This window comes from Gottfriedia sp. NPDC057991, assembly GCF_042886615.1.
Classification (GTDB): Bacteria; Bacillota; Bacilli; order Bacillales; family Bacillaceae_G; genus Gottfriedia.
Window position 1 is genome coordinate 1 of the sequence record NZ_JBHVQN010000006.1, and the last position, 57,671, is coordinate 57,671.

The window sequence follows — 57,671 nt, forward strand, 5'->3', positions numbered from 1 at the left end:
GGAACGCCGTATGCGGTGAAAGTCGCACGTACGGTGTGAACAGGGGGAAAAGGGAGCGATAACTTCAAACCCTTACCTATCTGTATCAATAAGAAGTGTTAAAATACATATAAAATAACCTGTGTATTGAGGTGAATAAATGGATATTACAAACGAGGTTTTGGATAAAGTATTTTTCAAAGATGGGAGTTTCAGGGATATTTATGTTCTAAACGTTAATTTAACTGAATGGCAAAAATGTCTTGATTGGATTCGCACTTCTACTATGGATATTGTTTTTTACAAGGATGGAGAAGTAACAGTGTATGAAGAAACCGATGTTGCTTATTTTTTAAAAGACTACGGTAAATTGATGGCTATTCACATTAATGGTGTTCAGATAAATTGCCATTTCTGGTCAGAAGATCAAATAGAATTTGATGTTGAACCAAAAGAAGTTAAAAGTATAACTCAGGCTATTGGGGTATTTGATTTTATGAGAAACCTTTCAAAGATTCTAGGTAAAGAAAGTATCCTTACTTGGGAAAACATGCCTGATTGGCGATTAGTTACTGTTAAAAAAGATGGAACTTTCCTGTTTAATATATAAAAAAGGAGCTTGTTCAACTAACGCATGCGTGTGCGGCCGAGCCTAGGTCGTATCATATAGCGGGTGGGATTCCCGTCGAGAAAGAACTAGCCATTCACTTGTAGCGAGTCTTGAAGGATTAAAGGTAACTTTAATCTTTAAGCGTAGACAGCTAGGTTGCGGGCCGAAAGCCAAATGGTTGAAGGGATTGAGCTTCGAAATGTTAGTAAATCGAGAGGGCTGATGCCTTACGCATAGCAGAAAGCAACATTTTACCTTTCGTTAAGGCAAGAAGGGTAAAGCCTCTCCGGAGTCAGAGACCTTGGCACGTAACACATTGATATGATACGGCAACTCGGGAGACCCTACCGGTCTTTTCATTTAATAGAAGAGTATGGTGTACAAGCGATAATAAGTAAGGAAACCAAATGCCGATGTAGGGAGTAGGATAGCAGCGTAGTACCTATGAAGTTGGGTAATGCCGATGGAGGAAAGGCTGCTACCAAAGTATCACCCTTAATAGGGACACATTTACTACACACAGAGGTAGAATAAATGGAAACAAAACTACTAAGGATAGCAGAATAAAGTCTGATAGAAATTAGTTAAGTTCTGTGAATGATAAGTTGGAGGAGCCGTGTGCGTTAATAGCGCAAGCACGGTTCTGGGAGGGGATGGAGTTCGATTTACCGTAAGGTAAAAAGACTCCTTTCTACTCGACTCAATTTGGATCGGCTACTTCGGCGACGTAGTGCTCCGTTACACGCCTGTTCGTTAACTGCTTGGCTAATTACCGAGGCTTTTACGCTACATGAAAAACAAGGAGGATTTTCATGGATAACAATCTGAATCAATCGTTCGAAATAGCAATTACGCGTGTATTCGATGCCCCTCGCGAACTCGTATTTAAAGCATGGACAGAGATCGGGCATTTCGCGAAATGGTGGGGACCAAAGGGGGTCACCCTCGAAATCGTTAAAATGGACGCTCGATCAGGTGGTGAGTTTTTAGGTATTCAGACGTCTCCTGACGGAAATCAGGTTCTGTGGGGAAAATTTACATACCAAGAGGTTGTCGAACCTGAGAAAGTGGTTTATATCCGATCCTTTTCTAATGAGCAAGGCAATACAGTCAGAGCGCCTTTTAGCGTGAGCTGGCCTCTTGAAATTATGAATATCATAACGCTAGAAGATGACGAAGGTAAAACTGTTTTAAAACTGATAGGTTGCACTGTGAACGCTTCAGCTGAGGAACAAGAAACCTACAAAAGTATGGCACCAAAGCTTCAACAAGATCTTGAGGGTACTTTCGATAAACTTGCCGACTATCTTGTCTCCCTAAATTAGAATGTTTATGGGGTTATGGTGGTGAAAATTCTGAAGGTATTTGGGAAAATGATCCTTACCAATCTAAGTGATTCTTTTCGTTTTTTGAGATGATGCAATTAAAGAATTATTAATCCTTATTGAACTAACGCAGTGCATTAGTTACTTAATCTTTGTACCATTTGAGGTGTGGAAATATGAATATGAATATTGATCTTATAAAAAGAACGTTAGGCGATTTTTCTTTCATGGATGTTAGATTAATTACTGACTTTCATTTTAAAATATTTGAGGAAAATTTTGAAAAGAAAGCTGTACTTGATATTGAATTTGTAATAGAAAGCACTGATTTAAGATATAAAATTATGGTTAGATTTCATGATCCACAAAAAATCAATTTTGAATCTTCTGGAACCTATCACCAAATATCATTGGATATAAGAGATATTAGCGAATGGAGATGGGAGAACGTTAAGCTTGAAGTGATTGACTATGAAGACAATGGATTTCATTTTTATTGTTCGAAAGCTGAAATTTTGGATATAAGAAAAACTTCATATAGTATTTAACCTGTTCAACTAACGCATGCTCATGTTGAATAAGTTCACGAGTAGCATATGGCTTTTCTTATTCAACAAAATGGCAGTTTAGTTGAATAAGGAATAACACATAATTTGCTCATATGTTAGAATGAATTTTTATTGACTTTCACATAATTTAGGAGATTATGATGGGGAATCCGTTTAGTGAAAGAGTAAGAATGTTATGCAATATTTCAACTATTCAATGAATGGTGGGGCGGAAGGTAAATGATTTAACTATTAGGAGGAAGTAAAAATGTTAGTAGACAAGATAATGAATTTCGAAAATAATTTTGCAGAAATACAATCTATTGTAATTGAAAAACCTTATGGTAAAATCTTTTATGATAAAAATAATCCTCTATCACATGATAGTAATCATGCATTAATTAATGAGGACAATGACTACGATTTAGCTATTATTGATATTGTGAATTTTTATAAATCAATTGCTATAACTCCACGAGTGTATACATTCACAAGAAATAAAAGTACAGTTGGTCAATATTTAGAAAGTAAAGGATTTAATAAATCAATTGAGGAGATTTGTTTCTTTGTCCAAAAAAATAAAATAATAATAGATATTCCTAGAACAATTGATATTAAAAGGTTAAAACAAATAGATGAAACAATATATGAATTACTCAACTCTGATGATGAAGAAGGCGAGTGGGGTTACAAATCTTTGATTAAGTCAATAGATAAAGAAAATTTTTATTTGTTTGGTGGATATGATGATCATAAATTAGTTTGTATAGCTTCATTGTACAAACAGAATGATATTTCTAGGATAAATAATGTATTTACTAAAAAAGATAAAAGAGGAAATGGTTTTGGCAGCCAATTAATTAATTTTATAACTGATTTTAATGATAAGACATTAAAAACAATAAGTTATTTATATGCTCACAATTCAATTGCAATAAAAATATATAAAAAAGCTGGATATGAGGAAATGAATGCAATTACGCGCGGATGTTACTGGTTAGACTAAATTGAAGTTTAAAGAATAATTATTTTTAATCAACATACGAGTGGCAAGAATTGAGCAAAAGAGATAAAATTAGCCACTCCATGCCTGTAAAAGAAAATATCAACGTTCTTATACTATTGATTCTTATACAAACGCATGCGTTAGTTGAAGATCACGAGTCACAAAAGTGGCTCGTTTTTTATTGAACAAACTGGCAGAATAGTAGAATAAGTAGGGAAATGATTTTATAAATAGAACTTATATATATAAAATAAAGATATAAGATAGGAGGAGTTTTATGGCACGTTGTACGTATTGTAAAACAAAGTGGAGTGCAAAAGATGTATGGTCTCTTTTTATGCAAATAAATGGAAATGGAAAAGATTGCCCGTATTGCTTACGAACACAGTATATGTCTGATAACACATTTCATTTTGCATCGTATGCGTTTCCGATTTTGTTCTTATTTCCTTTCTTCGTTGATTTAAGCGATACAAGTCCATTATTAAAGTTTAGAAAAAAATAGTACTGGCATAAACCAAGGGAAGTATCTTTAAGGTACCTCCCTAAATTTTATATTTAACATCAAAAAAAGCCAAAGTTTAAAAAAAGAAATTACTATTTCTTATTCAGCTAAAGCAATGCGATAGTTATATAAGACGTAGGAGTTGATGATAGAAATACATCCAACTGGTATTGCAAAATCACATTTTTCATCCCATCACCAACCGTTCCATTTGTACAAAATTCATTCTATTTTTTCTTTCTTATGACACGCCATGTAACTATATCATATTTTTGATCCATTTTATCAGTAAAAAATGTTATCAATTAGCATTATGAAACTAACTTTACTTAGAAATTAACTTTTAGATTTAAAGTTATGTATTTACAGCTTCTACCTGTTCGTATAACATGAGTCGTGAAATAGTGAAATAAAGGAGTTACGTAATGGCGAATAAAGATGGGATAGGAAAATCGAAAAAATATGCAAATAATAGCATTCATGAAAATGCTTCAGGTACATTTATAATTCTTGATCGATATAAAAAAGATGATGATATCATGTTAAAATTCGAATGGTTATCGGGGGAAAACACTGGTCAAGTTGATGAAAATAAAGAAGTGAATATCAATTCATCCATCCATAAATTTCAAGTCAGTAGAGGTAACGTAACGATTCAAGATACACCAAAAGCTGAACCAATTTTTGATAAAATCGGTCAAATTCTTGATGTTGTAAAGGGAATTCCTGATGATCGTATGAAACTAGAAACTTTACTTACCTTGCTGGACAAACAACAAAATACACTCGAAGCATTAGCGGAACAAGTCGCAAGACTACAACAGGATCGAGATGCATTGTTCGTAAAACAACAACAACTGATCGAAAAATTAATTGATAAAATCGGTTAGTTTAAGAATGAAAAAGGCATTAGATATAAAAATATCAATGTCTTTTTTTATTTGTTTAACAATATATAACTTATAAAATTATGGTAAATAGGTAAGTGACTTTTATGACCACATTTACTACTACAACAGCTGATTTTTGCAACAACATTTATCACAACATTTTTTACTCCATAAAAACCATAATTAAAAAGCAAATTGGATTTTTCTACTTAAAAATCGTAAATTAAAATAAAAAGACCGACGAAATGTCGATCATGTTATTCAATTAACACATGCATTAGTTGAACAACCTAAAGCTGCTTCGGTAGCTTTTTTCTTATTTAAGTAAATTGCAGAATAGTTGAACAAGAACCACTTCAATTTCGCTTGAGTATTGTATGTAAAGCTAGTTTACATAAATACGCTTATCGGCAATAAAAAAAGGACCTTCCAGGAAAATCCTTTTTTTTTGCTGCTTCTTCAACTAACGCACCCTAAATGAGAAATTAGGTTTTTTCATTAATAGAAAAAGACTTATAAGTATTTATCACTAATCACTTTCATATGGTGTAACTCGTGCCCGGCAATGCCATATGCAATGGTACCTATCGAAACTGGACTGTTCATTACAGTTCCATTACGATCCCACGCTGCATCATCAATGGTTGAAATAAGGCTTAACGTGTTGGAGCGTACCGTGTCTAAACCAGCTAGTAGCTGCTCCCAGGATAATTTGTTGAAGTTTGCCGCAGAAACGTATTGATCCTGATCCATTGCTGGGAGTGGTGCACTTTCATTTCGTGCAATGGCAAGCATTCGAAACGACATCACACGTTCCGAGTCGGTCATATGCCCAATCACTTCTTTTAAAGTCCATTTCCCTGGTGCGTACGCCTTCCTTGCTGACTCCTCTGATACGCTGCTTAAGAGGGTAATGGTCTTAGTTCGTTGCTTACTAAGTATTTCTATAATATCTCCATCTGGCACAAGACTAACATACCTATCATTCTCTGGATTTTCAATAGATAATGGTCGTGGACGCACAAGAATCCTCCTCATCGGAATAGTTAATTATGGTTCTAGGCAAATATTCGACTGTCAAGAAGATATTTCCTTTATTTTTGATATTTAATTTCATTACTGCAAAATAATTGCAAATTAAACAACTTTTTCGATACATATATTTTGAATTTCTTATGTAACTAACGCAGTGCATTAGTTACATAAGAAAAAATTCATTCGAAGTGTTTAATTAGTTAATGTTTAATTGAATATATAATAAGATAAATATTCAATGCATAAGGAGGAAAAGTCTTGTATAATCCTAAAGTTTTCTTCTTTTAGTTGCGGTTGGCACCAATGGCAATTGCCATAATCTAAATCCCCGCAGCAGGGAAGGTAATGTTAGATTTAGTAACAGTTTCAAACTGGAAAAATGAACAGTATAATAACCACAAGAAAATTTATAAAGATCCTCGAAGAGAAAAACTTCTTGAATATCGCAAAGGCTTTAAATCTGTTCATTATGATAAAGAAGTAAAGGAAGTTCGAAAAGACGATTATCGAAAATATCGGAATCGAATGAACCATTTAATCAGAATTGAAAAATACGAACTAATTCACAAATATAAAAAAACTAGTGGTTGGTTAACATGGTAGTAATAAAAGCGCAGATTAACTTCTGTGCTTTTTAACTTTTTCATTAAGTATAAGTGAAAACTTACATTAAAAATACTATAAAATAAGGGAATAACTAAATGAAAAACTTTGGGATAATATTTGTATTTATGGGAGTTATTATGATGGTATTAGGTGGGTTAGAAAAGATACTTATTTCCTAATCTTTTAATGGGAATGGTATCGGTATTGATATGACCTCTATTAAAAATTTAACACCTTCATATTTATGGAATATTACAAACTTTACCTTCTGGTTTGGATTATTATTTTTCATTATTGGTTTAAGTGTATTTTTCGAAGTCTCAAGATATTTTAAAGTGGAAAATTGATTTTAATACAATTCCTTAATGAACTAACCCAGGCATTTAAGCATCTAGAAGTATTGAAAACTAAATCGATTTAAAAAAGAAAAGAGGTAAATGAGTATGCTAACTCATTTACCTCTTTCTTTAAAAATTAATGACACATGTACTTATTTTGATTCAATTGAATTAGCTGGTAATTTATCAAGTTCAAGATGATTTCTCAAGCTACTTGTTATATTATTTACGCTAGTTTGATCAGGCATATAATAGTAAATCCTGTTAATATAATCGTCTTTTCCGTCCAATTTTAATGTCGTGATGTTTTTAGGATTTGCTCCTTTCATATCATTAAATAAGTATAATCCTTCAGACAAGCTCATATTTGTTTTGACATTTTTACTAAATACACTTGCATATTTATCTATTTTAAATAATGTTTCGGGAGACTTTAATTTATCGATAATTGCCAGCATAGCTTGTTGTTGACGTTCTTCACGTCCAAAATCACCACGTGGATCGCGCTTTCTCATTCGAGCATAGGCTAAAGCTTCTGTACCATTTAGATGTTGATTTCCTTTTTTGAAGTAAACCTTATAACGTGGTTTAGTATCAGTATATTGCCAAAAATCAAATGGAACATTAACATCAATTCCACCAATCTCATCAACAATATTTTTAAAACCACCAAAGTCTACTGTAACATAATAGTCGATTGGGACATGTAAAAAGTTTTCTACTGTATTTACAGTTGATTGAAGACCACTGTTATATGCACCATTAATTTTAGATTTTCTTTTTTGATCTGGAATTTCCACGTACGTATCACGAGGAATACTCATTTTTTGTATTGTTTTATCTTTGGGATTAACAGTTGCTAAAATGATGGTATCAGTTCTACCACCTTCACCCTTTGTTGCGTAGTTTTCAATTCCAAGAAATAAAATGGAAAACGGTTGGGTTTCTTTTATTTCTTGTTTACGCATACTTGAGTGAATCGCTTCACCCTGTGTAGCATTCTGTAATTTATAGTATGTTTTTATTCCCTTATATCCAATAAATGCTATAAGAATTAGAACGATCACAAGCAATATTTTAAGAGACTTTCTTTTTGTTTTTCTGATTTTTTTACGCTTTTCTTCCATTTGCTTAGTAAGGGCTCCTTTTAAAATTTTTGTATGGCCTTTAATTTGAATAAGAATATTTAAGATAAAAATGACTAGTATAATTTAAACATTTATGTCGCTATACTACAATACAGATTTTGTTAAATTTTTTTAATGAATAAACCAAAAAGAACAATTTCTAATGTTATTTAAGTAACTTTATTTGAAATCTAAACCTGATAATTTAAACCAAGAAAACCTTTGAAGAAAGGAGTATTAAAATGGCTTTACTTCTTATTACATTAATAGGTCAACATAGCTATCTGTTGATATTTTTAGTAAATCTTCTTGAATTATTAGCATTGCCTATATCTGGAGAACTGACAATGAGTTATTCAGGATATTTAATATATCAAGGAAGAATGAATTATTTTTTATCCATATTGTTAGCGGCATTAGGGGCAATAATAGGTATTAGCTTATCTTATTTAATAGGATACAAATTTGGTTATCGTCTTATTCAAAAGTATGGAAAGTATATTCATTTTGGACCTGAAAAATATCAAAAGACTGCAAAATGGTTTGATCAACATGGCAATAAATTATTGATACTCTCTTTTTTTATTCCAGGTGTTAGGCATTTTACTGGATATTTTTCTGGTATTTCCAAGTTGCCTTTTTTAACCTTTGCTGGTAATGCGTATATTGGTGCATTTTTATGGGGATCGACATTCGTTACACTCGGGAAAATTTTAGGTCCAGAATGGGACAAGTTTCATCATTCCGCTAGTAAGTATTTAGGAATAGGAATAACGTGTCTCATAATATTTATTTTGATTATATTTTTAATTAGAAGATACAAATTATTCATTAAATCATTTATTTATCGTTATATTTCATCCCTGTCTAGATTTTTTACTTCATTTAGAAAAATGGGAATTTTTATATGCTGTCTCTCTGCTGTTTTTTTGTTAATGTTAATTTTTACACTTGGATTAGGTGAGGAATATTTAAATAATGAATTTAATGTGTTAAATGAGTTAAATGAGGTTAGTAGATATTTAATACTAACATTATTTAATGATGATTGGAAAACGGTTATGAACATGTTACTCTTCCTTCAAACACCACTGTTTTTATTAGTCATTTCATTTGTAGCTTTCAGTGTACTTTTTTTAAATAGACGAGATTTATTGTTAGAAAGTTTAATTTTTTTATCAACAATTATTGGAGGAGTATTATTTAAAGAGATATTGACTAGTATTTTTCATTATTTAAAGCCAAATTTAGGATTATTGTCGAATCTTGGATTTCCGAAAGAGCAGTCATTTATGTCAGTTGCGGTTTACGGATTTTTAGTTTTCATTTTAGTTCGTCATTTGACGAAAACTACTCTTCAAAGCATCCGTATTTTTCTGCCCTTCATTTTTTTATTACTATTACTTTTGATGGGTATAGCTAACGTATATTATTCAGTTCGTCTTCCGAGTGATGTATTGGCAGGGTATACATTTGGAGCAACATGGTTATTTTTTAATTTAGTGTTACTCGAACTTTTTAGTCTAATTCAAAATAAAGTTGATCAATATATCGGTTGAATATGATAAGTATTTTTGTATAAAACCTACTTACTAAAAAGAAGTAAACAATATTTTAGCTGGTGGATTATTAGGGCTGTTATTTGTTTAATGTTTGGGCATTGGATTATTGATTAGTGAGGTAATACTTATTATTAATTGGCTCCTTAAAAAGGACATAACCTAATGTTGTCTAATTAAACAACATTTTATTAGTTCAAAAATCAACATTTAAATTTAAACAGAGTCAAAAAAAAGAACACTACTTTAGTTATACAAAACTGTGGTGTTCTTTTTTTTTATAATTTTTAAGGCATATTTTATTTTTTGAAGGTAATGTTTATTCTTTGATAACTAGGGTTTCCCATCCATCATAATTACCGCCGAAATGCTCTTTTATATTTCTCCTAAATAAAATTTGACTTTTATCGCTTCACACGAATTTCTAATTCCTCAAGCTTAAGTGATAATTTATCTTCATCAATATTAATTTTTAAATCTTCAAATGTATATTCAGCAAATTGAGGTATATCAATTGTTATTGCAGAAAGCTCTTTACTAATAAAAGTAGAGTCCTTCCCAGCTTCTAATTTCTTTTTGTAACGATTAAATTTAGAATCAAGATTTTCCATATTTTCGTACAATTCTTCAACTGAGTTATAAAGTTGAATTAATGGAATAGCCGATTTTTCTCCTACACCAGGGCAACCAGGTATATTATCACTAGAATCACCTAATAACGCTTTTACATCTACCCATTGTTTCGGATGGATCCCGTAATCATTACTGAAGTGCTCTAGAGAGTATACAATTTCACCAGTTTTTTGAGCAATGATTTGAGATGTATGCTCGTTTATTAATTGTAATAAGTCTCGATCATTACTATAAATATAGCATTTATTTTTAACGGCAATAGACCAATTATTTGATAAAGTACCCATTAAATCATCTGCTTCATATGGTGCCATTTCTAGTTGAGCAATACCGATTTCTTCTAATGCTGTTTTTAAAGTGAAATATTGTTCGATCAGTGGTGTTGGTAATTCTCCACGAGTTGCTTTATAAAAATCATATTTATTTCGACGATCAGTTTCTTCACGTTTAACATCCCAAGTAATTGCAAGATGAGTTATGTCATGCTCTTTAATTAAGTTAAAAAGCTTTGGAATAAATACTCTTAATGCATTTATATAAACGCCATCTTTCGTCTTTGAAAGTTGTTCATCACTTCTACCATAAGAAGTTGCAAAGTAACCTCTACTTAATAAGTTAAAGCCATCAATTAATAATAAAGATTGATTTTCCATTTTATAAATCACCTAATATCTATTTATTTAATATGAAAATGATAGCATATCCTACTGAAAATGATAACTAGTGTATTACTGGCAATTAGAATGTTAGAGGCAATTTTAGGCATATTTTATTTCAATCAAGTAAAATGACATAAAACTTTCATTATAAAATTGAATTTTCTGTTTATTTATTAATTAACTTTTACTATAATGGAATTTATATAAAAAAATGCAAAGGGTAGGTAGTTATATGGAGAAAGTAAAAAGTACTGTTAAGATTGAGGATATTTTAGTTGCCTATAATACGTTAAAAGAAGTTACGAATAAAACACCTTTGCAGATTAGTACAATGCTTAGTGAAAAATATGATTGTAACGTATTTTTAAAGCGAGAGGATTTACAAATAATCCGCTCATTTAAGCTTAGAGGAGCATATTACAAAATTAGCAACTTGTCTTATGAAGAAAGACAAAAAGGGGTTGTATGTGCAAGTGCAGGCAATCATGCTCAAGGCGTAGCGTATACATGTAATCAATTGCAGGTGTATGCGAAAATATTTATGCCAACAACAACGCCGAATCAAAAAGTATCTCAAGTGAAATTTTTTGGTGGACCATTTGTTGAAGTTATATTAATTGGTGACACCTTCGATATTGCTCATCAAAATGCGCAAGCTTATTGCAATGAAAATCAAATGACATTTATTCATCCATTTGATGATCCAGATGTAATTGCAGGGCAAGGTACCGTAGCAGTTGAAATATTAAATGAAATTGACCGTCCAGTAGATTATCTTTTCGTAGCAATCGGCGGAGGTGGATTAAGTTCTGGAGTTGGAACATACATAAAAGGAATTAGTCCATCAACTAAGGTAATTGGAGTAGAGCCGATGGGTGCGGCCTCGATGGCCGAATCGATTGCAAATGGAAGAGTTGTACCTTTACCATTTATTGAGAAATTTGTTGATGGAGCAGCGGTTGGCCAAGTGGGTTATTTAACATATGAAATCTGTAGAGATGTACTTGACCAAGTTGTCGCTATTCCAGAAGGAGAGATTTGTACAACTATTTTAGAGCTTTATAATAAAAATGCAATAATTGCAGAGCCCGCAGGAGCGTTGTCTGTATCAGCATTAGAATTATTTAAAGATGAAATAAAAGGAAAGAATGTCGTTTGTATTGTATCTGGTGGAAATAATGATATTGACCGACTTCAAGAAATAAAAGAAAGGTCTTTAATTCATGAAGGTCTAAAACATTATTTCATCATCAACTTCCCACAACGATCTGGCGCATTACGTGAATTTCTTGATAAAGTATTAGGACCAAATGATGACATAACGAGATTTGAATACACTAAGAAAAACAATAAGGACAATGGGCCAGCACTAGTCGGAATTGAATTGGCCAATAAATCCGATTACAACGCATTGATTGAGCGTATGAATTGTCATGAAATTCAATTTATGGAAATAAACAATAACCCAACATTGTTCAATCTACTTATTTAGATTTTATGGGTCGATCTCATCAAGTATTTTAGTGAAAAAACCTACAAGGTATTAATTTCCTTGTGGGTTTTTGTTTTTTTGCAAAAAGTGTTTATGAATAAAGTTTAAAATATGTTCGTATCTCACAAAAGATTATCTTTTGTCCAAATTTCTTCGATTTGTATATCCTCGAAAAAATTCAACACGCTAAATGAAGTGAACAATTTCTTAATTACAAGATCAATTTTGCTCTTCAATTAGCCAAATTCTTTTTTATATTTTTGAAATCATGTCTCTTGACAACACTAATTAGTTAAAATACAATATTTCTAGAAATACTGAAATAAGCGCTGGTCTTGGAGAGGAGGTTAAAGTGGTGAACGATGATATTGCAGTAAAGGTTTATAAGGCATTAGGGGAATCCACCCGTTTACAAATTGTTAAAGTACTTGCTAAGCAATCTGAATTAGCTTGTTTAGAAATGAAAAATCAAATAAAAGTATCGGCCAATTCTACATTGACACATCATTTAAAACCATTACTTGATTGCGGCTTGCTAACTGTCCGCAAAGAGGGAACCTTCAGATACTATAGTTTACAACGAGAAGTTTTGGAAAAATATGCACCCGCTTTACTTTAAAAATAAAGCGGTATAATTTTAGTTTATATTTCAGTATTTATAGAAATACCGAATAATTAAAGGGGGAACTGAATATGAGTATAGTAAGCAAAGATGATACTAGTTGGGGAAAATTAGAAAATGGTCTAGAAAGTAAACTTTTTGAACCAGTAAAAATAGGTGCTTGGAATTTACGTAGTCGTACTGCAATGGCTCCATTAACAAGAAGTTTTGCAGATGATCAAACAGGTGTAGTTGGAGAAGATATAGTCGAATATTATCGTAAACGAGCTGCAGATGGCGTAGGCTTGATTATTTCTGAAGGAACAGTTATTAGTCCACGTGGAAAAGGTTACCCAGGTATTCCAGGGATTTATTCTGAGGATCAAATTAAAGCTTGGAAAAAAGTAACTGATGCTGTTCATAAAGAGGGTGGCACAATGATTTCTCAAATCTGGCATGTAGGACGTTTATCTCATCATGAGCTTGCTGGAAATATGCCACCACAAGCACCTTCAGCAATTCCAGCAGAAGGATTAGTTTCTCGTTTTCGTAAGCCATATGATATACCTGAAGAAATGACTACTCAAGATATTAAAGAAGTAATCAATCAATATGCTCAAGCTGCTAAAAATGCGATTGATGCTGGTTTTGATGGAGTCGAAATTCACGCTGCACATGGATACTTAATCGATCAATTTAATTCAGATGTTACAAATCATCGTACAGATAAATACGGTGGTGATCTTCCACAAAGATTAACTTTCATGAAGGAAGTAATAAAAGCAGTTATCGAAGCTATTGGTACGGAAAGAACGATGATTCGATTTTCTGCTCATAAAGCTGATATTCCGGGCTATATGTGGGAAGATCCAGATTACGCAATTCGTACATTTATTGAAGCATTCAAAGAAGTTGGCGCAACTTTATTGCACCCTTCAATTATGCAATTTGATCGTATACTTGCAGATGGTAAAACGATGCATCAACTTGTAAGAAAATATTGGGATGGGATTATTGTTGGAGTAGGAACGTTAAATCCTGAAATGGCAGAAAAAGCAATCGTTGAAGGAACAATTGATGTTGCTGCGTTCGGGCGTCCTCTAATTTCGAATCCAGATCTTATACATCGTTTGAAAAATGGTGAAGCAATAGAAGAATATGATGTTAAAAAACATTTAAACGTTCTAATCTAAGCCTAGATTTTGAACAAATAGTATGAAGGAAGCTAATCAAGTGGCTTCCTTTTCTAAAGATTAGTATTTCGGTATTTATAGAAATATGAAATTATGTTGAAAGGAATTAATTTATGACGAATAAAGGGAAAATTTATATTTTAGCAATGATTAGTTTTTTAGTTGGAACTTCACAATATGTTATTTCTGGAATCTTAGACAAAATGGCCGATGAATTAGGGATTTCTATTGAAGCTGCAGGGCAACTAATTACGGTGTATTCATTGATTTACGCGATCGGTACACCTATTCTAATGGCCGTATTAGCTAAAATGGAACGTCGAAAATTACTTCTATTTTCTTTAAGCGTATTTATTTTAGGTAATTTATTAGCAGTAATTGCACCTGGTTACGGTTTATTTATGATTGCGCGTATTATAATGGCTTTAAGTGCAGGCGTTACTGTTGTTACAGTGCTTAGCTTGGCTGCAAAGATTGCTCCAGCAGATAAAAAGGCAAGTTCAATTGCCACTGTTGTCATGGGATTTACAGCTTCATTGATTATAGGGGTCCCAATTGGCAGATTTATAGCAGCTGCCTACGATTGGAGATTCGTTTTTCTTGGAGTTGCCATATTGGTGTTAATCTCTTTAGCAATTATCGTTAAAACAATTCCACAAACACATGGTGATCAACCGATTCCATTATTGCAGCAAATCGCATTAATTAAACAGCCAAAAATTGCATTAGCTTTATCAATTACTTTTTTCTTAATGAGCGGATATGGAATCATATTTACTTATTTATCACCATATCTTATTCAAACTACAAAGATGAGCGATCACGTTTTAAGTTTTGCTTTATTAATACTTGGTATTGCTAGTTTAATTGGATCTAAATTCGGAGGATTCAGTGCAGACAAGTGGGGAATTTCGCTTACTTTAAAACGAGGATTAGTACTTAACATTTTATCGATTTTATTATTATCTCTCATCTCTAGTTCAATCAATACAGTGATTATTATCCTTACATTATGGTCATTTTCTGGTTGGTCATCTGGTGCGACACAACAATTTAATTTAGCAACAATTTCTCCAAAATCTTCCGATGTGTTACTAGGTTTAAATCAGTCAATGATGCAATTAGGCTTCGCATTTGGTGCTGCAATTGGAGGGCTTGCAGTCAGTCAATTGTCCATCCGCTCTATTACATGGATGGGTTCAATTCCTGTTATGGTTTCTTTAATCGTAACATTTGGATTATCACGTTATTTAATGATTGAAAAGAAAGTCAGACAAGGCGTTGGCACGCAAATAAGAGCCTAAATGGACAAATTTATAATTAGAAATAAATTGTATAACTTAGTTTTTGTGAAAAAATAATTTATACTTTATGGGGCTGTCATATATGTCGGTTTAATTGACATATATGGGCCCTCTTTTAATGTGTAAAATAACATGTACGAGTGATTTTGCAGCATATTATCATTTAATTGCATACTTCACTGTTTAATTGCACCATTGCATTATTTACTTTCACCACTAAATTACAGCATTTCAAATATTTATTTCCAGCCCAGGCTTAAATCGACATGCTACTTCTTTCACACCTTTTTAACCACTAGATGTTTTTCTAAAAAAACAAATTGAATAATATTCGAATTATATGAATTTTTATAATAATTTAAATTCAACCTTTTTCGAATAAATTTTGAATAAAAGTATTCCTAATGCAATGTAACCGATTTATAATTGAATTCGGAAAGCCTCAAATAAGTATATTGTAATCAATACATAAAATATTTTCTCTTACAAAAATGGAAAATAATAAAACGATAATTTTTTATATTTATTTAATAATAAATAATAGATATAAAATGGGGGCTTACTCCTTTTAGATAAATAAACTTAATTAAGGAGCTGGTATTTATGTCAAGCAAGACATTAGAAGCATTTTTAACTCCACAATTAGCTGAGTTAAAAGAGAAAGGGCTCTATAATGAGATTAACTCTTTAGAAGGTTCTAACGAAGCTACTATTCAAATTAGTGGTAAACAATTTATAAATTTATCTTCAAATAACTATCTTGGTTTTGCGACTCATCCTCGTTTAAAACAAGCTGCTATTGAAGCGACTGAAAAATATGGAGTTGGCGCAGGAGCGGTACGTACGATTAATGGTACGATGGATATCCACGATCAACTTGAAAAAGCGATTGCTGAATTTAAACATACAGAGGCTGCTATTGCATTCCAATCTGGTTTTAACTGTAATATGGGTGCTATTTCAGCAGTAATGACAAAAAAAGATGCAATTCTATCTGATGAATTAAACCATGCTTCAATTATCGATGGTTGCAGACTTTCTGGGGCAAAAATTATTCGTGTAAAACACCAAGATATGGATGATTTACGTGAAAAAGCAAAAGAAGCTACAACTTGTGGATTATATGAGAAAGTTATGTACATTGCAGATGGTGTTTTCTCAATGGATGGAGATGTAGCAAATATTCCTGATATCGTAAAAATTGCTGAAGAATTTGGCTTAATAACATATATCGATGATGCTCATGGTTCTGGCGTTATGGGTAAAGGGGCTGGAACAGTTAAGCATTTCGGATTATCAGATAAAATTGATTTCCAAATTGGTACACTTTCTAAAGCAGTTGGAGTTGTAGGTGGATACGTAGCTGGATCACAACAATTAATCGATTGGTTAAAAGTTCGTGCACGTCCTTTCTTATTCTCAACTTCTTTAACACCAGCAAATGCTGCTGCATGTATTGAAGCAATTCGTATTATGTCTGAAGAACCAGAAAAAATCGAAAAGCTTTGGGAAAATGGTGATTACTTAAAAGCTGGTTTATCAAAACTTGGATTTAATATTGGTGAGTCTGAAACACCAATTACACCATGTATTATCGGTGACGAAAATCTTACACAAGAATTTTCAAAACGTCTATACGAAGAGGGAGTTTATGCGAAGTCAATCGTATTCCCAACAGTACCACTTGGAACTGGTCGTATTCGTAATATGCCAACAGCTGCGCATACTAAAGAAATGCTAGATGAAGTTTTAGCTATTTATGAAAAAGTTGGTCGCGAATTAAACGTTATTCAATAATTTTAAAAATTAATTTTGATATTTTATTACTATAAGGTGGACTAAGGAATGAAGAAAATATTAATTACTGGTTGTTTTGGACAAATCGGTTCAGAATTAACAACTCGTCTTAGAAATGAATACGGTAATGAAAATGTTGTTGCGACAGATATTCGCCGTCTTGAAGGAAGTCAAATTTTAGAAACTGGTCATTTTGAAATTCTAGATGTAATGGATAAAGAAAAAATGTTAGAAATTGCTAAAAAGTATGAAGTTGATACTTTCATTCACTTAGCTGCTCTATTATCAGCAGTTGCCGAAGCAAAACCTACTTTAGCTTGGGACTTAAATATGGGTGGATTAGTGAATGCTCTTGAAGTAGCGAGAGAATTAAGCTTAAAATTCTTTACTCCTAGCTCAATTGGTGCATTTGGACCAGCAACACCAAAGGATAACACACCACAAGATACAATCCAACGTCCAACTACAATGTATGGTGTTACAAAAGTAGCTGGTGAATTATTATGTGATTATTACTTTGAAAAATTTGGCGTAGATACTCGTGGCGTACGATTCCCAGGCTTAATCTCTTATGATACTGTGCCAGGTGGAGGAACAACTGATTATGCTGTTGATATTTATTACGAAGCATTAAAAAATAAGAAATATACTTCATTTATAGGTGAAGGAACTTACATGGATATGATGTATATGCCTGATGCGATTGATGCAATTATTAAGTTAATGGAAGCAGATCCATCAAAACTTAAACATCGTAATGCATTTAATATCTCAGCGATGTCATTTGAACCAACTCAAATAGCTGAATCAATTCGTAAATTCATCCCTGAATTTACATTAGATTTCGACATTGACCCTGTTCGTCAAGGAATTGCAAATTCATGGCCAAATTCAATTGACAGCTCTGCTGCAAAAGAAGAGTGGGGCTTCGATCCAAAATTTGATTTAGATCGTATGTCTGAAGATATGTTAAATAAATTAGCTGCAAAGTTAAACGTAACTCAAGCTTAAATAAAAAAGAAGGAGACAGATGTCTCCTTCTTTTTATTTTCCCTTCTGTTTCCTAATCCCTGTTTTTAGTATTTTGTTTAGTACTTTGACACAAACTTATCATGTATCAAGTATGTAAATAAAAATGCTGATAAAAAAGGAAGTTAGAAGATGAATAATTTAGATCAAAAGGGATTACCATTAACGATTAAGGATATTAAAACTGCATATGAACTTTTGGAGGGGAAAGTTCGGAAAACACCATTAGTAAAATCATTTTATTTAACTTCAAAGTCGGACGGAGAAATTTATTTAAAACTTGAAAATATGCAATTAACGGGCTCTTTTAAATTTCGAGGAGCATTTAATAAAATTTCTCATTTAACTGAGGAAGAAAGAAGTAAAGGAATTATCGCATGTTCAGCTGGTAATCATGCACAAGGTGTTGCGTTATCATCAAAGCTATTACATATTAAGAGTAAAATCATCATGCCTTCAACTGCACCAAAAGCAAAGGTTGAAGCAACTGAAGGGTACGGATCAAATATTATTTTATACGGTGATACATTTGATGATGCGAAAGACTATTGTGCTAAAGTACGAGACGAAACTGGTGAAACCTTCATTCATCCTTACGATGATATCTACATTATGGCTGGTCAAGGAACCATTGGGATTGAAATTTTAGATGATCTCTGGGATGTTGATACAATAATTGCTCCAATTGGTGGTGGTGGCCTCATTTCTGGAATTGCAGTCGCTTTGAAATCATTTAACCCCTCAATAGACATTATTGGCGTTCAAGCAGAGAATGTACATGGCATGAAAGCATCAATAGACGCTGGAGAAATAGTGAGTAACTATATTGCTCCTACAATAGCCGATGGTTGTTCTGTTAAGGTGCCAGGGAAATTAACATATGAAATTGTAAAAGAATTAGTAACCGAAATCATTCTAGTAAGTGAGGATGAAATAGAAGTCGCAATGAAGGATTTATTACAGCGCGGTAAAGCAGTTGTAGAAGGTTCAGGTGCCCTAGCGACAGCTGTAATTTTATCAGGTAAAGCTTCAAAATATATTAAAGATAAAAACGTAGTCGCAATCATATCGGGTGGTAATGTTGACCTAGAAAGAATCTCCAGTGTTTGTGAACATTTCTTTGGAAATGAAGTAAAGTGATTTTTTTTAAGAATGGGTGATCCTATTGTCGGAAAATAAACTAAAAAGAGAAATGGGATTTATTGCAGCTTTAACTACCGTAATTGGTACTGTAATTGGTGGTGGAGTTTTCTTTAAAGCCACTGCGGTATATGGCGCAACTGGATCTGCAAGCTTAGGTTTATTAGCATGGATTATTGGAGGCATCATTACAATTTGTGCTGGTTTATCAGGTGCTGAGCTTGCCGCAGCAATACCAAAAACAGGAGGGATGGTTGCCTATTTAAAGCACACATATGGTGATCTGACTGCCTATTTGCTTGGATGGGCACAAACAATCATCTATTTTCCAGCTAATATTGCTGCTCTTTCTATTATATTTGGTACACAAGCAGTTTCAATTTTTGGGGTCCCTGCCAATTCTAATCAATTCACTGTAACGATGATTGCTGTAGTTACTGCAATTTTTATCACATTAATGAATTTCTTAGGAGCAAAAACTGCTGGTAGTATTCAATCACTTTTTACCTTTTGTAAACTTATACCACTAGTGATTTTGATCATTTTTGGATTATTACATGAAGGAAATGTGACTTTTCAGCTTTTTCCCGTTGAGGTCGGAAGTGATCGAAGTTTTTTGCCAGCACTTGGTTCAGCTTTACTTGCTACGATGTTTGCATATGATGGTTGGATACTCGTAGGAAATATAGCCGGAGAAATGAAAAATCCTAAAAATGATTTGCCAAAAGCAATCGTATTTGGTTTAGCAATTGTAATGGCAGTGTATCTTTTGATTAACATTTCCTTTTTATTTGTATTAACCGCAGTGCAATTAGCTGGTACAACTACACCTGCTACTGAAGTTTCGAAAGTTTTATTCGGTAATTTTGGAGGGAAACTTGTCTCAATTGGAATTTTAATTTCTGTATTTGGTACAATTAATGGCTATACAATGACAGGCATGAGGGTTCCATACGTAATGGCTAGAGAACAAAAACTTCCTTTTAGTAGTTGGTTTGGTAAATTATCTAAAACTGGAATTCCATATAATGCTGGTCTATTTATCCTAATAGTTGCCATATTTATGATGTTTATAGGTGGATTTGACTTATTAACGGACATGTTAGTATTTGTCATTTGGATTTTCTATACATTAACATTTTTTGCGGTTTATATTTTACGAAAACGGGAACCGGATCTAAAAAGGCCATATAGAGTACCTTTTTTACCTTTAGTTCTCTCAATCGCAATAATTGGAGGAATCTTTATCGTCGTTAATACATTAATGACGCAAACTATTTTAGCGTTTTGGGGAATTGGTTTAACGTTAATTGGACTTCCTGTTTATTACATGTTTCAGAAAAAGCATGTTGTAGTAGATGATGAATGAAAAAGGTAGGAAATTTTCCTACCTTTTTGATTGCCTTCTAATGTAACTAAAGCACCCTCATCTTGATTCCAAAAGGATCGAAATTGCACTAAACATCAATAAAAAAGCCATAACTATATTAAACTGAGTATTATACTTTGATAAGAACTTTCGGAAAATTGAACCAAATACACCCCAAGAGTAAGTACCTAAAAAACCTACAAAAGCTAGAAAGAATGAATAGAATATTAGGCTAATATTGGAAGTGTGATATGGGAGGACAAAGGTTGATATTGTCGTTAGGCCATATAAAATACCTTTAGGATTTATGAATTGTAAAAGCATACCTGTTAAAAAACTGTTATTCTTGTCTCCATCATTGTGATGATCAACTTTCTTACTCGTAATAATTTTTACAGCCAGATACAACATATAGATTACCCCTAAAATAGTCATGATCAATTCAACTTTTGGAATGAAGCTTTTAAGCAAAAGACTAAAATAAGCACACAATAAAATTAGTACAAAGAAACCTGAACCAACCCCTAACGAAAACCTAACTGACCTTTTTAATCCGAATTTGTTAGCAACTAACATTGCCATAATATTATTTGGTCCTGGGGTAAAAGCTGTAACAAACACATATAACAAAAATGATATTAAAGCCAAAATAGAACCCTCCTTTGGTTGTATGTTATAATGATTAAAATAGACAATATAACGTTTTCCATTATATTGTATGATATGTGCGTTATATTGTAAATACTTTGTTTTAGGAGTGTTTTTATGGAAGAAATAAATCAAATCATTGCAAAAAACTTAAAAGCATATAGAGAAAGTAAAAAATTAAGTCTTGAAAAGGTAGCAGAATTTACAGGTGTAAGTAAAACAATGATTGGTCAAATTGAAAGAGGTGAATCTAGTCCTACTATTACAACAATCTGGAAAATAGCAAATGGATTAAAAGTTTCTTTTACTTCATTAATCAATAATCCGCAGCCAGATACAAAAGTTATTTCTATGAGCGAGGTTCAAACTCTTGTGGAGGATAAAGGGAAATATCGGCTTTATCCATATTTTCCCTTTGAAGATGAAAGACGTTTTGAAGTATATTCTGTTGAGATTGAAAAAGGTGGTTTCCTAAGTGCTGATGCGCACAAGGAAGGAACTGAGGAATTTTTAACAATTTATGATGGTGAATTATCTGTCCGAGTAAATAATGTTGAACATACAGTGAAAAAAGGCGATTCAATTAGATTCAAGGCAGATCGACCTCATACTTATCATAATTCTGGAGAAACTTTAACTCGATTAAGTATGCTATTATACTATCCAAAGTAAAACCCCGTTTATTTAAAACGGGGTTTTACCATTTTATTATTTACTAAATGTGCCAATTTTTAAGATTTACTTATTTCAAGAAATATGTTTTCAGAAGAATCTTCCAATGTAAAGTTCAAAAATCTATAAGATGTAATAACGCCAATCAATAAAAACAAACTTGCAATGATTGGTGGTAATAGATGATAAAAATCTGTATACCCAATCATAAAATGGACTGCAAACGCAGTTATAAACGCAGGTAAGCTCCCAAACAATAATGTCCACCAAATCCATTTTTGATTTTGTCTGAACCCCCATAATGAAATCATGAGCACTAGTAAGCCAACACTTACTAACCCACCTCCAAAACCGGCGCGATCATGCGAGATAACTGGTATTAGATGTTGATTAAACGCATTCAATTGAGAAGGTGTTATACATAAATAATTTAAATCTGTTTTAACAAAGGTAGTAGTGACGCCTACAAAGGAAATAATACATCCTCCGATTATAATCGAAAATCCTAGTATAATAAAAAAAAATTGTCCTATTAAACTAATCTTCCAAACGCTATTATTTGTTAAATTTTCTGATTCTGGACTTCTATTGATACCTCTTGTTTTAAAAAAACCAATTAAGAATGATATTATTAGAACTACCCAAAATAAAGCGTGTAACCAGTCAAAGTATCCATATCCTATAAATAAGAATATCGCTAAAAACCCTACGAACGCACTAGTGTCAGTTGCTTTCTTTGCCCAATGATAATGATGTTTAATGCCATTTCTGGCTAATGACATGAACAATATTCCACCAGACATAATTGTCCCAGAAAGTGTCATCCGATCATGTGACATAAAGGGGAGAATTCGATCATTAAACTGAGAAATTAAATGACGATTAATCGTTAAAAAGTGCTCATCATATGGAAGGAGAATGGAAGTTAAACTAATAAATAAAGCAAGTAATCCACCAATAAACATGAAAAGTCCAAATAAAAAGTACCAAATCCATCCGTCACATAAACTAGTTATCGCTTTTTTTCTTCTATGCATTACCGCTTCATTGATCCGTTTTGGTAGACCAGGACCACTAAGTACATACCCATGAGTCAAAAATACTAATGATGCTCCGGTATCGATTAATTCAATTGCATCAATCGGTTCAACCACTCCGCCTTTTGTAAAAATTGGTTTCTCAAACTGAATTGATTTTAATTTATGTATTGTATTTATTAAGCTATTTTTTTGCTCTAAATCAGTAGTAATTGGTAGTTCTTCAATCAATATTGAATCGAATGGATAATTTTTTTGTATTAGAAAAACATCTATTTCATCTGAATAAATTGATAGACAAATAGGTTTAGTAGAAACCCAATTGTTTTTTACTAAGTCACTGGCCAATTCAAGATCCAAGATGAATAGATCAACAAAATCTGAAAGCCTTGATTCAATCATTTTAAATTCATCAAAACTCCCAACTATTCTAGCAAAAATGGGAAGCTTTTTATGTATTTTTGAAAGTTTATTAACTGTTTGTTCTACGGTTAATACTTTATTTTCTTCTGTTCCGATTAATTGATTAGATTTCAAGTCAATGAGCGGACAATTGCTTGTAGTAGAGTCGTGTATAGAGATCGGTCCAATTTCAATCACACCAAAACCTAAATTCATAAAAGCATTTGTGCCAGATAGATATGGGTCAATCTTAGAGGCTAATCCAATTTGATTTTTAATTTTTATATTATGAATCTCGTTTTCAAGTGAACTGTCAGAATTTAAATGACCAAGAAATTCGATTAGATTCGGACCAAATGGCATAGTTGAAATTTTATTCATGCTACTATGAATGAATTCTCTTGAAACTTTTGAAGGAAGCTTTGAGAGCATTGGTTTAAAAATTGTATGATAAGACCAATCAGGCATAGTATAACCTCGTTTTTCTTCAGATTACTTATAGTTTACTTTGACAAATATAAAATGAAAACACTTTCTTTCAAATTTGTGAATTGATTCACATCGCATTGGAATTTTTGTATAAATATGGTATAAATAAAAAGAGTTAACTACTTTCAAAATTAGTAAGACAAGTAAGGAAAAGGTTGTATAGAAAGGCGTATATGTGATTACAATGGTAAATATGCAAAAAGTGATAGTCATCGTTGGTCCTACAGCAGTAGGGAAAACAAAACTAAGTATTGAACTTGCAAAAGCTGTTGATGGAGAAATCATTAATGGCGATGCAACTCAGGTTTATAAAGAATTAAATATTGGAGCAGCTAAAGTTACAGAAGAAGAAAAAGAAGGGATTCCTCATCATTTAATTGATTTCCTTGATCCAAAAGATTCTTTTACAGTTGCTGATTTTCAAACTTTAGCTAGAGAAAAAATTAAAGAAATAGCTAATCGAGGTAAAATACCAATTATTGTTGGTGGTACTGGATTATATATCCAAAGTGTATTAACTAAATATGAATTTGCTGAGCAAGAAGGTGATGAGGTTTTAAGAAACCAATTAGAGGGCTTTGCGATGGCCTTTGGGAATAAAGCATTACATGATCAATTAAAAGAAATTGATCCAGAAAGTGCAAAGCAAATACATATGAATAATGTCAGAAGAGTAATCCGTGCAATAGAAGTTTTCAAACTGACAGGACAAAAGTTTTCAGAGACCGCATTTAAAAAAGAGCCAGAGTATTTATATGATGCAGAAATAATCGGATTAACGATGGATCGAGAGCTACTATACAATCGAATTAATTTACGAGTTGATCTAATGTTGGAAGAAGGACTAGTAGATGAAGCAAAAATGCTCTACGACAAAGGTATTCGAAATTGTCAATCTGTACAAGCGATTGGCTATAAAGAGCTTTACGATTATTTTGATGGAATCTTAACGAAAGAGGAAGCAATCGATTTAATTAAACAAAGCTCAAGAAGATATGCAAAAAGGCAAATGACGTGGTTTAGAAATAAAATGAGCATCCATTGGTTTGATATGGATGGACACAATTTTGATATAAAAAAACTGGAAATTTTAGCTCTACTTGAAGGAAAGGGCTATTTCATCTCGAATAAATATATGTAGAGGTAGAAGAGGAGGAAAAGGACATGAAAACATCAATCAACATTCAAGACCAGTTCTTAAACCAATTACGTAAAGACAATCTAGCGGTTACAGTATTTTTACTAAATGGATTTCAAATCAAAGGTAAAGTAAAAAGCTTTGATAACTTTACGGTATTGTTAGATGTTGAAGGTAAACAACAATTAATATATAAACATGCAATTTCAACGTTTGTACCATCTAAAAATGTACAAATTGAAATGTAAAATAAATTGAAAAAAGAGCATTGATCTTATGGTCAATGTTCTTTTTTAATTATGCTAGATAATTTAATATAGATAATTATATTATGTAAACTAAGGAGGGGTATTTAATGTATGTTCCAAAAGAATTTAAAGAATCAAATTTTAATCAATTAATAGCCGAAATGAAGAAAAATAGCTTCGGGATATTATTATCAAATAATGATGAGACAAAAATAGAAGCAACTCATTTACCATTTATCATTCAAGAAGCAAAAGAGAATTTAATGATGATTACACATTTAGCTAAGCCAAATCCTCAATGGAAAACGATGAATGGAAAGGAATGTTTAATAATCTTTCCAGGTCCCCATGCATATGTATCTGCTTCATGGTATGAAGAAAAAAATACAGTTTCAACTTGGAACTATACAGCAATCCATGCTTATGGAAAAGTAACAACAATTGAAAATAAGGATGAAATGAGACAAATCGTTTTAAAAACAACCGATTATTTTGAAAAAGGACAATCAAAACCATGGAAATACGAGGATCACACAGAGTATGTTGAAAAATTACTTTCAGGAATTGTTTGTTTAAAAATTGAAGTAACAGAGTTAATAGGTAAAAAGAAATTAAGTCAAAATCATTCGATTGAGAGAAGAGAAAAAGTGATTGCAGCTTTGCAAAATGAAGAAAAATATTCCTCGAAAGAAATCGCAGAACTGATGAAAGCAAAACTAGATACAAGTTCCTAATAAGAAGGAGTTATGATGATCGAAATCATAACTCCTTTTTATTTGGGCGTTCATTTTCTTGAAAATATTGAAAGTATCTTTTTAAAGAAACTGAGGTCTTCAATCCAACTAATTGCTGAATATCTTCCACTAATAGTCCCTCTTTTATTTTCCGTAAAATAAAAGTGTTTCTTAAATGTTGGGAGCAAAGTCCTTTTCTAAGCCCGGCTCTTTTAACTTCCAACCTAAGCATTTTTTGAAATGCAATTTCTGTTAGTGCTTTTGGTGAATCGGTATCGTAAACCCAATGGAATGTCATGCGGTTAAAATCAAATGCAACAAAGAGCGGATGAGTTGAATGATAGTGAGGTCTTACGGGCTCGGGTATTGTGACAAAATAATTATATAAAAGTATTCGATCTTCTTTTGTGAGAATAATTGTTCTTTTAATACCTTCCTTACTATGGACAACAAGTTCATTTAAAGCGAAGTTAATGTCTCTCATTTGTAAATCAATTAATTCCTTTAAAGTCAGTCCATAAAACAGCATAAAACGAATCATAATTTCGTTACGATCCATTAAAAATGATCTAGCTTTTAATTGTTTTTCTGACAAATCGGTCGTGGATTGAACAATTGATAGTAATTTTTTTTCTTCTTCTTCTGAGATAAAATCGTCCGTTGAAAGAGCGCGTGAAGGTCCTGCTAAATAGTTAGTGAAAGGAATGATATTTTCGATAGCAGAATTATTAGAATGTAAAAATTTATAAAATTGATTTAGAACGACATAAATTCGATGCATCGTTTTCTCATTATATCCACGTTCAGAAGTTAAATAATAGAAATAATCATTAAAATTTTGAACTTGTAATGTACTAAAACTGTCATTAACTTTTTTAAAGTAACGGAAGCATTCTTCTAAATCATAGCAATAGCGCTTAATAGTCGATTCTTTTCTTCCCTTACTATTTAAATGAGAGGCAAATTGCAAGATGACATCAGGTAAAGTAGCAGTTGTTAAGTTTGGGATCGTCATTTTTATCAACTCTTCTCTTTTTCTCTCATTATATCAAATAAGTTAATAGAATTTAGTAAAATTTAGCAATCTTATCCATTTTAAAGTTAGTCTATAGAATAAATGTTTTGAAATTAATTGTTCGTACATATAATAGTAAAAACTTAATTTAGTAAAATACTTTCAAAAGCGCCTAATACGAACAGTAACGAGGTTTCTCGTGGAGTGCTTTCTATAGATATTAAAAAAATGTTTGACAGAATAAAGAGAGGTGTCATGTTTGGAGCAACCAATTCGTTTAAAAGATAACGGCCAAATAAATGTTGTACTTAATACCGTGAAAAGGGGAGAGGTTTCTCCAAATCCAAGTATCGAAACAGTGAAACAGCCTAAACATGAGTTATTAATTGAAATAGAGGATCAATTAAGGCATTTAATTGGTATGGAAGAAATAAAAAAAATGATTCATGAAATTTATGCTTGGATTTTTATTAATAAAAAAAGAGAAGAATTAAACTTAAAAGCCGAAAAACAAGTATTGCATATGTTGTTTAAAGGGAATCCAGGAACTGGAAAAACGACTGTTGCAAGGATTATTGGTCAATTATTTTTAAAAATGGGAGTATTGTCAAAGGGCCACCTAATCGAAGCAGAAAGAGCTGATTTAGTCGGAGAATACATTGGTCACACTGCTCAAAAAACTAGAGATTTAGTAAAAAAAGCAAATGGAGGCATTCTTTTTATTGATGAGGCTTACTCACTAGGGCGTGGTGGGGAAAAAGATTTCGGAAAAGAAGCGATTGATACACTTGTTAAACATATGGAAGATAAACATGGCGACTTTGTACTGATATTAGCCGGATATTCTTCGGAAATGGATTATTTCTTAAGTTTGAATCCGGGACTAAAATCAAGATTTCCATTTATTTTAGAATTTCAGGATTATTCTGTAAAGGAGCTTCTAGATATAGCAAAAAAAATGTTTGTTGACCGAGAATATATTCTATCTCGGGAAGCGGAATACCGATTAAGGGACTTTATCCAAAAGGCAAAACTTGAAAATCGTGCTCATTTTAGCAATGGGCGATTTGTTCGAAATATTGTGGAAAAATCGATTAGGACACAAGCTACAAGATTAGTATCTGAGATCGAATTTAATCGAGAAATATTAATGAGAATCGAAGAAAAAGACTTATTTACTTCAGATAAAACCGACGCCATTAATTGATTGATTAGCTATTTTATTTGGTGTTTTCTACCCCACCAACCTTTAATGTTAAAATAAATTGAAATAATAACCCCAATTAAAATATTGAGGACAATACAATATAAATAACCATATTTCCAATTTAACTCAGGCATATTAGCAAAATTCATGCCATAAAAACCTGCGATAAAAGACATCGGTAAAAAAATAGCACTTATGAGTGTTAAGATTTTCATAATATCATTTGTACGATCAGATTTTAAAGACATTTGCAGTTCTATAATGCCTGCCATACTTTCTTTAAAATTATCAAGGGCATTAATAATACGTTCATAATTCTCTTTCAATTCATTAAAATAAAAACCTGCATCCTGACTTAAGAAAGGAAAATCTGCTTCTACAATTTGGTTAATGACATTTACTTGCGGCTCTACTAGCTGTCTTAAATCTTGAAGTTGAACCTTCCAATTGAAAATTTTCTGATCTAAATCCTTTCGAAATGGGTCATTAAATAAGTCTCGTTCAATTTCTTCAATCTCATTTGCAAACCGATCAATTGAGATAAGGAACTTCTCAATAACTTCATGGAAAATTTGATATAAAACATGACCAGCATGATCTACTTTTATATAATTTTGACAGAATTCCTGGGTTACATATTTGAATAAATCTATTTCATGATCTTCTATAAATGAAATAATTAAATTACTGCAAACAAGAATATTTATTTTTGTAGGTTTAAATAACTTAGTTAAAGCATATAAGGAAAGAATTGCCTCGTTTTTAAAAATATTTATTCTTGGCTTATGTTCACTATGTAGAAGTTTCTTTTTTGCTAAAGGATGAATATTTAATCTATCAATAATCGTAGTTAACTCATCAATGGATTTATTATTGAAGTGATACCAAAGAATTTCACCATTAGTTGGAGGCAAAAATTCATCAATTGTTTCGACTGAATGGTTTGTTATATTATATCTCTTCAATTGAAATTCCTCCTTTAAATAAATTTCTAAAATAGTGTTGGCAAGTATAGGTAAATTATGTGAAGAAATCAAACGCTTTTTTGGGGTTTGTTTTTTCATGGTAATGAAAAACGAGATTAACAAGTTTGATTGTTGCAAAGAAACGCAGAAAAAATAAGGTATTTAGGCCAAGGCGGGAATATGTCACCTATTTTACTAAGATATTAAATTGGAGAGGATTTATAGTTAATTGGAAGATTTGTATCATTTAAATGATTTTAATTGCAGTAAACCGGATATTTGCACCAGCAAATTAGCTTCTTATTTTTATCCAATAATAAGTGTGTTAAGACACACTCTATTTGTACTTACAATTTAAAAAAATAAAAAAACAAACCGTCATTTTAAAAGGTTTGTTTTTATTGGACTTATTTATTTAATTTAATTTAATTTTTGAGTGTTTGATTCGTTTAAACTAACTGTAGAGCCTTTAAATGATCTTTTTGGTAGACTCCAATTATAATGTACAGATAATAGTCTAAGAAGAACAATAACAATGAATAATAATAAAAGTTCAAAATTTGTATCAACAAATTTATTACCAATTAAAACGCCTACAAGTATTGCCCAAAAAGCATATACTTCTGAATGCAATACCATCGGTTTTCTTTTTGCTAGTAAATCTCGTACGATTCCGCCACCAATTCCAGTTAAGACAGATGCAACAATAACAGCGCTAACAGGTAATTTTAATTCCATGGCATAATTTGCACCGAGAATTGCAAATGCGGATAAACCGATTGAATCGAATAAAATATCTAACTTTTTAAATGGTTTATTTGATATTTGCGGAAAGAAAAAAATAATTGTCATTGCAACTAACGCAATTGTAAAATTTGTTGTTTGATTCCATAAATAGTTAATTGGATAACCTATTAATAAATTACGTAATGCACCGCCACCAAAGGCTGTAGCAAAGCCTAGAATATAGACACCAAATAAATCATAGTCTTCTTCCATAGCGACTACCGCACCACTTAATGCAAAGGAAATAGTACCAATAATGCTAAATAACTCCCATGTTTCCAAAAAGCAATTCCCCTGCCCTCCAATAAAAAGATGAAAAATAGTCCAGATATCATTATAATAAAGAGACAGTTAAGAGTAAAGAATATTTAATTGCTTAGAATTGGTTAAAGAAAAGGTGGAATTTTGTGTCGAATGAAATGAGAGAAAAAGCCATTTTAGTTGGATGTCAGCTTCAGAATGTAGATGATGATCGTTTTAATTATTCAATGGACGAGTTAGAATCACTTACGAAAACGGCAAATGGAGAGGTAGTTTTAATTACTACACAAAAAAGAACTAAATATCATCCAGCGTTATACATAGGGACAGGTAAATTAGAAGAGTTAGAGGCAGCAATTGCAGAGTTAGAACCTGATGTTGTTATTTTTAATAATGAACTGACTCCATCTCAAATACGTAACTTATCTGCAAGATTAGAAAAAAGAGTCATTGACCGTACACAATTAATTTTAGACATATTTGCACAGCGAGCAAAAACAAAAGAAGGTAAATTGCAGGTTGAATTAGCTCAATTACAATATTTAATGCCAAGATTAGTTGGTCAAGGTACAGAGTTATCAAGACTTGGTGGAGGTATTGGTACAAGAGGACCTGGTGAAACAAAACTAGAATCTGATCGTCGTCATATTCGAAAACGAATTGATGATATTAAACAGCAATTGAACATTGTCGTTGAGCATCGTAAGCGTTATCGTGAGCGACGTAAGAAAAATGAAATGTTTCATATATCGTTAGTAGGTTATACAAATGCAGGAAAATCAACATTATTTAATCGTCTAACTAAATCTGATGTGTATGAACAAGACTTACTGTTTGCGACATTAGATCCTACAACAAGAAAATTTGTATTATCAAATGGTATGACAACTTTACTAACAGATACAGTTGGTTTTATTCAAGATTTACCAACTTCACTTATTGCAGCATTCCGTTCAACACTAGAAGAAGCAACGGAAGCAGATTTCATTCTTCATGTTGTCGATGCATCTCATGAAAATTATAAAAGCCATGAAGTTACAGTTTCTAAATTATTGAATGATTTAGATGTTGAAAATATTCCAATTTTAACTGTCTATAATAAAATAGATCAAGTTCATGAGGACTTTGTACCGTCCCCATCTGAAGGTTTTATTGAAATGAGTGCTTTAAATGAAGATGACTTAAGTAAATTACGCCATAGAATTGAATTTGAATGTAAGCAGTATATGGAACATTTTGAGGCGTTTGTACCAGCATACGAGGGCAAATTGATTCATGAAATTAAAAAATTAACGATGATTGAATCAATCGACTTTAATGAAGAGGCAGAAATCTATCAAATTACTGGGTATGTTTTCAAGGAACATTCAATTTATGATACAGTTAGAAGATATAGAATATATAAGGAGCAATAATCAATGCTAGAATTTTTATCAAACGGGGAAAAAATTGCACCATTAGTGGAAGATGTTGAAAAATTAATTTCAGAAGCCCATAAAGAAATTGACGAAGTAATTGAATATAATCAATTCAAAGTTTTACAAAGCTTTCGAAAGCATAAAGTGAGTGATAGTCATTTTATCCCAACAACTGGTTATGGTTATGATGATATCGGAAGAGATACATTAGAGGAAATTTTTGCTGATGTTTTAGGTGGAGAAGCTGGTTTAGTAAGACCGCAAATTATTTCTGGAACACATGCAATTTCAACAGCTTTATTTGGCGTACTAAGACCAGGTGATGAGCTTTTATATATTACTGGGAAGCCATACGATACTTTAGAGGAAATCGTAGGGATTCGTGGTGAAAGTGGAAATGGCTCATTAAAAGATTTTGGAATCGGATACGAATCAATCGAATTAGTAAATGACGAGCGGATCAATTATGAAAAAGTAGCAAATAAAATGACAAGTAATACGAAAGTAATCGGTATACAGCGTTCAAAAGGTTACGGAACAAGACCTTCGTATACAATTGAACAAATTAAAGAGATGATTGATTTTGTAAAAGAAATTGATCCAAATGTTATTGTTTTTGTTGATAATTGTTATGGTGAGTTTGTTGAAAAACTAGAGCCATGCCATGTTGGAGCAGATTTAATGGCTGGTTCATTAATCAAAAATCCTGGTGGTGGACTTGCAAAAACAGGTGGTTATATTGTAGGACGTAAAGATTTAGTCGAAAAATGTGGCTATCGTTTAACATCTCCAGGGATTGGACGTGAAGCGGGTGCTTCTCTTTATGCATTACAAGATATGTATCATGGATTTTTTATGGCGCCACATATCACTGGTCAAGCATTAAAAGGTGCATTATTTACTGCAGCGTTTTTAGAAAAGCTTGGAATGAACACAAACCCTTCATGGGATGCAGTAAGGACAGATCTAATACAATCTGTTCAATTTGATGATAAAGAAAAAATGATAGCATTTTGTCAGGCAATTCAAGCGGCTTCACCAATCAATGCTCATTTTACGCCAACAGCAAACTATATGCCTGGATACGAAGACGATGTCATTATGGCAGCGGGGACATTTATCCAAGGTGCAAGTATTGAATTAACAGCAGACGGTCCAATAAGAGCTCCATATGTTGCATACGTTCAAGGTGGTTTAACTTATGCCCATGTGAAAATCGCAATTTGTTCGGCAGTTAATTCTTTAATTGAAAAAAATCTATTAGAAATTTAAAACAAAATAGCTCATGACCTCAAGTCATGAGCTATTTTATATATGAAAATAATTGGGGACTTACTTTCATAATGAAGAAGGTTCTATCTATATTTATATCTTACAGGTCAATTCTTAAATTAACCTTAACACTTTCATTAAAATTTAATAATGATAATCTAATCTTGTATTAAAGAAAGGAGTATGCGAGTATATAGAAGTTGAGTAAACAGTATAGATTCGGTAATGAGCGGAGGAAAAGCAATGGAAAATCTACCTAATTGTCCTAAATGTAATTCAGCATATACTTATGAAGATGGAAATCTTTTAATTTGTCCAGAATGTGGTTATGAATGGACAATGGAAACAGAAAATACGAATGACGAAACAAAAGTAGTGAAAGATGCAAACGGAAATATTTTAAACGATGGAGATTCAGTTACTGTTATAAAAGATTTAAAAGTAAAGGGCACATCACTTGTCGTTAAAATTGGTACAAAAGTGAAAAGTATTCGATTAGTTGAAGGTGATCACGATATCGATTGTAAAATTGAAGGTTTTGGTGCCATGAAGTTGAAGTCTGAATTTGTTAAAAAAGCGTAGTATCGTTATTAATTAATTCTATTATAAGAACAAATGCATCAAGTCAAAAGGCTCGATGCATTTGTTTTATAAATAATCAGTTTTTAAATTTACGAAAGAACATAAAAATAATAGTTTGATATAAATTGATTTTTGTTAAAATAGAAGAGAACGTTTACATTCATTAGCAATCATATTTAAATAATCGCACGATATAGAAGAAGGTGTATAAATGAATAATCGAGCCCATAATTTTGCAATGGATTATGTGAATTCAGAGGAAAAACAAAAAATGCTATATAAACGGACACTCTTGATGGTTAGCATTTCGCAAATTTTCGGTGGAGCAGGATTAGCAGCCGGAGTTACAGTCGGTGCACTACTAGCTCAACAAATGCTTGGGACAGATGCTTTTACTGGTCTTCCAGCATCCCTTTTTACACTAGGTTCAGCAGGAGCGGCATTAATTGTCGGTAGGCTTTCTCAAAGATTTGGTCGACGAATAGGGCTTGCTGCAGGATTTTTTACAGGTGGACTTGGTGCAATCGGTGTAGTAATTGCAGCAATGACAAACAGTATTATCCTTTTATTTGCCTCACTTTTGATTTACGGTGCAGGAACAGCAACCAATTTGCAAGCTAGATATGCAGGAACTGATTTAGCAAATAATAAACAACGTGCAAAAGCGATTAGTATTGCAATGGTTTCTACAACATTTGGTGCTGTTGCTGGTCCTAACTTAATCGGACCAATGGGGAAATTTGCAACTTCCATTGGCGTACCAGCACTTGCAGGTCCGTTCATCTTATCTGCAACTGCTTTCATTTTGGCTGGTCTGTTTCTTTTCGTTATGCTTAATCCAGACCCATTAATTATGGCAAAAATGATCGAGTCAAATAAAACAAAACAAGTTAATGTGGAAAATTCATCACCTATTGAAAGTATTAAAAACAAGAGGGGAATAGCTGTTGGAGCCGCAACTATGGTACTGACACAAATTGTAATGGTTGCTATTATGACAATGACACCTATCCATATGGAACATCACGGTCATGGACTAAATGAAGTAGGAATCGTGATTGCGTTTCATATTGGCTCGATGTATCTTCCTTCATTGATTACAGGAATTCTTGTTGATAAAGTCGGTCGAACTGCCATGTCGATTGCGTCTGGGGCGACTTTACTCTTAGCAGGATTGACCGCTGCATTAGCACCTAGTGATTCAATGATTCTCCTAGTAGTTGCGCTTTCATTACTAGGATTAGGTTGGAACTTTGGACTAATAAGTGGGACTGCTCAAATTGTTGATTCAACAGATTCATCTACACGTGCCAAAACTCAAGGGACTGTTGATGTACTTATTGCACTAGCAGGAGCATCTGGTGGTGCTTTGTCTGGAATGATTGTAGCTAATTCAAGCTATGCAACATTATCATTAGCTGGAGGAGCTTTGTCTTTAATCCTTATTCCAGTCGTGATCTGGTCACGTGGAGGAAAGAAAGAACGCGAACAAGGTCTTCATATGTAAAAATCAAATTTAATTTATAATAAAGATGAAAATAGGAGCTGATTAATCAGCTCCTATTTCACAATTTGCATGCTTGATAAAAAGTTTAATTAATTTTTTAGTAAAATCGTATATGTAATTGTGCCCACGAATTGAATTCGTGCTCAATTACAAAGGGGGAAATATGAAAAAATTTTTAGCTTATTTCATACTAATAATGTTATTGATCAGTTTAACCAGCTGTTCTTTAAGCAAAAACACAAGTAAGGATATTTTTCATTATAAAAATTCTTATGTCGGTAATAACAGTGCTGTAGGAAGTATTATAAATCAATTACCAAATCATAAAGAATTTACCCAAATGTCACTCCAAACAAAAAAGAAGCCTTATGGTATGACGATTGAATATAAGAATTTACCCGCAAATACTAAAAATATCGTAATAAATAATGCAACTTACTTATTTGCATTAATCAAAAATGTAGAATGGATTGTTTTTGATTTTGCTGATCAAAAATATACTTTGAAAAGACAACAACTGGATGAATGGTATGGAAAAGATTTAAGTTCTTACACAAATGAAAAGGAACTAGAGGAACTAATCCACACTAATTTAAATGATAAAAACAAGGTAAATCAGTTATTTACGAAATAAAGTCTTTTATAATTATAGATTTGATAACTTAAACCTTGAAATGATCCTAATCAAGGAGTACCTAAAATTGAAAAATAGCATTTGGCTAGAGGAGAACGACTTATATCAATTAGTGCCAATAACGGACGAGATGATAAAAAAGGCAGAAAAAAAGTTTAACATTAAATTACCTAATAAATACATAGAAATCCTTAAACAACAAAACGGGGGAATGATTAAATTTGATTCATTTCCTACTGAAATTCCAACTTCATGGGCTGATGACCACATTAATGTAGATCATATTTTAGGAATTGGAGAAGAAACTGGGATTTTAGAAAGTGAGTATCTAATAAAAGAATGGGGTTTGCCACTTAATATTGTTCTAATTTCAGGTGACGGACATTCTAGGATTGCTCTTGATTATCGGAAGACAAAAGAAGAACCACCAGTTATATATATTGACGTGGATGAAGATCAAATAATCAATATAGCACCTAATTTTGAAGCGTTTTTAACTGGTTTAACGAATTGGTAAATTTTTTAATAGGGTAATAGATTGATAAATAATAGTAAACAGATATAAAGGGGTAAACGAATGTCTATTTTAACAAATCAATCTGAATTTAAGATTCTAATTGAGAATGAATTAATTACGAATGTAAGCCTCAAGAGTGAACATCCAAATGACCCAATAGTAGTTAAGAATATACCTGAAGGTTGGAAATGCATCGGATTAGGTAATTATGCTGCTGTTTTTATTCACTATTCTGAACCAAATGTGGTTGTTAAAGTGTATGGAAAAGATCTAGATGGTTTAGAAAAAGAAGTTCAAGTTTATAAACAATTGGGAGAGCATCCGGCTTATTCGAAATTGATACAATTCGGTGAAAAATATTTAGTCTTAAAAAGATTAGAAGGAATTACCCTATACAACGCCCTTGCGAATGGTGATCGAATACCTGAGAGTGTGATTAAAGATGTAAATATCGCGCTTAAGTATGCGATTAATCGTGGGTTAAATCCATACGACGTTCACGGAAAAAATGTGATGATGAAAGATGGGAGAGGATACGTCGTAGATATATCTGACTTTTACAAAAAAGGCAAGGATGAAAAGTGGGATGATCTAGTCAAAGCTTACTATAAACTATATAAAAAAACTTTGTATAAAGTACCTATTAAAATCCCGTTAAAATTCCTAGATTTTACTAGACACTCGTACAGATTTTACAAAAAATTGAAGAGAAAGATTTAAGATAGATTACGTTAGGAAATGTTAGTTTAATAGGTTATATAATTGAACATTTCATATGACTGCAATTGATACTGAACAAGAGATAGCGGTTTACATTTCAAGAAGACTAGCATACGGGCTAGTCTTCTTGAGTTTGCAGTTATACAGTTAGTTTATTGATGTTGAGTATAAATTCGCTCTTCATTTTTTTTCCTTTTTTTCACTAAGACCTAATTAAAATTATGTCTGTTTTCATTTATTCGTAGTATATACCTATATAGAAATATCATGGTGATCTTCATAATTTAACAATTGTTTATGATTATAAAACTTCTCAAATATGATTCCCATTAAATAGTAAAATACTAAGCCAAAACATATATGAATAAGTGTAAATTTAAGACCAAATGAAGCTAATTCATAGATAACCACAGGTAGTTTAGCTGTTGTCCAAACTCCTAAAAAGAAAACAACATAGCGAATGCTTGCTCCTTTTTTCAATAAAAGTACCGCGATCGGAAAAGCTAGATATAGAGGACCTGCTGCAATACCTCCCAGTAAGAGAGCAAACAAAACACCGTAAATACCGGATTTATCTCCCATATATTTAATAAGAGTTTCTTTTTTTACCCATTTGTCAAGTAAGCCAACAAAAATTAAAACAGGTGGGAGGAGAAATAACATATTTAATATACTATTTCCAGTTAACTGAAATGCTTTCATTCCAAGTGAGTGGTTTATTAATGTTAGAATGATGAACGATCCGAATAAAATAAAGAAGAAACGATATTTTCTTAATTGACTCATACCATCACCAACCAAATAATATATGCAAATAAAAGAGACATTAAAAGTCCACTTGCATTACGTGCATATGCAAAACTTCTTCCAAATAATTTTTGTTCCATAGGTAAAGTAATCATTCCTACTGACATTAATGTTGACATTAACACTGCTACTTGTGGAAGGCCAGCACCATTTTGGACTAATGTTTCTCCAAGAGGAAAAACGATAAAACTAGGAATTAGTCCTACTGACCCAATTAATGTAGATATTATCATTCCTTTTATTCCAGATTGTTCCCCAATAATTGAAGAAACGAGTGAGGGCGTTAATAAGGATAAAGATAGTCCTACAAAAAACATAATAGTTAAAATTTCAGGAAAAATATTACAAAACATTTTCCATGATTTTAATAGAGCTTCTTTCGTTTTATTTCGATCTTTTATAAAAGAAATAATAGTAAGAATTATTGCCAAACTGTATAGGATCGAAGCATTAATCATGATTATTCTCCTTCCATACATTGTATCTGCTCAGGAAAAATGTTAAATTCTTAAGTTTTTCTTCAATATTTATTTGAAATTCTTCTAATTTTTCTTTTCCAACTTCAGTAATTTTGTACATCTTGATCGGTTTATCTTGATCAGATGTACCTAAATAAGACTCAACAGCACCTTCAGTCTCTAATTGCTTTAGAGTTCGATATAATATGGAACTGTCAATTGGATTGATTGGAAGTTCTTCCTCACACTTCTGTAAAAGTTTCCCTCCATAACGATCACCTTCTGTTAAAAACAATAAAAGAAATGCACCAGTATGTCGGCCTGTATGTTTCATAAATATTGAACCTCCTAAATTCGTAAATTTCCTCACAAAAAATAATTTCATACTGTTAATAACAATATACTGTTAAAAACAGTAATATGTTACTAACAGCAAAAATTAATCTGTTAATTTATTTCAACTCTAAAATTTTCTTTCTGTAGAGGGATTGGATGTAAGTTTTTCATGAGCATTTCTTTTGTGAGAAATGCTTTTTTACTATTCATAAAATGTAAGGATATTTTTATAGCAATAATAATATAATAAAAAACAACAATAATTTATTGTAAAACGATAAATAGTGTGTTAAATTCAAATTGGAAATAATTTAGTGAGGTGCTTTTATGAAACGAGGCTCAACTCTCTTTTTAAAAATAGTGGTGATTCTTATTGGGCTACCAGTTCTTGCATTGTGTATATTTGTGGTTCCTAAGATTGCAGAATTTGCAGCTGAGCTGTATCCGAATATTGTATTAATGAAATATTTCATTTTTATAGATCTTTATGCAGCAGCGATTCCTTTCTATTTTACTCTTTATCAAGCATTTAGACTCTTAAGCTATATTGATAAAAACAGAGCTTTCTCGGAATTATCGGTTAATGCTTTAAAGAAAATAAAATTTAGTGCAATAGCAATTAGTGTTTTGTATGTACTAGGTTTGCCACTTTTTTATTTAATTGCAGATATGGATGACGCTCCAGGAATTATTATTATTGGCATGGTCTTGATTTTTGCTTCATTGATAATTGCAGTCTTTGCAGCCGTTCTCGAAAGGCTTTTGAAAGAGGCGATTGATATAAAATCAGAAAATGATTTAACGGTCTGAGGTGAAGAACATGGCAATTATTATCAATATTGACGTGATGTTGGCAAAAAGGAAAATGAGTGTAACCGAGCTTTCGGAAAAGGTTGGGATCACGATGCCGAATCTTTCTATATTGAAAAACGGTAAGGCAAAAGCGATTCGTTTTGCAACTTTAGAAGCGATTTGTAAGGCCTTAGAGTGTCAACCTGGAGATATATTAGAGTACCAAAATGATGAAGACAACAAGTAGATCGTTAAGATTGATATAAATTTATGAAGGAGAGCTAATTGTGAATTTAATACTTCAAAAGACTGAGTCACATTTTATAAGAGCGGTCAAACAACTTGTTCGATTTGGTTTGGAGCAGGCTTTATCATGTATTTTTCCTGTTGTGATTTTTGCCTCTTTAGCTTTTACTAAAATTGTGCCACTTCCATTTCTGCCACGATATGATTGGTTACTTTTGATCTGTATTTTGATGCAGTGGTTAATGGTGCGTACTGGGCTTGAAACAATGGATGAATTAAAAGTCATCACACTGTTTCACCTAATTGGACTGGCACTTGAACTTTTTAAGGTACATATGGGCTCTTGGGCATATCCGGGAGAAGGATACTCAAAACTATTTGGAGTACCACTATATAGTGGATTTATGTACGCAAGTGTTGCAAGTTATTTATGTCAGGCCTGGAGGAGGTTGAAAGTTGAACTAATTAATTGGCCACCATTTTTTGTAGTTGCTTCACTTGCAACAGCAATTTATTTAAATTTCTTTACTCACCATTTTTGGATGGACGTTCGTTGGTGGTTATCAGGACTTGTCATAATTGTTTTTTGGAAATCTTGGGTCACTTATGAAGTTAATGGGATTAGGTACCGTATGCCAATTGCACTTTCTTTCGTCCTAATCGGATTTTTTATATGGATTGCTGAAAATATTGCAACGTTTTTTGGAGCATGGCAATATCCTAATCAGTCGGTTGCTTGGAGTTTAGTTCATTTAGGAAAAGTAAGTTCATGGCTCTTATTAGTAATTGTAAGCTTTCTGATCGTAGCTACTTTAAAGCGAGTTAAAGGAAATAATTCAATTAAAAGGAAAGAACACTAAAAAATATATTTGGCATTATAAAAAATAACCTGTATCTTAGATTAACTAGTAATCAGATACAGGTTTATTTAATGATTTGTATCGTTAGTATATTTCAATAAGATTCCTAAACCTAATATTCTACCTACTTACCAATAAGATTCATAAACCCTTTGTATATTAGGAAAAGGGAGAAAATTAAAATAGCTAAAATACCAATTAAATCTGTTAATGGCTCTACACTTGATAAGAATGTGCCTGCTAAAGGCATTTTGATTAAAGCAAAACCAGCAATAATACTAGCTAACATTAAAAAAATTCTTTCCATTCACTCATCCCTCCATTCAATATATTTTATGTTCAATTAAAATGTAAGTGCTTTCAAAGATAACCTTTTATAAAAAATGTGCGTTTGTCACGTAAAATTAGAGGGCGTAAAACACAATAAATTCACTATATTATTTCTTGTGAATTTGGAGCATCTATTGAAATTAGGAGGAGTATGACTTTTTAATATGTGTTAGTCGACAAGATTTCTTTCCTATCACTTAAGCACTTTTTTAATATAATCGTTGTTTCACATACTATTCTATTTCATTTACTAGTAGAGATTAAAAATAATAGGAGTGAAGAATCATTGAGTTCAAGGCTTAAACATGATGGGGGCATTTCATTAAAGAAATTGAATACTATGTTAAAAAGACTATTTTTAAGGAGGTTTTAATGAAAAGGGTTAATCTGTTCAAGCTTTCGTTTATAATATTGCCTTTACTACTTGTCGCATGTCGTTTTACCACTACAGAAAGTCAATCATCAATCGATTGGGTAGACTTTGTTAGATGGAATGGGGTTGAGTACTATGGCATACAATCAGGCATTTTAGCTAATGAAAAATTTATTGATGAAAAAGTAGGGGAAGTAAAATTCAAGGTAGCAGATCGTGTTACAAATCCAAGTTATAAAATAAAAGATGGAGATGCAGCATTCCATGAGAAAGGAACGGAAATTTATTCAATCAAGGGTAATCCTGAATTAATAGCCTTAAAAGACAGAACTGCAATAAATGGATATAGCGTCTATTATGCAAAAGGAACAACTGATTATAAGTGGTATTTTAAAGATGTACCAATCGAAAAAGTAAATAAGATTGAAATCTATCAATCTTATTCCCCTAACGCGAAAAAGATATCAGAGATTAAAAACAAAGAAAAAATAGATAGAGTTCTGGATATTTTAAAGACTAGTAAAGAAGATTCAAATTTCCAGCCAAATAATGATAATACAGATTCTACTCATTATGAAATTGTATTGTATATAGATGAACCAATCGCCTATAAATATAATATTGAATTTGATGGTGCAAACTACTATTGGTATCCGTGGGATACTTCAATTTTGTCAAATGAGATTGGAAAATTTTTACCAAAGCAATGATTTATTTACATATACACCTCTATTTAAATACAAAAATTAACTCGCTAATTATTTTTAGCGAGTTTTTTACTTTACATAATAATCCCCTATCTATCTAAATTCAGCAAATGGACTCAAATCGATAATCTGCACTCCAACTGAAAGATAGTAATCGAAAAACAACTAGTAAAATATGTGTAAGATATATGAAATTAGAACATTTCTTATATTAAACTACTATAAAAAATGGTAAAATATGGTTATGCGGAGATAGGAAACGGATATTTTTTACGGAGGGTCTATATTTGAGAAAGCCATATATATTTTTGATATTTGTTGCAATCATAGTATTATGCTTAGGCGGACTTTATTTTGAAAATATGAAGTTTACTAAGGCAAAAAATGAAATATGGATTGGTTATAACTATACAAAGTTCGGGAAAAATGTAATCAAATTTAAACAAATAAATGTAGAAAAACAAGCAAAATTAAATCAATTGGAAGAAATATTTTTATTTAGTAAAAAAATAGAAAAACCAATAGTTGATTTAGCAAAATACGATGTTCAGTTAACATTCAGAAGTCCAATAGATGTTACAGTTGAATATAGTTCATTACTTTGGTTCTCAAAAAGTGGTGCAATCATAAAAATCAATGGTTTTAACGGATATAGAAGTGTAAATATAGAGAATGCCAAATCAATAAAAAATATAATAAATTATATAGAGCTGTAATGATTAAATAATTTTTAGTAAATGAGTTGTCATGGCAACTTATTTTTTTTGATTTTAAAAGGAAGAATTGATTGGATATTTAGTTGCGGCAGTTTAGTAATAGAAGTAATGATATAATAATGTAGTGCAAACTTATTAATTAATTTATAAGTTGGTGATTGAATGTTTCGTTTCTTTAAATCTAAAAAGAAGGTAAGTTTCCATGAACAATTATTTGAATTGCAAAAGATTGGTATAGAATTAAATCCAATTTTAAATAAAGAATTAATTCTTGCTGAGTATAGTAATGAGGAATTTGAGAAAGAACCTTACCTGCTATTGCTAATCGCATTAGGAAGTGAATTGGAGTTAAACGGAAATTATATTAACTGTTCAAATGAAATATGGTATTTGGATACGGAATGTATTGAGGACACAGGAGATTATGTTCTAATTGCAGAAAGAATTAAAGACTTATCAAAAAATTATTTAGATCTTAAAAATATTAAAGATTTTGTAGATATTGAAAATCAAGTAGCATCAATTTCATTTACTTTAGATGAAAGAGATTATTGTTGGAAGCTAGAAGTAAATGATGACTGGATCGATGAGAAAATTATTGTTATGTTTAATGATTTATTAGAAATAAAAAATACGGATAAGAGAGTTTATATTCTAGATTTAGGAGGACAAGATTGCTTAGTTGGTATTTTTTCCAGGGCACAAGTAAAGCAGTTAAATAACTTACTTAATAAATATAAATTTGTATCATTATAAAACAGCAAAATCTTTCTATGTAACTGCTAACTTGATTTTGAACGATGTGGTACATCTATATGTGCTAATTTAGTATTGCTTGAAAAAATTTTGTAGTGGGAATGTAAAGAAAGGAAGTGTAAAACAGTGGAATTAGAAACGGTTATGCAGGAGCTAGAAGTACTTGGTAAAGAACGGACAAAAAAGACATACATAAGTAATGGTGCACATGAGCCACTATTTGGAGTGGCAACTGGAGCAATGAAACCGATCGCTAAGAAAATTAAAATAGATCAGCAATTAGCGAATCAATTATATGCAACAGGTAATTACGATGCGATGTATTTTGCGGGGATTATAGCAGATCCTTTGAAAATGACTGAAGAAGACTTTGAGAGTTGGATTGATGGAGCTTATTTCTATATGCTTTCAGACTATGTAGTTGCAGTTACTTTAGCTGAAGCCGATATTGCGCAAGAGGTAGCCGACAAATGGATTGCAAGCGGAGATGAACTCAAAATGTCAGCTGGTTGGAGCTGTTACTGTTGGCTTTTGGGTAATCGCTCAGATACTGAATTTAATGCGGACAAGATTTCAGATTTGCTTGTTCAGGTGAAAGATACAATCCATGAATCTCCTGAACGAACAAAATCTGCAATGAATAATTTTATTTATACAGTAGCAATTTCATATTTACCTCAACATGATAAAGCAGTTGAAACTGCTAAAGTAATTGGACCAGTCGAAATGAAAAAGGACAAGAAAAAAAGCACTATTTTACTTTGCTCTGAAAAAATTCAAAAAGATTTAGATAAAGGTCTATTAGGATTTAAGCGTAAACATGTAAGGTGTTAAAATCGTCAAAAGAAAAAGCTGAATCAATATTTCGATTCAGCTTTTTCTTTAATTTTGATATGACTTTTTTCTGTTTTTGAAGATGAAAAAGTAGCTTAAGAAGATAATGAGAATTAAACCTAAACTAATAAAGACTCCCATTCTTTGAGTTGCGTGAACTAATCCGCCTGAGACCCCCACTAGTATTAATAGAATGCCTAAATAAGAAGTGAAAGGATAACCAAACATTTTAAAATGATCATTATTATCTTTATCTTTTCTTAGTTTAATTTGTGATGATAAGATTGTTGTCCAATTCAAAATCATCATAACGCCTGCTGCAGTTGTGATATATTCATATATTTTTCCCGGTAGAATAAAAGATAATATTAAAGAAATAGCTACTGCAAACCCCGTTAGAAATAATGCCTTTAAAGCGGTTCCTCTCTTGTCCCTGTTTGCTATTCTCCTAGGTGCCTCACCATCTTCCGCTAATGAAACCATAATGTTAGTAACTGAGAAAAGAGATCCCACCATAGTTGATAAGGCAGCACTAATAATAATTAAGTTGAAAAAGGAATCGATATAAGGAAAATGAAAAACCGATAGAGCTGAAACGAAAGGACTTTTCGATGCGTTAATCTTTGACCAAGGTACCATCGTTAATACAAAGAAAATAGATGAAATATACACAGCAACTAGTGCAATGAGCATGCCGATTCCCGCTTTTGGAATTTCTTCACTATTTTTCAATTCAGATGAAGCGATTCCAATTATTTCTATGCCTCCAAAAGAAAAAAATACAAATATTAAAGCTGACCACATTCCTTTCATTCCGGTTGCTAAAATTGGGTGAATGCTGTTTAATCCTTTTACTGAATTAGTTTCTGGGGTAATAATTTGGGTTATTAATAATACCCCAAATAAAATAAAGATAACTAAAGTAGATAATTTTATTATGGCGAAAATCGATTCTATTTTCCCAAAATTTTTTACTCCTAAAAGATTAATAGCGAATGCAATAATTACAAAGAAAACTGTAAAAATCCAAAGAGGAACATTCGGGAACCAAAATTTAGCAAAGGTTCCAAGTGCTACAGCTTCACTAGAGATGATAAATACACCAGATAACCAATACATCCAACCAGATACAAATCCCATCGAGTTACCAAAAGCTTTTTTCGCGTATGTTCTAAAAGAGCCTGGCTCTGGATCGGCTACTGTCATTTCCGCAAGTGCACTAAATACAAAAAAGGAGGTGATTCCTCCAATAATGTAATTGAGTAATATTGCTGGACCTGCTATTTGGATCGATAAACCAGTACCTAAAAAGAAACCTGCCCCTATGATCGATCCAATTCCAATCAAAGAAAGCTGCCACCAAGAAAGTTTAGATGTTTTTCCTTTTTCAAGATTAGCTCTTTTTTTGTCAAGTACTTCCTGCTTTATCGAATGTTTATTATCCATTTAAGGTCTCCTTAATTTTGATCAATTCTAGTTAAACATTCCCCATTTGTATAAAATTAAATCGGTTATTTTAGAATTATTTCTAAAAATTAGAATGTCAGTGTCAGTCTATTGTTGGTTAGAATTTCGTTTCTATTTATATAGTTGAATAAAAATGAGAGCCGAACATCGGCTCTCATTTAACTCTTTAGAAGGCTAGTTAAGAAAGGATTAGGAAGATGAAAAGGTATTACTTAGCATTTTTATTAAATTGGAAAATCTCATTAACAGCTTGGTGATAGCCACCCGCTTCTCGAAAAGATTTCTTTATACTGTCGATTGCTTTATTGTAAGACGGGTTATTATTTAACACATCTTCTGCCGCTTCACGCAGTTGAATTGGTGTCAAATTTTGAGTTTGTAATTGCAAACCTGCACCAATCTTGGCTATTTGCTCTGCAATCATTGGCTGATCAGCGTTCTGTGGGATTACGATTAATGGAACTCCGTAATAGAGACCCTCACATGTGCTATTCATTCCACCATGCGTTATAAATAATTTTGTATATTTTAGCACTTCTGTCTGTGGAACATATTGTTTTACAATAAAGTTTGGAGGAATAATTCCTAAATCATCTAGACTGGTTTGTTTACCAATCGACATTACGACTGAGTGTTCACTATTACCAAATGCTTCAAAACATAGCTTATAAAAATCAATAGAGCGGTTAAAAACAGTTCCCAGAGAAATATATATAGGACTTTTACTTTTAATGGTAGAAAGGTCAAATGTATCCTGTTGTAATCGGGAACCGATAGATGGACCGACAAATTTGTATGAATTATTAAAGGCTTCCCCACCAGGTTGAAAGGCTCTAGTAGTGTATACGATTGTTAATGGAGCAGGATTACAAAATACTTCATAATATGAATTGATCTCTACAGCATATTTTTTCTTAATATTTAAGGACAGTCTATTAAATTCATCATTAATCGGTTTAATTATTTCTTCAGGAATATTCTTTAATTGCTTTTCCATCATTTTATCGAATGTTTCTTCTGTCTGTGCAAAAGTAGTACAGGAACTGATTGCGGGAAGATTAAGAATTTGGGCAATTAAACGTCCACAACCAAACATAGAATCATGTATGATGTAATCAAAATGCTCTCCTTGAATCTGTTCAAGAACACTAGGTATAACGATTTCTGCTGTATGTAATAGACCATTAATTCTTTCTAGTAAATGAGTTCGACCACCTGAGAGAAAGGCTTTAATAAATTTTTGTTCATCAATTGTTCGCATTGTAACTCCAGTCTTTTCAATTCGATCTCGAAAAGACTCTATCGAAAAGTAGACAACCTCTTCACCGCGTGAAACTAGCTCTTTTACAACTCCTATAGTGGGATTGATATGCCCTTCTGAGCCTCCATTAATAAATAAAACACGTGCCATTAAAAACACTCCTTGGTTCAATTTATTCTTTTTAAAAGCAAAATGATTTAGCTTAACTATTAAATAACATTGTATAATGCTAAACTAAAAAATAAAAATAATAGAGGTGATTATACGATGTAGAATCAATAATGAAGATAGAAGATACCATCTCAATTCATTTAGATGATGAAGAAAAAATTGTCTAAAAGTACTAGATTTTGATAATCGGAAATAAATTTAGAATATCTATTAATTTTTGTGTGTCTAGTTCCTACCTTATATCAAATAATTGATTTTTTAATTTTAAACGGTAGGAGTATTTGAAAAAGGAGTCCCAAAATAATAGATAGGTAGTAGTTTATTTTTATAGGAAGTGAAAAGGTGTTTACATATTATTCTATGCTCATAGTTGGAGTATTTTTTATAATAGGAGCAGTTTTTATATTTATTACAATGTATATTGAACGAGTATATTCTTTAGTAAATATAGGAAAAAGCTTTGGATGCTTATTACTTGGTGTTTTACTTTTAGCGGTTACTCTCCCAAGTTTTAAATACGTTGTGTTTAAACAATATGATGTTGTCAGCGGAAGATGTGTTATAGAAATTGATAATTCAAGTCGTACTTCTGAAGCAGATTTTGATATGCAAGATACAGATGAAATATTTACTTTCAGAGATATTCCTAAACTGGATGCTTATGGGAAAGCAATTTCTTATTATTGTAGGGTGACAGTTACAAAAGATCATAATTTTGAGGTTAGTTACAAAATATATGATATCAAAACAAGAAAATTAATTTTGACAAGTGAATAGTTTATTAAAATAACTTCTAAATTTGTCAAAAAAACTGAATTGGTGTATTTATTAATTTTTATTTTATTAATTATACTAATCTAGTTAAATACTCTATTAAATTTAAAAACTTAAGGGAGCGACCTATGAGTTAAACTACCCTTGTTTAGGCTTAAGTGTAATTTCTAAATAAAGAATTTTCTGATATAGCTTTCTGACTTCAGAGATCTGGTACTACATAAAAAAGTTAGTTCAAAAAGGTTAAAGGTAATTGTGAGTTCATTTTTGAATTTAATATAAATAATAAAAATGTAAAAGGAGATTATGATGAAACAATTAATTTCTGCTTTGTATATTTTGTTTGGACTATTAATTGTAACGTTAACCTACTTTTCTAATTTTTCTGGTCCAAGTTATCTCACAAATATAGGTTGGTTTCTTATTGTAATTGGGATTATATATCCATTTTATAGTCGTGTTGTTAATTATTTTAAGCTTGAATTTGAAGATGAAAAAAATAGTGTATGACTACAACAAAAAGGCTGCTTAGGTAGTCTTTTTTATATGGAAACGATTATTTACACCCAAAGAATTTTTAATAAATTTTTTACATTTAGAGAATTATTAAAATCTTATATTAGACGTTTGGACTGATGAACTAACCAAAAAATGAAAATATACATATCTTAATTTGTAAGTAATTAGGAATATATCATCCAAGGACTAGCCCAAAAGAATTGAAAAAGGTGATTTTTTGGGGAAAGAAGATAAAAAAAAATGTGATTGCCATTGTAAAGTTTGTCACAGATGCAAAAAGTGTTGCTGTTGCAATGGTTCAAAAGATCATTTTAGAAAAGAAGAGAAAGAGAAAAAGAAAAGATGTGATTGTAAGAAGTGTAAAAATGATTGTGATTGTTGTGAAAAATGTTGTTGCTGTTGTTGTCGAGGTCCAAGAGGCCCTAGGGGCGAGGAAGGAAAAAGAGGAAAAAAAGGTAATACAGGAGCAACGGGATTTACAGGAGTAACAGGCCCAACCGGAGCGACCGGAGAAAGAGGAGTAACGGGTCCAACCGGAGCGACCGGAGCAACGGGAATAACAGGAACAACCGGAGCAACGGGAACAACCGGAGTAACAGGTTCAACTGGCCCAACAGGAGCAACTGGAACGACTGGTGTAACGGGTTCAACCGGGGCGACCGGAGAAAGAGGAGCAACAGGAACGACGGGAGTAACGGGAATAACCGGGAGAACAGGAGCAACTGGTCCAACCGGAGTAACGGGAGCAACAGGAGCAACTGGAATAACAGGAGCAACAGGAGCAACCGGAATAACGGGAGCAACGGGAATAACCGGGATAACAGGCCCAACGGGAGCAACAGGAGCGACGGGAATAACCGGAACAACCGGAGTAACGGGTTCAACTGGTCCAACGGGAGCAACTGGAACGACGGGAATAACAGGAGAAATTGGGGCAACTGGAGTAACGGGAGCAACGGGAATAACCGGGACAACAGGAGAAACAGGAGCAACTGGAGTAACGGGAATAACCGGGAGAACAGGAGAAACTGGCCCAACTGGAGTAACGGGAGCGACGGGAATAACAGGAACAACCGGAGTAACTGGAGCGACGGGAATAACAGGAGAAATTGGGGCAACTGGAGTAACGGGAATAACCGGGAGAACAGGAGAAACAGGAGCAACTGGAGTAACGGGAGAAACAGGAGCAACGGGAATAACCGGGAGAACAGGAGAAACTGGCCCTACTGGAGTAACGGGAGCGACGGGAATAACAGGAGAAATTGGGGCAACTGGAGTTACGGGAATAACCGGGACAACAGGAGAAACAGGAGCAACTGGAGTAACGGGAATAACCGGGACAACAGGAGCAACGGGAATAACTGGGAAAACAGGAGAAACTGGCCCAACTGGAGTAACGGGATCAACTGGCCCAACCGGATCAACTGGGGTAACCGGAGTAACGGGAACGACGGGAATAACAGGAGTAACCGGGACAACAGGAGAAACAGGAGCAACTGGAATAACGGGAGAAACAGGAGCAACGGGAATAACCGGGAAAACAGGAGAAACAGGTCCAATCGGGGTAACAGGATCAACTGGGGCAACAGGAGCAACCGGATCAACTGGGGCAACAGGAGTAACCGGAGAAACTGGCCCAACAGGAACAACTGGGGCAACTGGAATAACAGGAACAACCGGAGTAACGGGAGCAACTGGCCCAACGGGAGCAACTGGAGCGACGGGAATAACAGGAATAACAGGAACAACCGGAGTAACGGGTTCAACTGGAGCAACTGGAGTAACGGGAGAAACAGGAACAACTGGGGCAACTGGAGTAACGGGAATAACTGGGAAAACAGGAGAAACTGGCCCAACTGGAGTAACGGGAGCGACGGGAATAACTGGGAAAACAGGAGAAACAGGTCCAATCGGGGTAACAGGAACAACTGGGGCAACAGGAGCAACCGGATCAACTGGGGCAACAGGAGTAACAGGAACAACCGGAGTAACAGGAGTAACGGGAGAAACTGGCCCAACGGGAGCAACGGGAGCGACGGGAATAACTGGAGCAACTGGAATAACAGGAACAACAGGAGTAACGGGAGCGACGGGAATAACTGGGAAAACAGGAGAAACTGGCCCAACCGGAGTAACGGGATCAACTGGCCCAACGGGAGCAACTGGAGCGACGGGAATAACAGGAATAACCGGAACAACCGGAACAACCGGAGTAACGGGTTCAACAGGCCCAACTGGAGTAACAGGAGAAACGGGAATAACTGGGACAACAGGAGAAACTGGCCCAACTGGAGTAACGGGAGCGACGGGAATAACCGGGAGAACAGGAGAAACTGGCCCAACCGGAGTAACGGGATCAACTGGCCCAACAGGAACAACTGGGGCAACAGGAGCAACAGGAGAAACGGGAGCAACTGGCCTAACGGGAGCAACTGGAGCGACGGGAATAACCGGAATAACCGGAATAACCGGAATAACCGGAACAACAGGAACAACCGGAGTAACGGGATCAACTGGCCCAACGGGAGCAACTGGAGCGACGGGAATAACAGGAATAACCGGAACAACCGGAGTAACGGGTTCAACTGGAGCAACTGGAGCAACTGGAGCAACTGGCCCAACTGGCCCAACTGGCCCAACTGGAGCAACTGGAGCAACGGGAATAACAGGAACAACCGGAGTAACAGGAGCGACGGGAATAACTGGGACAACAGGAGAAACTGGCCCAACGGGAGTAACAGGAGCGACGGGAATAACCGGAACAACCGGAACAACCGGAGTAACGGGTTCAACTGGCCCAACGGGAGCAACGGGAATAACCGGAACAACCGGAGTAACGGGAATAACTGGCCCAACGGGAGCAACGGGAATAACAGGAACAACCGGAGTAACAGGAGCAACTGGAGTAACGGGATCAACAGGAGCAACAGGAACAACTGGAGCAACGGGAATAACTGGCCCAACTGGAGCAACGGGAATAACCGGAACAACCGGAGTAACGGGAATAACTGGCCCAACTGGAGTAACGGGAATAACCGGAACAACCGGAGTAACAGGAGCAACTGGAGTAACGGGAATAACCGGAACAACCGGAGTAACGGGAATAACTGGCCCAACGGGAGTAACGGGAATAACCGGAACAACCGGAGTAACAGGAGCAACAGGAGTAACGGGAGCAACAGGAGTAACGGGAGCAACAGGAGTAACGGGAGCAACAGGAGTAACGGGAGTAACGGGAGTAACGGGATCAACTGGCCCAACCGGAGTAACAGGCTCAACAGGCCGAACAGGGGTAACAGGAGTAACGGGTCAAACTGGAGTAACAGGAACAACCGGGGTAACAGGGGCAACTGGAGCCATCGGAGAAAGAGGAATAACAGGAACAACAGGGGCAACCGGAGTAACAGGAACAACAGGGGCAACAGGGGCAACCGGAGTAACCGGCCCAACAGGTCGAACCGGAGCAACCGGCTCAACCGGAGCAACAGGAATTTCAGGATCTAATACTAAAGCAATTATATTTGGTGGTACTAACGCAGGATTTCAACGAATTGCTGGATCTCCCGGTGCAGATTCAAATATTATTCCATATGTAACTGCAGGCTCAGGTAGTATTATTGGTCTTTCAAGCTCTATAAATGTAAATAATCTCTCAGCAGGAACTTATAATATTCAGGTTTGTAATAATGTTCCTATTAATCTTGCAGCACCAGCAGCAGGTCAAATAGTATCTACTATTACTTTAGATGTCATAGCTACCTTAACTGGAACAATAATATTTTCTATTACACCAAATGATGTAGGTGCACAGCCTGTAACCATATTCAATCCTAATCCAGTTGTAGCAGCAGCCACTGTCACTTGGACTAGTACCATTCCTGGAAATCCCGTTACAAGAACTAACGCTATTTCATTATATATAACACCTCAAATTACACAAAGTGCAATCTATACAATCTTTATTGCAACTACAATTTGATATTGGTGATTTAATTACAATTAGATATTTTATTAAGGTTCTTCTTTCAGTTGAAGACCTTTTTTTTATCCTAATGTACTCCTAAATACAATTGTAAATTTAGAACTTTTATTTATACTAATTTTATACGTGGTAGTTTATTTTACAAATGTAAATATATTATTTTAGTAGTAGCATGATTTTGTTAGTTTTAAGGAGGGAAAATATGATAATTTGCTTAGAAGGTGCAAGTGCAGTAGGAAAAACATCAACTTCCTTGGAAATTGTCAAAAGTACGAATACATATGTAGTTCCAGAAGTGAATCTATTTTTTGCACGACCAACAGGAGTATCAAACACCTGGTATTTGGAACGGCAAGTTGTGTTAAGCCACATCAACAGTTTTATGAATCTCTTAATCAAATTGTACCTAGTTTTATTCAAGTGAATGAAGCTATTAATATTGAGGAGAATATAGCAAATAATATCTAAAAGTTTAGCTTCTTCTACATTAAAGGTGAATCAACGATATTCACTGGAGCTAATAGACTATATTGTAAATTGGTTAATAATAAATAAAGCTAAGATTTAGTGTTTAGGTATTAGATCAAAAAGATTACTAGAAATATAAAAAAAATAGAGGAATATCCTCTATTAAAAGTCGAACTTATAAACCGCCAAGTGCTTTAATCGTAGCAGGTCCTACAATTCCGTCTACTTTTAAATGCCGGTCTTTTTGAAATTTACGCACGGCTTGGTATGTGTTGTTCCCAAAGACACCATCGATCCCTTTTGTACTATAGCCGAGAGATGTTAGTTTTTGTTGAAGTTTTTTAACTGTAGTACCGCGACTTCCCTTTTTTAATACAGTTCCACTTGGGATAACAGCATTTGAACCACCATTACTACTTGTTACCTTATACCCGTTTGCAATTGCAATTGAGTTAAATGATTTACTTGAAGTTGTAATGACAACAGGTGTGCTCAATTTTACTCGATCAAAAAGCCATTCTACTTCGTTATCATACATTCTAACACAGCCATGACTAACGTATTTTCCAATCGAACTTGGGTTATTGTTACCGTGGATGGCATATGTAGTTCCCCATGTACCACGAGCATTTAATCCAAGCCAACGGTTTCCAAGTGGATTTCTTGGATCCCCACCAGGAATGTGACCTGTATAGTAAGGTCTATTCACAATCTTATTTACAATTTTAAACTTACCCTCTGGCGTGAGAGTTGGACTTTTACCAGTGGCTACTTTAAAAACTTTGTAGAGTTTACCATTTTCATAATAAGCTAGTTGATTTGTTGATTTATTAATTATAATGAATTGAGATGTAGCTGCCTGGCTAGGTTTAATACCAATACCTACAAACATAAGACAAGTTAAAATTAGAACAGCAAGCCATTTTCTTAACAATACCTTCCCTCCCGAATCATTTTTTCAAAATCTTAATCAATTAATCCTATGATTGCAGAAGTTGTCCATTTGTCATTTTTTTCAAATATGCTTAAAATAAATAAAGAAGATGATATTTGTAATGAATTTTCATAGTTCTTTTAGTTTGTATGATTGGACGGAATATTTTCTATGTAGTGCTAATGGCTTGTAAAAGGGAAATAGTAAATTTAAAGTAATGGAGGTGAATAGATGAAAATTAATAATTATTTGCTCCAACTATCCTTACTAATCATCATTATTTTTGGTGGGACCTTTATCATTCATTTAATTAAAACGGGTGAGCTTTTATTAGATCAAATTATTGGATTTTCAGTAGGAATCTTAATCCTATTCGTTAATTTAATTTGGAAGAAATCTAGCAAACTTTCATAATTCATAAAATTTGAGAAATCTAGGATAACAAAATTAGCATTATATAGTAGAATGAATATAAGTTTAAGAAATTAATTGTGTTCTAGGATTGTATAAGAAATTAGACACGATATTTAAGAATAAAAGTTAAATATAATGGTCTTTTAAATTATTTTGTTGGGGAGGAACGATTTTGTTTAAACGTATTTCTTTCTTTATTTTTGTTAATATTTTAGTGTTAATTACAATTACTACGATTACAACATTATTAGGTGTACCTCGCTATATTGGTAATGGTGGATACTGGGCACTGCTTACATTTAGTGTAATAGCTGGATTTAGTGGAGCGATTATTTCATTGTTATTCTCTCGTATAATGGCTAAATGGGTTATGGGTGTAAAATTAATTGATTCTCGTTCTCCACAAAATGAACGATTTAATTTTGTACTAGAGGAGACATATCGTTTAGCAAAACTTGCTGGTTTAAAAAAGATGCCACAAGTAGGAGTTTATAATTCAGTTGAAGTAAATGCTTTTGCTACAGGACCTAGTAAAAGACGATCTTTAGTAGCTGTTTCTAGTGGAATGATTGAGACAATGGATCGTCCAGCAATTAGTGGTGTTTTAGCACACGAAATTGCCCATATAAAAAATGGAGATATGGTTACTACAACATTATTACAAGGTGTAATTAATACTTTTGTCATTTTCTTCTCCCGTTTAGTTGCAAAAATTGTTTCTAATTTTGTAAGAGAAGAGTTATCTTATGTCGTTTATTTTCTTTGTTCAGTAGTATTTGAGATCGTATTCAGTATTTTAAGTAGTCCAATTATTTTCTGGCATTCAAGAAAAAGGGAATTTAAGGCTGACAGGTATGCGGCAGAACTTGGTGGAAAAGATAACATGATTTATGCTTTAGAATCATTAAGTCGAAATATTAGATTAGTTGATGATCGTCAAAAATCGATTGCAGCTTTTAAAATAAGCGGTAAAGAGAAATTCGCAAGATTATTCTCAACGCATCCACCATTAGAAAAACGAATCGAACGTTTAAAATCATTATAAAAGTTAAAGGCTTTTTACATTTAACGATGTAAAAGGCCTTTATTTTTATTTTTCTAAAGTAGATTAAGGTAATAGGAAGAAGGATTTCATTTTAATTTAGGGAATATAGATAATAAAAAGATGAGGTGTAGTTTATTGGAGAAAGAAAAAATCGAAAAATTGAAAACTTCAGGAATTATCATAGCTACGTTTATCTTTACCCTCGGAATAATCATATCTATTTCTATTATTAATTTTAATCACGCTAAAGCACATCCCAATATTATCAAAATTCCTAAATCAAAAAGTATAATTACACTAGTTAATAAACAAGAATTAATGAATGTAGATTCAAATTTAAAAACTCGTGTTTGCGAAGTTGTCGACCTTGCAAAAACAAGTAATAAAAGTCAGTATCAAATAGTTTGTGATGATTCTGAGAAATACGGATTTACTGATAAAGAAATAATAGACAAAAAATCTAACCCTATATTGAAACTTGGTGACACTGTTTACTTAACTATTTATGAAGATGGTAAATTAATGGTAAAAATTGAAAATGAATAAGTAGATTTTAGTCTAACTAAAAAGAGTCACACCTAACATATAGATTAAAGAAAGGAACTTCAAATTTTGATGAAGTTCCTTTTTAAAAATTATAGTTCTTCTCCATTTGAAGCAATCACATCTTTGTACCAGAAGAATGATTTTTTCTTTTTTCGTTCTAATGTTCCACTACCGTTTTCATGTTTATCGACATAAATGAAACCATAACGTTTTGAGAACTCACCTGATGATGCACTAACAAGATCTATGCAACCCCAGCTAGTATAACCCATCAATTTAACGCCATCTTGAATTGCTTCTCCCATCGCATTAATGTGCTCACGTAAATAATCAATTCGATAATAATCATTAATTGTTCCATCATCTTCTACTTTGTCATATGCACCTAGGCCGTTTTCTACAACAAATAACGGTACTTGGTAACGGTCATACAATTGATTTAAACTAATTCGTAAACCTACCGGATCGATTTCCCAGCCCCAGTCACTTGCTTTTAGGAAAGGATTTTTAACTCCACCAATAAGATTTCCTTGTGAGCTTTCTAAGTCAGATTTTTCTTTTTTCTCGGTTCTAGACATATAATAACTGAACCCAATATAGTCAACAGTGCCTTCTTTAATTAATTCTAAATCCCCATCATGCATTTCAATATTAATATTGTTTTCTTTAAAGAAGCGATTTATAAATGACGGATATTCGCCACGAACCTGAACGTCTGCACAGAAGTAATTAAAAAAGCGTTCTTCTTCAAGGGCATACATTACGTTGTTAGGATTCGAATCAAATGAATAAACTGGAGCATATAAAATCATACATCCAATTTGAGAATCTGGAATTATCTCATGACAAGCTTTGACTGCAATACTACTTGCAACAAATTGATGATGAAACGCCTGAAATGTTGGTTGGTATTTATCTTTTTCTTCTTTTATAGAAAAACCAAGACCCATAATTGGCATAATTAATCCACTATTAATTTCATTAAAAGTCATCCAATATTTTACTTTGTTTTTATAACGGTTGAAAATTGCGTTTACATATCTTTCAAAGAAGGTTACTACTTCTCGATTTCTCCAACCACCATATTGTTTTACAAGATTTACTGGCATTTCATAGTGTGAAATTGTCACAACTGGTTCAATGCTATATTTGTGTAGTTCGTCAAAAACACGGTCATAGAAAGCCAATCCATCTTCATTTGCTACTAATTCATTTCCATTTGGAAAGATTCTTGTCCAAGCAATTGACATTCGGAAAACTTTAAAACCCATTTCCGCAAATAAAGCAATATCTTCTTTATATCGGTGATAGAAGTCTATTCCTTCGTGGTTTGGATAATTATACTTAGAACGATCAATCTCGAAATTAAATCCAGATGACTGTAAAATATTCAGTCTTTCCTTCCCACCAGGAAGAACATCGGCTATATTTAAACCTTTATTCCCTTCATAAAATCCGCCTTCCATTTGATTAGCAGCCGTAGCGCCACCCCATAGAAAATCTTTAGGAAATTTATATTGTTTCATTTTTTTACCTCCTAATTTCTTTTTAGTTGTTTACATAAATCCATATTTTTAATTAATGAGAATATAAACGAATCATAACGTTAACGGAGATGTTAGTAAATAAGTGAATGGAATCTAGTTTCTATTCACAAAAGTAAATAATTGTTTCATATATGTAACGCTGTGTTTTTTATTTTGTATGTTAAGATATTTAAATAGATTAAATATATTAAGTACCTTGTTATAAAAGGAGAACGAACTAAAATGTTTTCAAATGATCAAATCGCGTCATTTAATGAGTTAGAGTTATCTTTATATAATTACATTTCACAAAATATGGGAAAAGTCGCTTATATGCGTATACGTGAAATTG

The 57,671-nt window shown here is 33.0% G+C and carries 59 protein-coding genes (1 of these 59 running past the window's edge); 43 read left to right on the plus strand and 16 right to left on the minus strand.

All coding sequences use genetic code 11. The features are described from left to right. Positions 1-139: 139 nt before the first annotated feature. The 6 genes from ACFVR2_RS18790 (at position 140) to ACFVR2_RS18815 (ending at position 4,863) form a co-directional block, all read left to right on the plus strand. Entirely contained in the window at positions 140-589 is a 450-nt protein-coding gene (locus tag ACFVR2_RS18790; RefSeq protein WP_387365109.1) for a hypothetical protein, read from the plus strand. 812 nt (positions 590-1,401) lie between these two features. Next, the gene (locus ACFVR2_RS18795) at positions 1,402-1,914 is read left to right on the plus strand and encodes an SRPBCC domain-containing protein (protein WP_387365112.1); all 513 of its coding nucleotides are present in this window, start codon (positions 1,402-1,404) and stop codon (positions 1,912-1,914) included. Between the two features lie 176 nt (positions 1,915-2,090). Further along, the gene (locus ACFVR2_RS18800; protein ID WP_387365115.1) at positions 2,091-2,462 is read left to right on the plus strand and encodes a hypothetical protein; all 372 of its coding nucleotides are present in this window, start codon (positions 2,091-2,093) and stop codon (positions 2,460-2,462) included. 268 nt (positions 2,463-2,730) lie between these two features. Further along, entirely contained in the window at positions 2,731-3,468 is a 738-nt protein-coding gene (locus ACFVR2_RS18805) for a GNAT family N-acetyltransferase (RefSeq protein WP_387365118.1), read from the plus strand. Positions 3,469-3,745: 277 nt separating this feature from the next. Next, entirely contained in the window at positions 3,746-3,973 is a 228-nt protein-coding gene (locus ACFVR2_RS18810) for a hypothetical protein (RefSeq protein ID WP_387365121.1), read from the plus strand. 425 nt (positions 3,974-4,398) lie between these two features. Next, positions 4,399-4,863, plus strand: coding sequence for a hypothetical protein (locus ACFVR2_RS18815; protein WP_387365124.1), 465 nt, complete (start codon positions 4,399-4,401; stop codon positions 4,861-4,863). A 513-nt stretch (positions 4,864-5,376) separates the two neighbouring features. Here ACFVR2_RS18815 and ACFVR2_RS18820 read toward each other — a convergent pair. Then, on the minus strand, positions 5,377-5,901 hold the full coding sequence (locus tag ACFVR2_RS18820; RefSeq protein ID WP_387365127.1) for a DinB family protein: 525 nt from the start codon (positions 5,899-5,901) through the stop codon (positions 5,377-5,379). Positions 5,902-6,243: 342 nt separating this feature from the next. Here ACFVR2_RS18820 and ACFVR2_RS18825 point away from each other — a divergent pair, with 342 nt between their 5' ends. Further along, entirely contained in the window at positions 6,244-6,501 is a 258-nt protein-coding gene (locus tag ACFVR2_RS18825) for a hypothetical protein (RefSeq protein WP_387365130.1), read from the plus strand. Positions 6,502-6,994: 493 nt separating this feature from the next. Here ACFVR2_RS18825 and ACFVR2_RS18830 read toward each other — a convergent pair whose 3' ends face one another. Beyond that, entirely contained in the window at positions 6,995-7,969 is a 975-nt protein-coding gene (locus ACFVR2_RS18830; protein ID WP_387365133.1) for an LCP family protein, read from the minus strand. A gap of 242 nt (positions 7,970-8,211) precedes the next feature. Between ACFVR2_RS18830 and ACFVR2_RS18835 the strand changes: the two genes are divergently transcribed. Continuing rightward, complete coding sequence (locus ACFVR2_RS18835) at positions 8,212-9,528, plus strand: VTT domain-containing protein (protein ID WP_387365136.1); 1,317 nt, start codon at positions 8,212-8,214, stop codon at positions 9,526-9,528. A gap of 404 nt (positions 9,529-9,932) precedes the next feature. Here the strand turns inward: ACFVR2_RS18835 and ACFVR2_RS18840 are convergent, their stop codons facing one another. After that, on the minus strand, positions 9,933-10,814 hold the full coding sequence (locus ACFVR2_RS18840) for a 5'-3' exonuclease (protein WP_387365139.1): 882 nt from the start codon (positions 10,812-10,814) through the stop codon (positions 9,933-9,935). A 238-nt stretch (positions 10,815-11,052) separates the two neighbouring features. Between ACFVR2_RS18840 and ilvA the strand changes: the two genes are divergently transcribed. The 8 genes from ilvA to ACFVR2_RS18880 all read left to right on the plus strand — a co-directional run bounded on the left by ilvA (position 11,053) and on the right by ACFVR2_RS18880 (position 20,745). Then, positions 11,053-12,312 (plus strand): threonine ammonia-lyase IlvA, encoded by a 1,260-nt coding sequence (gene ilvA / locus ACFVR2_RS18845; RefSeq protein WP_387365142.1) that lies wholly within the window; start codon positions 11,053-11,055, stop codon positions 12,310-12,312. A 355-nt stretch (positions 12,313-12,667) separates the two neighbouring features. After that, positions 12,668-12,931 carry an ArsR/SmtB family transcription factor gene (locus ACFVR2_RS18850; RefSeq protein WP_098121922.1) on the plus strand — a complete coding sequence of 88 codons (264 nt, stop codon included), beginning with the start codon at positions 12,668-12,670 and terminating at the stop codon, positions 12,929-12,931. A gap of 74 nt (positions 12,932-13,005) precedes the next feature. Next, a complete protein-coding gene (locus ACFVR2_RS18855) occupies positions 13,006-14,106 on the plus strand; it encodes an alkene reductase (RefSeq protein WP_387365146.1) in 1,101 nt (366 codons plus the stop codon). 113 nt (positions 14,107-14,219) lie between these two features. Further along, a complete protein-coding gene (locus tag ACFVR2_RS18860) occupies positions 14,220-15,410 on the plus strand; it encodes an MFS transporter (protein WP_387365149.1) in 1,191 nt (396 codons plus the stop codon). Positions 15,411-16,013: 603 nt separating this feature from the next. Next, positions 16,014-17,207 (plus strand): glycine C-acetyltransferase, encoded by a 1,194-nt coding sequence (locus ACFVR2_RS18865; protein ID WP_129688983.1) that lies wholly within the window; start codon positions 16,014-16,016, stop codon positions 17,205-17,207. A 48-nt stretch (positions 17,208-17,255) separates the two neighbouring features. Continuing rightward, complete coding sequence (locus ACFVR2_RS18870; protein WP_387365154.1) at positions 17,256-18,218, plus strand: L-threonine 3-dehydrogenase; 963 nt, start codon at positions 17,256-17,258, stop codon at positions 18,216-18,218. A 150-nt stretch (positions 18,219-18,368) separates the two neighbouring features. Next, positions 18,369-19,376 (plus strand): bifunctional threonine ammonia-lyase/L-serine ammonia-lyase TdcB, encoded by a 1,008-nt coding sequence (gene tdcB / locus ACFVR2_RS18875; protein WP_387365157.1) that lies wholly within the window; start codon positions 18,369-18,371, stop codon positions 19,374-19,376. Between the two features lie 25 nt (positions 19,377-19,401). Continuing rightward, positions 19,402-20,745, plus strand: coding sequence for an APC family permease (locus ACFVR2_RS18880; protein WP_387365160.1), 1,344 nt, complete (start codon positions 19,402-19,404; stop codon positions 20,743-20,745). Positions 20,746-20,802: 57 nt separating this feature from the next. On the opposite strand, the gene ACFVR2_RS18885 is transcribed toward ACFVR2_RS18880, so the two are convergent. Further along, complete coding sequence (locus tag ACFVR2_RS18885) at positions 20,803-21,393, minus strand: LysE family transporter (RefSeq protein WP_387365163.1); 591 nt, start codon at positions 21,391-21,393, stop codon at positions 20,803-20,805. Positions 21,394-21,510: 117 nt separating this feature from the next. Here ACFVR2_RS18885 and ACFVR2_RS18890 point away from each other — a divergent pair, with 117 nt between their 5' ends. Beyond that, positions 21,511-22,065, plus strand: coding sequence for a helix-turn-helix domain-containing protein (locus tag ACFVR2_RS18890; protein ID WP_387365166.1), 555 nt, complete (start codon positions 21,511-21,513; stop codon positions 22,063-22,065). Positions 22,066-22,124: 59 nt separating this feature from the next. On the opposite strand, the gene ACFVR2_RS18895 is transcribed toward ACFVR2_RS18890, so the two are convergent. Next, positions 22,125-23,972, minus strand: a complete 1,848-nt coding sequence (locus ACFVR2_RS18895) for a dihydroorotate dehydrogenase (protein ID WP_387365169.1) — start codon at positions 23,970-23,972, stop codon at positions 22,125-22,127. Positions 23,973-24,171: 199 nt separating this feature from the next. Between ACFVR2_RS18895 and miaA the strand changes: the two genes are divergently transcribed. From miaA to ACFVR2_RS18910, 3 genes are all read left to right on the plus strand, one after another. Beyond that, positions 24,172-25,134 (plus strand): tRNA (adenosine(37)-N6)-dimethylallyltransferase MiaA, encoded by a 963-nt coding sequence (gene miaA / locus ACFVR2_RS18900; protein WP_387366169.1) that lies wholly within the window; start codon positions 24,172-24,174, stop codon positions 25,132-25,134. A gap of 23 nt (positions 25,135-25,157) precedes the next feature. Then, on the plus strand, positions 25,158-25,379 hold the full coding sequence (hfq, locus tag ACFVR2_RS18905) for an RNA chaperone Hfq (protein WP_056470298.1): 222 nt from the start codon (positions 25,158-25,160) through the stop codon (positions 25,377-25,379). A 107-nt stretch (positions 25,380-25,486) separates the two neighbouring features. Beyond that, on the plus strand, positions 25,487-26,113 hold the full coding sequence (locus ACFVR2_RS18910; RefSeq protein WP_387365173.1) for an FMN-binding negative transcriptional regulator: 627 nt from the start codon (positions 25,487-25,489) through the stop codon (positions 26,111-26,113). Between the two features lie 25 nt (positions 26,114-26,138). Here ACFVR2_RS18910 and ACFVR2_RS18915 read toward each other — a convergent pair whose 3' ends face one another. Continuing rightward, the gene (locus ACFVR2_RS18915; RefSeq protein ID WP_387365176.1) at positions 26,139-27,128 is read right to left on the minus strand and encodes a tyrosine-type recombinase/integrase; all 990 of its coding nucleotides are present in this window, start codon (positions 27,126-27,128) and stop codon (positions 26,139-26,141) included. 259 nt (positions 27,129-27,387) lie between these two features. Here ACFVR2_RS18915 and spoVK point away from each other — a divergent pair, with 259 nt between their 5' ends. Then, on the plus strand, positions 27,388-28,335 hold the full coding sequence (gene spoVK, locus ACFVR2_RS18920; protein WP_387365179.1) for a stage V sporulation protein K: 948 nt from the start codon (positions 27,388-27,390) through the stop codon (positions 28,333-28,335). Between the two features lie 8 nt (positions 28,336-28,343). Here the strand turns inward: spoVK and ACFVR2_RS18925 are convergent, their stop codons facing one another. Together ACFVR2_RS18925 and ACFVR2_RS18930 are read right to left on the minus strand one after the other, a co-directional pair. Next, positions 28,344-29,300 (minus strand): magnesium transporter CorA family protein, encoded by a 957-nt coding sequence (locus ACFVR2_RS18925; protein ID WP_387365182.1) that lies wholly within the window; start codon positions 29,298-29,300, stop codon positions 28,344-28,346. Positions 29,301-29,720: 420 nt separating this feature from the next. Continuing rightward, complete coding sequence (locus ACFVR2_RS18930; protein WP_387365185.1) at positions 29,721-30,368, minus strand: trimeric intracellular cation channel family protein; 648 nt, start codon at positions 30,366-30,368, stop codon at positions 29,721-29,723. 137 nt (positions 30,369-30,505) lie between these two features. On the opposite strand from ACFVR2_RS18930, the gene hflX reads away from it, so the two are divergent. From hflX to ACFVR2_RS18965, 7 genes are all read left to right on the plus strand, one after another. Then, complete coding sequence (gene hflX, locus ACFVR2_RS18935) at positions 30,506-31,762, plus strand: GTPase HflX (protein WP_387366172.1); 1,257 nt, start codon at positions 30,506-30,508, stop codon at positions 31,760-31,762. A gap of 3 nt (positions 31,763-31,765) precedes the next feature. Further along, positions 31,766-33,037, plus strand: coding sequence for a methionine gamma-lyase family protein (locus tag ACFVR2_RS18940; protein ID WP_387365188.1), 1,272 nt, complete (start codon positions 31,766-31,768; stop codon positions 33,035-33,037). Positions 33,038-33,280: 243 nt separating this feature from the next. Continuing rightward, on the plus strand, positions 33,281-33,619 hold the full coding sequence (locus ACFVR2_RS18945; RefSeq protein ID WP_129689114.1) for a zinc ribbon domain-containing protein YjdM: 339 nt from the start codon (positions 33,281-33,283) through the stop codon (positions 33,617-33,619). A gap of 211 nt (positions 33,620-33,830) precedes the next feature. Next, the gene (locus tag ACFVR2_RS18950) at positions 33,831-35,126 is read left to right on the plus strand and encodes an MFS transporter (protein ID WP_387365192.1); all 1,296 of its coding nucleotides are present in this window, start codon (positions 33,831-33,833) and stop codon (positions 35,124-35,126) included. Positions 35,127-35,289: 163 nt separating this feature from the next. Continuing rightward, positions 35,290-35,760, plus strand: coding sequence for a DUF4825 domain-containing protein (locus ACFVR2_RS18955; protein ID WP_387365195.1), 471 nt, complete (start codon positions 35,290-35,292; stop codon positions 35,758-35,760). A 67-nt stretch (positions 35,761-35,827) separates the two neighbouring features. Further along, positions 35,828-36,277: an SMI1/KNR4 family protein gene (locus ACFVR2_RS18960; RefSeq protein WP_387365197.1), complete on the plus strand. Its 450-nt coding sequence runs from the start codon at positions 35,828-35,830 to the stop codon at positions 36,275-36,277. 60 nt (positions 36,278-36,337) lie between these two features. Further along, positions 36,338-36,997: a serine/threonine-protein kinase gene (locus ACFVR2_RS18965; protein ID WP_387365200.1), complete on the plus strand. Its 660-nt coding sequence runs from the start codon at positions 36,338-36,340 to the stop codon at positions 36,995-36,997. A gap of 252 nt (positions 36,998-37,249) precedes the next feature. Here ACFVR2_RS18965 and ACFVR2_RS18970 read toward each other — a convergent pair whose 3' ends face one another. Genes ACFVR2_RS18970 through ACFVR2_RS18980 form a run of 3 tightly spaced genes read right to left on the minus strand, consistent with a single transcriptional unit; the run spans position 37,250 to position 38,596 of the window. Next, complete coding sequence (locus tag ACFVR2_RS18970) at positions 37,250-37,783, minus strand: permease (protein ID WP_387365203.1); 534 nt, start codon at positions 37,781-37,783, stop codon at positions 37,250-37,252. Next, on the minus strand, positions 37,780-38,262 hold the full coding sequence (locus ACFVR2_RS18975; RefSeq protein ID WP_387365206.1) for a hypothetical protein: 483 nt from the start codon (positions 38,260-38,262) through the stop codon (positions 37,780-37,782). The genes ACFVR2_RS18970 and ACFVR2_RS18975 overlap by 4 nt, the downstream gene beginning before the upstream one ends. Then, positions 38,255-38,596, minus strand: coding sequence for a PadR family transcriptional regulator (locus tag ACFVR2_RS18980; protein WP_387365209.1), 342 nt, complete (start codon positions 38,594-38,596; stop codon positions 38,255-38,257). Before ACFVR2_RS18980 ends, ACFVR2_RS18975 begins: the two co-directional genes overlap by 8 nt. 329 nt (positions 38,597-38,925) lie before the next feature. Here ACFVR2_RS18980 and ACFVR2_RS18985 point away from each other — a divergent pair, with 329 nt between their 5' ends. From ACFVR2_RS18985 to ACFVR2_RS18995, 3 genes are all read left to right on the plus strand, one after another. Beyond that, positions 38,926-39,408, plus strand: coding sequence for a DUF2975 domain-containing protein (locus ACFVR2_RS18985; RefSeq protein WP_387365212.1), 483 nt, complete (start codon positions 38,926-38,928; stop codon positions 39,406-39,408). Between the two features lie 10 nt (positions 39,409-39,418). After that, a complete protein-coding gene (locus ACFVR2_RS18990; RefSeq protein ID WP_387365215.1) occupies positions 39,419-39,637 on the plus strand; it encodes a helix-turn-helix domain-containing protein in 219 nt (72 codons plus the stop codon). Positions 39,638-39,713: 76 nt separating this feature from the next. Beyond that, positions 39,714-40,496, plus strand: coding sequence for a DUF817 domain-containing protein (locus tag ACFVR2_RS18995; protein WP_387366175.1), 783 nt, complete (start codon positions 39,714-39,716; stop codon positions 40,494-40,496). A gap of 124 nt (positions 40,497-40,620) precedes the next feature. Here the strand turns inward: ACFVR2_RS18995 and ACFVR2_RS19000 are convergent, their stop codons facing one another. Beyond that, positions 40,621-40,803: a hypothetical protein gene (locus tag ACFVR2_RS19000; protein WP_069034392.1), complete on the minus strand. Its 183-nt coding sequence runs from the start codon at positions 40,801-40,803 to the stop codon at positions 40,621-40,623. Between the two features lie 395 nt (positions 40,804-41,198). Between ACFVR2_RS19000 and ACFVR2_RS19005 the strand changes: the two genes are divergently transcribed. From ACFVR2_RS19005 to ACFVR2_RS19020, 4 genes are all read left to right on the plus strand, one after another. After that, positions 41,199-41,909, plus strand: a complete 711-nt coding sequence (locus ACFVR2_RS19005) for a hypothetical protein (RefSeq protein WP_387365218.1) — start codon at positions 41,199-41,201, stop codon at positions 41,907-41,909. A 284-nt stretch (positions 41,910-42,193) separates the two neighbouring features. Next, the gene (locus ACFVR2_RS19010) at positions 42,194-42,622 is read left to right on the plus strand and encodes a hypothetical protein (RefSeq protein ID WP_387365221.1); all 429 of its coding nucleotides are present in this window, start codon (positions 42,194-42,196) and stop codon (positions 42,620-42,622) included. Between the two features lie 162 nt (positions 42,623-42,784). Next, the gene (locus ACFVR2_RS19015) at positions 42,785-43,378 is read left to right on the plus strand and encodes a hypothetical protein (protein WP_387365224.1); all 594 of its coding nucleotides are present in this window, start codon (positions 42,785-42,787) and stop codon (positions 43,376-43,378) included. 126 nt (positions 43,379-43,504) lie between these two features. Next, positions 43,505-44,212 (plus strand): DNA alkylation repair protein, encoded by a 708-nt coding sequence (locus ACFVR2_RS19020; protein ID WP_387365227.1) that lies wholly within the window; start codon positions 43,505-43,507, stop codon positions 44,210-44,212. 48 nt (positions 44,213-44,260) lie between these two features. Here ACFVR2_RS19020 and ACFVR2_RS19025 read toward each other — a convergent pair whose 3' ends face one another. Beyond that, complete coding sequence (locus tag ACFVR2_RS19025) at positions 44,261-45,658, minus strand: amino acid permease (RefSeq protein ID WP_387365230.1); 1,398 nt, start codon at positions 45,656-45,658, stop codon at positions 44,261-44,263. 229 nt (positions 45,659-45,887) lie between these two features. Continuing rightward, complete coding sequence (locus ACFVR2_RS19030) at positions 45,888-47,090, minus strand: macrolide family glycosyltransferase (protein WP_387365233.1); 1,203 nt, start codon at positions 47,088-47,090, stop codon at positions 45,888-45,890. 363 nt (positions 47,091-47,453) lie between these two features. Between ACFVR2_RS19030 and ACFVR2_RS19035 the strand changes: the two genes are divergently transcribed. The 4 genes from ACFVR2_RS19035 (at position 47,454) to ACFVR2_RS19050 (ending at position 52,810) form a co-directional block, all read left to right on the plus strand. Then, complete coding sequence (locus tag ACFVR2_RS19035) at positions 47,454-47,888, plus strand: hypothetical protein (RefSeq protein ID WP_387365236.1); 435 nt, start codon at positions 47,454-47,456, stop codon at positions 47,886-47,888. Between the two features lie 306 nt (positions 47,889-48,194). Further along, positions 48,195-48,395 carry a hypothetical protein gene (locus ACFVR2_RS19040; protein ID WP_387365239.1) on the plus strand — a complete coding sequence of 67 codons (201 nt, stop codon included), beginning with the start codon at positions 48,195-48,197 and terminating at the stop codon, positions 48,393-48,395. Positions 48,396-48,621: 226 nt separating this feature from the next. Continuing rightward, complete coding sequence (locus ACFVR2_RS19045) at positions 48,622-52,383, plus strand: collagen-like domain-containing protein (RefSeq protein WP_387365242.1); 3,762 nt, start codon at positions 48,622-48,624, stop codon at positions 52,381-52,383. Between the two features lie 205 nt (positions 52,384-52,588). Next, entirely contained in the window at positions 52,589-52,810 is a 222-nt protein-coding gene (locus ACFVR2_RS19050) for a hypothetical protein (protein WP_387365245.1), read from the plus strand. A 219-nt stretch (positions 52,811-53,029) separates the two neighbouring features. Here ACFVR2_RS19050 and ACFVR2_RS19055 read toward each other — a convergent pair whose 3' ends face one another. Further along, entirely contained in the window at positions 53,030-53,788 is a 759-nt protein-coding gene (locus tag ACFVR2_RS19055; RefSeq protein ID WP_387365248.1) for a L,D-transpeptidase family protein, read from the minus strand. A 231-nt stretch (positions 53,789-54,019) separates the two neighbouring features. On the opposite strand from ACFVR2_RS19055, the gene ACFVR2_RS19060 reads away from it, so the two are divergent. From ACFVR2_RS19060 to ACFVR2_RS19070, 3 genes are all read left to right on the plus strand, one after another. Continuing rightward, positions 54,020-54,202, plus strand: a complete 183-nt coding sequence (locus tag ACFVR2_RS19060; protein WP_387365251.1) for a hypothetical protein — start codon at positions 54,020-54,022, stop codon at positions 54,200-54,202. Between the two features lie 172 nt (positions 54,203-54,374). After that, a complete protein-coding gene (htpX, locus tag ACFVR2_RS19065; RefSeq protein WP_387365254.1) occupies positions 54,375-55,247 on the plus strand; it encodes a protease HtpX in 873 nt (290 codons plus the stop codon). A 135-nt stretch (positions 55,248-55,382) separates the two neighbouring features. Then, positions 55,383-55,793 (plus strand): hypothetical protein, encoded by a 411-nt coding sequence (locus ACFVR2_RS19070; protein WP_387365257.1) that lies wholly within the window; start codon positions 55,383-55,385, stop codon positions 55,791-55,793. 89 nt (positions 55,794-55,882) lie between these two features. Here ACFVR2_RS19070 and ACFVR2_RS19075 read toward each other — a convergent pair whose 3' ends face one another. Next, on the minus strand, positions 55,883-57,319 hold the full coding sequence (locus ACFVR2_RS19075; protein WP_387365260.1) for a glycoside hydrolase family 1 protein: 1,437 nt from the start codon (positions 57,317-57,319) through the stop codon (positions 55,883-55,885). Between the two features lie 243 nt (positions 57,320-57,562). Here ACFVR2_RS19075 and ACFVR2_RS19080 point away from each other — a divergent pair, with 243 nt between their 5' ends. After that, a protein-coding gene (locus ACFVR2_RS19080; protein WP_387365263.1) for a MurR/RpiR family transcriptional regulator crosses the window boundary here: on the plus strand, positions 57,563-57,671 show its 5' end (the start). Its footprint extends 617 nt past the window's final position; the window shows 109 of its 726 coding nt (coding positions 1-109); it begins with the start codon at positions 57,563-57,565; its stop codon lies beyond the right edge, outside the window.

Bases quoted from the DNA above. Each gene is read 5' to 3' on its own strand.
- ACFVR2_RS18790 (WP_387365109.1), top strand. From the start codon at position 140: ATGGATATTACAAACGAGGTTTTGGATAAAGTATTTTTCAAAGATGGG.
- ACFVR2_RS18795 (WP_387365112.1), top strand. From the start codon at position 1,402: ATGGATAACAATCTGAATCAATCGTTCGAAATAGCAATTACGCGTGTA.
- ACFVR2_RS18800 (WP_387365115.1), top strand. From the start codon at position 2,091: ATGAATATGAATATTGATCTTATAAAAAGAACGTTAGGCGATTTTTCT.
- ACFVR2_RS18805 (WP_387365118.1), top strand. From the start codon at position 2,731: ATGTTAGTAGACAAGATAATGAATTTCGAAAATAATTTTGCAGAAATA.
- ACFVR2_RS18810 (WP_387365121.1), top strand. From the start codon at position 3,746: ATGGCACGTTGTACGTATTGTAAAACAAAGTGGAGTGCAAAAGATGTA.
- ACFVR2_RS18815 (WP_387365124.1), top strand. From the start codon at position 4,399: ATGGCGAATAAAGATGGGATAGGAAAATCGAAAAAATATGCAAATAAT.
- ACFVR2_RS18820 (WP_387365127.1), bottom strand. From the start codon at position 5,901: ATGAGGAGGATTCTTGTGCGTCCACGACCATTATCTATTGAAAATCCA.
- ACFVR2_RS18825 (WP_387365130.1), top strand. From the start codon at position 6,244: ATGTTAGATTTAGTAACAGTTTCAAACTGGAAAAATGAACAGTATAAT.
- ACFVR2_RS18830 (WP_387365133.1), bottom strand. From the start codon at position 7,969: ATGGAAGAAAAGCGTAAAAAAATCAGAAAAACAAAAAGAAAGTCTCTT.
- ACFVR2_RS18835 (WP_387365136.1), top strand. From the start codon at position 8,212: ATGGCTTTACTTCTTATTACATTAATAGGTCAACATAGCTATCTGTTG.
- ACFVR2_RS18840 (WP_387365139.1), bottom strand. From the start codon at position 10,814: ATGGAAAATCAATCTTTATTATTAATTGATGGCTTTAACTTATTAAGT.
- ilvA (WP_387365142.1), top strand. From the start codon at position 11,053: ATGGAGAAAGTAAAAAGTACTGTTAAGATTGAGGATATTTTAGTTGCC.
- ACFVR2_RS18855 (WP_387365146.1), top strand. From the start codon at position 13,006: ATGAGTATAGTAAGCAAAGATGATACTAGTTGGGGAAAATTAGAAAAT.
- ACFVR2_RS18860 (WP_387365149.1), top strand. From the start codon at position 14,220: ATGACGAATAAAGGGAAAATTTATATTTTAGCAATGATTAGTTTTTTA.
- ACFVR2_RS18865 (WP_129688983.1), top strand. From the start codon at position 16,014: ATGTCAAGCAAGACATTAGAAGCATTTTTAACTCCACAATTAGCTGAG.
- ACFVR2_RS18870 (WP_387365154.1), top strand. From the start codon at position 17,256: ATGAAGAAAATATTAATTACTGGTTGTTTTGGACAAATCGGTTCAGAA.
- tdcB (WP_387365157.1), top strand. From the start codon at position 18,369: ATGAATAATTTAGATCAAAAGGGATTACCATTAACGATTAAGGATATT.
- ACFVR2_RS18890 (WP_387365166.1), top strand. From the start codon at position 21,511: ATGGAAGAAATAAATCAAATCATTGCAAAAAACTTAAAAGCATATAGA.
- ACFVR2_RS18895 (WP_387365169.1), bottom strand. From the start codon at position 23,972: ATGCCTGATTGGTCTTATCATACAATTTTTAAACCAATGCTCTCAAAG.
- hfq (WP_056470298.1), top strand. From the start codon at position 25,158: ATGAAAACATCAATCAACATTCAAGACCAGTTCTTAAACCAATTACGT.
- ACFVR2_RS18910 (WP_387365173.1), top strand. From the start codon at position 25,487: ATGTATGTTCCAAAAGAATTTAAAGAATCAAATTTTAATCAATTAATA.
- ACFVR2_RS18915 (WP_387365176.1), bottom strand. From the start codon at position 27,128: ATGACGATCCCAAACTTAACAACTGCTACTTTACCTGATGTCATCTTG.
- hflX (WP_387366172.1), top strand. From the start codon at position 30,506: ATGAGAGAAAAAGCCATTTTAGTTGGATGTCAGCTTCAGAATGTAGAT.
- ACFVR2_RS18940 (WP_387365188.1), top strand. From the start codon at position 31,766: ATGCTAGAATTTTTATCAAACGGGGAAAAAATTGCACCATTAGTGGAA.
- ACFVR2_RS18945 (WP_129689114.1), top strand. From the start codon at position 33,281: ATGGAAAATCTACCTAATTGTCCTAAATGTAATTCAGCATATACTTAT.
- ACFVR2_RS18950 (WP_387365192.1), top strand. From the start codon at position 33,831: ATGAATAATCGAGCCCATAATTTTGCAATGGATTATGTGAATTCAGAG.
- ACFVR2_RS18955 (WP_387365195.1), top strand. From the start codon at position 35,290: ATGAAAAAATTTTTAGCTTATTTCATACTAATAATGTTATTGATCAGT.
- ACFVR2_RS18965 (WP_387365200.1), top strand. From the start codon at position 36,338: ATGTCTATTTTAACAAATCAATCTGAATTTAAGATTCTAATTGAGAAT.
- ACFVR2_RS18970 (WP_387365203.1), bottom strand. From the start codon at position 37,783: ATGAGTCAATTAAGAAAATATCGTTTCTTCTTTATTTTATTCGGATCG.
- ACFVR2_RS18975 (WP_387365206.1), bottom strand. From the start codon at position 38,262: ATGATTAATGCTTCGATCCTATACAGTTTGGCAATAATTCTTACTATT.
- ACFVR2_RS18980 (WP_387365209.1), bottom strand. From the start codon at position 38,596: ATGAAACATACAGGCCGACATACTGGTGCATTTCTTTTATTGTTTTTA.
- ACFVR2_RS18985 (WP_387365212.1), top strand. From the start codon at position 38,926: ATGAAACGAGGCTCAACTCTCTTTTTAAAAATAGTGGTGATTCTTATT.
- ACFVR2_RS18990 (WP_387365215.1), top strand. From the start codon at position 39,419: ATGGCAATTATTATCAATATTGACGTGATGTTGGCAAAAAGGAAAATG.
- ACFVR2_RS19000 (WP_069034392.1), bottom strand. From the start codon at position 40,803: ATGGAAAGAATTTTTTTAATGTTAGCTAGTATTATTGCTGGTTTTGCT.
- ACFVR2_RS19005 (WP_387365218.1), top strand. From the start codon at position 41,199: ATGAAAAGGGTTAATCTGTTCAAGCTTTCGTTTATAATATTGCCTTTA.
- ACFVR2_RS19015 (WP_387365224.1), top strand. From the start codon at position 42,785: ATGTTTCGTTTCTTTAAATCTAAAAAGAAGGTAAGTTTCCATGAACAA.
- ACFVR2_RS19025 (WP_387365230.1), bottom strand. From the start codon at position 45,658: ATGGATAATAAACATTCGATAAAGCAGGAAGTACTTGACAAAAAAAGA.
- ACFVR2_RS19030 (WP_387365233.1), bottom strand. From the start codon at position 47,090: ATGGCACGTGTTTTATTTATTAATGGAGGCTCAGAAGGGCATATCAAT.
- ACFVR2_RS19040 (WP_387365239.1), top strand. From the start codon at position 48,195: ATGAAACAATTAATTTCTGCTTTGTATATTTTGTTTGGACTATTAATT.
- ACFVR2_RS19050 (WP_387365245.1), top strand. From the start codon at position 52,589: ATGATAATTTGCTTAGAAGGTGCAAGTGCAGTAGGAAAAACATCAACT.
- ACFVR2_RS19060 (WP_387365251.1), top strand. From the start codon at position 54,020: ATGAAAATTAATAATTATTTGCTCCAACTATCCTTACTAATCATCATT.
- ACFVR2_RS19075 (WP_387365260.1), bottom strand. From the start codon at position 57,319: ATGAAACAATATAAATTTCCTAAAGATTTTCTATGGGGTGGCGCTACG.